The sequence below is a fragment of the Streptomyces albospinus genome, assembly GCF_014648695.1.
Lineage (GTDB): Bacteria > Actinomycetota > Actinomycetes > Streptomycetales > Streptomycetaceae > Streptomyces > Streptomyces albospinus.
In genome coordinates this window covers 54,585-100,836 of record NZ_BMRP01000001.1, presented here as the reverse complement: position 1 = coordinate 100,836, position 46,252 = coordinate 54,585, and the positions used below count along the sequence as shown (strand labels likewise).

General features: G+C 67.2%; 53 protein-coding genes, 1 tRNA gene, 1 other RNA gene and 3 pseudogenes (1 of these 58 running past the window's edge). 10 read left to right on the top strand and 48 right to left on the bottom strand.

Going from position 1 to position 46,252, the window contains the following annotated elements:
• From IEZ17_RS00615 to IEZ17_RS00565, 11 genes are all read right to left on the bottom strand, one after another.
• Window positions 1-1,768, bottom strand: a 1,768-nt coding sequence (locus IEZ17_RS00615) for a SpoIIE family protein phosphatase (protein ID WP_189295178.1), incomplete at its 3' end; no start/stop codon positions are given.
• A gap of 162 nt (window positions 1,769-1,930) precedes the next feature.
• The gene (locus IEZ17_RS00610; RefSeq protein ID WP_189295176.1) at window positions 1,931-2,392 is read right to left on the bottom strand and encodes an ATP-binding protein; all 462 of its coding nucleotides are present in this window, start codon (window positions 2,390-2,392) and stop codon (window positions 1,931-1,933) included.
• A 240-nt stretch (window positions 2,393-2,632) separates the two neighbouring features.
• Window positions 2,633-3,061, bottom strand: coding sequence for a (deoxy)nucleoside triphosphate pyrophosphohydrolase (locus IEZ17_RS00605; protein WP_189295174.1), 429 nt, complete (start codon window positions 3,059-3,061; stop codon window positions 2,633-2,635).
• Window positions 3,062-3,112: 51 nt separating this feature from the next.
• Complete coding sequence (locus IEZ17_RS00600) at window positions 3,113-3,292, bottom strand: SPOR domain-containing protein (RefSeq protein WP_189295172.1); 180 nt, start codon at window positions 3,290-3,292, stop codon at window positions 3,113-3,115.
• A gap of 220 nt (window positions 3,293-3,512) precedes the next feature.
• Entirely contained in the window at window positions 3,513-5,192 is a 1,680-nt protein-coding gene (locus IEZ17_RS00595; protein WP_189295169.1) for an APC family permease, read from the bottom strand.
• Between the two features lie 338 nt (window positions 5,193-5,530).
• Window positions 5,531-6,280, bottom strand: coding sequence for a GntR family transcriptional regulator (locus tag IEZ17_RS00590; RefSeq protein ID WP_189295167.1), 750 nt, complete (start codon window positions 6,278-6,280; stop codon window positions 5,531-5,533).
• Between the two features lie 499 nt (window positions 6,281-6,779).
• Window positions 6,780-7,169 carry a hypothetical protein gene (locus IEZ17_RS00585; RefSeq protein ID WP_189295166.1) on the bottom strand — a complete coding sequence of 130 codons (390 nt, stop codon included), beginning with the start codon at window positions 7,167-7,169 and terminating at the stop codon, window positions 6,780-6,782.
• 5 nt (window positions 7,170-7,174) lie between these two features.
• The gene (locus IEZ17_RS43735; protein WP_189295164.1) at window positions 7,175-10,894 is read right to left on the bottom strand and encodes a DUF6531 domain-containing protein; all 3,720 of its coding nucleotides are present in this window, start codon (window positions 10,892-10,894) and stop codon (window positions 7,175-7,177) included.
• Window positions 10,891-11,625 (bottom strand): WXG100-like domain-containing protein, encoded by a 735-nt coding sequence (locus IEZ17_RS00575; RefSeq protein ID WP_189295162.1) that lies wholly within the window; start codon window positions 11,623-11,625, stop codon window positions 10,891-10,893. Before IEZ17_RS00575 ends, IEZ17_RS43735 begins: the two co-directional genes overlap by 4 nt.
• A 31-nt stretch (window positions 11,626-11,656) precedes the next feature.
• Window positions 11,657-11,902, bottom strand: coding sequence for a hypothetical protein (locus IEZ17_RS00570; protein WP_189295153.1), 246 nt, complete (start codon window positions 11,900-11,902; stop codon window positions 11,657-11,659).
• Window positions 11,903-12,053: 151 nt separating this feature from the next.
• Entirely contained in the window at window positions 12,054-12,347 is a 294-nt protein-coding gene (locus IEZ17_RS00565) for a hypothetical protein (RefSeq protein WP_189295151.1), read from the bottom strand.
• A gap of 440 nt (window positions 12,348-12,787) precedes the next feature.
• On the opposite strand from IEZ17_RS00565, the pseudogene IEZ17_RS41860 reads away from it, so the two are divergent.
• Together IEZ17_RS41860 and IEZ17_RS00555 are read left to right on the top strand one after the other, a co-directional pair.
• A pseudogene (locus IEZ17_RS41860) lies at window positions 12,788-13,119 on the top strand (GNAT family N-acetyltransferase); the annotation flags it as partial.
• A 1,531-nt stretch (window positions 13,120-14,650) separates the two neighbouring features.
• Window positions 14,651-14,962 (top strand): annotated as a pseudogene (locus IEZ17_RS00555) (NsdA family TPR-like regulatory protein); the annotation flags it as partial.
• 479 nt (window positions 14,963-15,441) lie between these two features.
• On the opposite strand, the gene IEZ17_RS43730 reads toward IEZ17_RS00555, so the two are convergent.
• Complete coding sequence (locus tag IEZ17_RS43730) at window positions 15,442-15,576, bottom strand: hypothetical protein (protein WP_268249796.1); 135 nt, start codon at window positions 15,574-15,576, stop codon at window positions 15,442-15,444.
• Between IEZ17_RS43730 and IEZ17_RS00550 the strand changes: the two are divergent.
• A pseudogene (locus IEZ17_RS00550) lies at window positions 15,577-15,747 on the top strand (IS5/IS1182 family transposase); the annotation flags it as partial.
• Between the two features lie 137 nt (window positions 15,748-15,884).
• Entirely contained in the window at window positions 15,885-16,571 is a 687-nt protein-coding gene (locus tag IEZ17_RS00545) for a hypothetical protein (protein ID WP_229851637.1), read from the top strand.
• A 4-nt stretch (window positions 16,572-16,575) separates the two neighbouring features.
• Here IEZ17_RS00545 and IEZ17_RS00540 read toward each other — a convergent pair whose 3' ends face one another.
• Together IEZ17_RS00540 and IEZ17_RS00535 are read right to left on the bottom strand one after the other, a co-directional pair.
• Window positions 16,576-18,873 (bottom strand): glycosyltransferase family 4 protein, encoded by a 2,298-nt coding sequence (locus tag IEZ17_RS00540; RefSeq protein ID WP_189295147.1) that lies wholly within the window; start codon window positions 18,871-18,873, stop codon window positions 16,576-16,578.
• 39 nt (window positions 18,874-18,912) lie between these two features.
• Entirely contained in the window at window positions 18,913-20,025 is a 1,113-nt protein-coding gene (locus IEZ17_RS00535; RefSeq protein ID WP_189295145.1) for an ATP-binding protein, read from the bottom strand.
• Between the two features lie 346 nt (window positions 20,026-20,371).
• Here IEZ17_RS00535 and IEZ17_RS00530 point away from each other — a divergent pair.
• Window positions 20,372-20,447 (top strand) — tRNA-Arg (locus IEZ17_RS00530).
• 239 nt (window positions 20,448-20,686) lie between these two features.
• On the opposite strand, the gene IEZ17_RS00525 is transcribed toward IEZ17_RS00530, so the two are convergent.
• The 3 genes from IEZ17_RS00525 to IEZ17_RS41855 all read right to left on the bottom strand — a co-directional run bounded on the left by IEZ17_RS00525 (window position 20,687) and on the right by IEZ17_RS41855 (window position 23,097).
• Complete coding sequence (locus tag IEZ17_RS00525; RefSeq protein WP_189295143.1) at window positions 20,687-21,868, bottom strand: tyrosine-type recombinase/integrase; 1,182 nt, start codon at window positions 21,866-21,868, stop codon at window positions 20,687-20,689.
• A gap of 36 nt (window positions 21,869-21,904) precedes the next feature.
• Window positions 21,905-22,087, bottom strand: a complete 183-nt coding sequence (locus IEZ17_RS00520) for a helix-turn-helix domain-containing protein (protein WP_189295141.1) — start codon at window positions 22,085-22,087, stop codon at window positions 21,905-21,907.
• 824 nt (window positions 22,088-22,911) lie between these two features.
• Window positions 22,912-23,097 carry a hypothetical protein gene (locus IEZ17_RS41855; protein WP_229851635.1) on the bottom strand — a complete coding sequence of 62 codons (186 nt, stop codon included), beginning with the start codon at window positions 23,095-23,097 and terminating at the stop codon, window positions 22,912-22,914.
• A gap of 586 nt (window positions 23,098-23,683) precedes the next feature.
• Between IEZ17_RS41855 and IEZ17_RS00515 the strand changes: the two genes are divergently transcribed.
• Window positions 23,684-23,854, top strand: coding sequence for a hypothetical protein (locus IEZ17_RS00515; RefSeq protein WP_189295139.1), 171 nt, complete (start codon window positions 23,684-23,686; stop codon window positions 23,852-23,854).
• A gap of 526 nt (window positions 23,855-24,380) precedes the next feature.
• Window positions 24,381-25,574 (top strand): hypothetical protein, encoded by a 1,194-nt coding sequence (locus IEZ17_RS41850; RefSeq protein ID WP_229851631.1) that lies wholly within the window; start codon window positions 24,381-24,383, stop codon window positions 25,572-25,574.
• Window positions 25,575-25,642: 68 nt separating this feature from the next.
• Here IEZ17_RS41850 and IEZ17_RS00500 read toward each other — a convergent pair whose 3' ends face one another.
• The 4 genes from IEZ17_RS00500 to IEZ17_RS00485 all read right to left on the bottom strand — a co-directional run bounded on the left by IEZ17_RS00500 (window position 25,643) and on the right by IEZ17_RS00485 (window position 28,773).
• Window positions 25,643-26,248, bottom strand: a complete 606-nt coding sequence (locus tag IEZ17_RS00500; protein ID WP_189295135.1) for a hypothetical protein — start codon at window positions 26,246-26,248, stop codon at window positions 25,643-25,645.
• On the bottom strand, window positions 26,245-27,525 hold the full coding sequence (locus tag IEZ17_RS00495; RefSeq protein ID WP_189295133.1) for a DUF7224 domain-containing protein: 1,281 nt from the start codon (window positions 27,523-27,525) through the stop codon (window positions 26,245-26,247). The genes IEZ17_RS00500 and IEZ17_RS00495 overlap by 4 nt, the downstream gene beginning before the upstream one ends.
• Window positions 27,526-27,528: 3 nt before the next feature.
• Complete coding sequence (locus IEZ17_RS00490) at window positions 27,529-28,272, bottom strand: ATP-binding cassette domain-containing protein (protein WP_189295131.1); 744 nt, start codon at window positions 28,270-28,272, stop codon at window positions 27,529-27,531.
• A gap of 81 nt (window positions 28,273-28,353) precedes the next feature.
• Window positions 28,354-28,773, bottom strand: coding sequence for a hypothetical protein (locus IEZ17_RS00485; RefSeq protein ID WP_189295123.1), 420 nt, complete (start codon window positions 28,771-28,773; stop codon window positions 28,354-28,356).
• A 643-nt stretch (window positions 28,774-29,416) separates the two neighbouring features.
• On the opposite strand from IEZ17_RS00485, the gene IEZ17_RS00480 reads away from it, so the two are divergent.
• Window positions 29,417-29,815, top strand: a complete 399-nt coding sequence (locus IEZ17_RS00480) for a hypothetical protein (protein ID WP_189295121.1) — start codon at window positions 29,417-29,419, stop codon at window positions 29,813-29,815.
• 1,641 nt (window positions 29,816-31,456) lie between these two features.
• On the opposite strand, the gene IEZ17_RS00475 is transcribed toward IEZ17_RS00480, so the two are convergent.
• Complete coding sequence (locus tag IEZ17_RS00475; protein ID WP_189295119.1) at window positions 31,457-31,996, bottom strand: GNAT family N-acetyltransferase; 540 nt, start codon at window positions 31,994-31,996, stop codon at window positions 31,457-31,459.
• A complete protein-coding gene (locus tag IEZ17_RS00470; protein ID WP_189295117.1) occupies window positions 31,993-33,279 on the bottom strand; it encodes an NsdA family TPR-like regulatory protein in 1,287 nt (428 codons plus the stop codon). Before IEZ17_RS00470 ends, IEZ17_RS00475 begins: the two co-directional genes overlap by 4 nt.
• A 379-nt stretch (window positions 33,280-33,658) precedes the next feature.
• On the opposite strand from IEZ17_RS00470, the gene IEZ17_RS00465 reads away from it, so the two are divergent.
• Window positions 33,659-34,066 (top strand): ATP-binding protein, encoded by a 408-nt coding sequence (locus IEZ17_RS00465; protein ID WP_229851630.1) that lies wholly within the window; start codon window positions 33,659-33,661, stop codon window positions 34,064-34,066.
• Window positions 34,059-34,286: a hypothetical protein gene (locus tag IEZ17_RS00460; protein WP_229851627.1), complete on the top strand. Its 228-nt coding sequence runs from the start codon at window positions 34,059-34,061 to the stop codon at window positions 34,284-34,286. The genes IEZ17_RS00465 and IEZ17_RS00460 overlap by 8 nt, the downstream gene beginning before the upstream one ends.
• A gap of 438 nt (window positions 34,287-34,724) precedes the next feature.
• On the opposite strand, the gene IEZ17_RS00455 is transcribed toward IEZ17_RS00460, so the two are convergent.
• From IEZ17_RS00455 to IEZ17_RS00335, 25 genes are all read right to left on the bottom strand, one after another.
• A complete protein-coding gene (locus IEZ17_RS00455; RefSeq protein ID WP_189295115.1) occupies window positions 34,725-35,045 on the bottom strand; it encodes a hypothetical protein in 321 nt (106 codons plus the stop codon).
• Window positions 35,046-35,163: 118 nt separating this feature from the next.
• The gene (locus IEZ17_RS00450) at window positions 35,164-36,423 is read right to left on the bottom strand and encodes a tyrosine-type recombinase/integrase (RefSeq protein ID WP_189295113.1); all 1,260 of its coding nucleotides are present in this window, start codon (window positions 36,421-36,423) and stop codon (window positions 35,164-35,166) included.
• Between the two features lie 35 nt (window positions 36,424-36,458).
• Window positions 36,459-36,641 carry a helix-turn-helix domain-containing protein gene (locus tag IEZ17_RS00445; protein ID WP_189295111.1) on the bottom strand — a complete coding sequence of 61 codons (183 nt, stop codon included), beginning with the start codon at window positions 36,639-36,641 and terminating at the stop codon, window positions 36,459-36,461.
• Window positions 36,638-36,910, bottom strand: coding sequence for a hypothetical protein (locus IEZ17_RS00440; protein WP_189295109.1), 273 nt, complete (start codon window positions 36,908-36,910; stop codon window positions 36,638-36,640). Before IEZ17_RS00440 ends, IEZ17_RS00445 begins: the two co-directional genes overlap by 4 nt.
• A 246-nt stretch (window positions 36,911-37,156) precedes the next feature.
• The gene (locus IEZ17_RS00435; RefSeq protein ID WP_189295106.1) at window positions 37,157-37,588 is read right to left on the bottom strand and encodes a PH domain-containing protein; all 432 of its coding nucleotides are present in this window, start codon (window positions 37,586-37,588) and stop codon (window positions 37,157-37,159) included.
• On the bottom strand, window positions 37,585-37,824 hold the full coding sequence (locus IEZ17_RS00430; protein ID WP_189295104.1) for a hypothetical protein: 240 nt from the start codon (window positions 37,822-37,824) through the stop codon (window positions 37,585-37,587). Before IEZ17_RS00430 ends, IEZ17_RS00435 begins: the two co-directional genes overlap by 4 nt.
• 48 nt (window positions 37,825-37,872) lie before the next feature.
• A complete protein-coding gene (locus IEZ17_RS00425; RefSeq protein WP_229851624.1) occupies window positions 37,873-38,640 on the bottom strand; it encodes a deoxynucleotide monophosphate kinase family protein in 768 nt (255 codons plus the stop codon).
• Window positions 38,641-38,775: 135 nt separating this feature from the next.
• On the bottom strand, window positions 38,776-39,102 hold the full coding sequence (locus tag IEZ17_RS00420) for a hypothetical protein (protein WP_189295102.1): 327 nt from the start codon (window positions 39,100-39,102) through the stop codon (window positions 38,776-38,778).
• 9 nt (window positions 39,103-39,111) lie between these two features.
• Window positions 39,112-39,273, bottom strand: a complete 162-nt coding sequence (locus IEZ17_RS00415) for a hypothetical protein (protein WP_189295100.1) — start codon at window positions 39,271-39,273, stop codon at window positions 39,112-39,114.
• Complete coding sequence (locus tag IEZ17_RS00410; protein ID WP_189295098.1) at window positions 39,270-39,842, bottom strand: hypothetical protein; 573 nt, start codon at window positions 39,840-39,842, stop codon at window positions 39,270-39,272. The genes IEZ17_RS00415 and IEZ17_RS00410 overlap by 4 nt, the downstream gene beginning before the upstream one ends.
• A gap of 17 nt (window positions 39,843-39,859) precedes the next feature.
• Entirely contained in the window at window positions 39,860-40,273 is a 414-nt protein-coding gene (locus IEZ17_RS00405) for a hypothetical protein (RefSeq protein WP_189295096.1), read from the bottom strand.
• 14 nt (window positions 40,274-40,287) lie between these two features.
• Entirely contained in the window at window positions 40,288-41,550 is a 1,263-nt protein-coding gene (locus IEZ17_RS00400) for a DNA cytosine methyltransferase (RefSeq protein WP_189295094.1), read from the bottom strand.
• Window positions 41,547-41,732, bottom strand: coding sequence for a hypothetical protein (locus IEZ17_RS00395; protein ID WP_189295092.1), 186 nt, complete (start codon window positions 41,730-41,732; stop codon window positions 41,547-41,549). The genes IEZ17_RS00400 and IEZ17_RS00395 overlap by 4 nt, the downstream gene beginning before the upstream one ends.
• A 95-nt stretch (window positions 41,733-41,827) precedes the next feature.
• Window positions 41,828-42,352: a hypothetical protein gene (locus IEZ17_RS00390; protein WP_189295090.1), complete on the bottom strand. Its 525-nt coding sequence runs from the start codon at window positions 42,350-42,352 to the stop codon at window positions 41,828-41,830.
• 15 nt (window positions 42,353-42,367) lie between these two features.
• Window positions 42,368-42,691, bottom strand: coding sequence for a hypothetical protein (locus IEZ17_RS00385; RefSeq protein ID WP_189295087.1), 324 nt, complete (start codon window positions 42,689-42,691; stop codon window positions 42,368-42,370).
• 70 nt (window positions 42,692-42,761) lie between these two features.
• A complete protein-coding gene (locus IEZ17_RS00380; RefSeq protein WP_189295085.1) occupies window positions 42,762-43,037 on the bottom strand; it encodes a hypothetical protein in 276 nt (91 codons plus the stop codon).
• A 17-nt stretch (window positions 43,038-43,054) separates the two neighbouring features.
• Window positions 43,055-43,381, bottom strand: coding sequence for a hypothetical protein (locus IEZ17_RS00375; protein ID WP_189295083.1), 327 nt, complete (start codon window positions 43,379-43,381; stop codon window positions 43,055-43,057).
• Entirely contained in the window at window positions 43,378-43,920 is a 543-nt protein-coding gene (locus IEZ17_RS00370) for an antirestriction protein ArdA (RefSeq protein ID WP_189295082.1), read from the bottom strand. Before IEZ17_RS00370 ends, IEZ17_RS00375 begins: the two co-directional genes overlap by 4 nt.
• Before the next feature lie 66 nt (window positions 43,921-43,986).
• The gene (locus tag IEZ17_RS00365; protein ID WP_189295080.1) at window positions 43,987-44,175 is read right to left on the bottom strand and encodes a hypothetical protein; all 189 of its coding nucleotides are present in this window, start codon (window positions 44,173-44,175) and stop codon (window positions 43,987-43,989) included.
• Between the two features lie 21 nt (window positions 44,176-44,196).
• Window positions 44,197-44,261, bottom strand: an RNA gene (locus tag IEZ17_RS00360) — hammerhead ribozyme type II.
• A 9-nt stretch (window positions 44,262-44,270) separates the two neighbouring features.
• Window positions 44,271-44,618: a hypothetical protein gene (locus IEZ17_RS00355; protein ID WP_189295078.1), complete on the bottom strand. Its 348-nt coding sequence runs from the start codon at window positions 44,616-44,618 to the stop codon at window positions 44,271-44,273.
• Window positions 44,619-44,738: 120 nt separating this feature from the next.
• Window positions 44,739-45,059 carry a hypothetical protein gene (locus IEZ17_RS00350; protein ID WP_189295076.1) on the bottom strand — a complete coding sequence of 107 codons (321 nt, stop codon included), beginning with the start codon at window positions 45,057-45,059 and terminating at the stop codon, window positions 44,739-44,741.
• 18 nt (window positions 45,060-45,077) lie between these two features.
• A complete protein-coding gene (locus IEZ17_RS00345) occupies window positions 45,078-45,512 on the bottom strand; it encodes a hypothetical protein (RefSeq protein WP_189295074.1) in 435 nt (144 codons plus the stop codon).
• Window positions 45,513-45,542: 30 nt separating this feature from the next.
• Window positions 45,543-45,860 carry a hypothetical protein gene (locus IEZ17_RS00340; RefSeq protein ID WP_189295072.1) on the bottom strand — a complete coding sequence of 106 codons (318 nt, stop codon included), beginning with the start codon at window positions 45,858-45,860 and terminating at the stop codon, window positions 45,543-45,545.
• A gap of 78 nt (window positions 45,861-45,938) precedes the next feature.
• Window positions 45,939-46,252: the 3' end of a hypothetical protein gene (locus IEZ17_RS00335; RefSeq protein ID WP_189295070.1), read on the bottom strand. 493 nt of this gene lie beyond the right edge of the window; 314 of the gene's 807 nt are visible here — the last part of the coding sequence; the start codon falls outside the window, past its right edge — the gene reads right to left on this strand; its stop codon occupies window positions 45,939-45,941.

Below are 46,252 nucleotides of genomic sequence, written 5' to 3'. Positions count from 1 at the left end.
TGCCGCCGAGCCCCCGGGCGATCTCGTCCAGCGCCCCCAGCACCTCGGCCGGCTCCAGGTCCAGCAGCGCCAGCGTCCGGACGGCCGTGCGGAGTTCGCCCATGGCGACGGCGGCGCGCAGCCCCCGCCCCATCACGTCGCCGACCACCAACGCCGTGCGGTGGCCGGGGAGTTCGATGACGTCGAACCAGTCGCCGCCGACCTCGGTGGCGGTGGTGCCGGGCAGGTAGCGGCAGGCGATGTCCAGGCCGGCCGCCTCCGGGTCGCCGGGCGGCAGCAGGCTGCGCTGGAGGATCAGGGCGCGTTCGTGTTCGCGGCGGTAGAGGCGGGCGTTGTCGATGCAGACCGCGGCGCGCGCGGCCAGTTCGACGGCGAGCGCCGTGTCGCGCTCGCCGAACGGCTCACTGCCCTTCGTACGGGAGAACTGCACCAGCCCGACGATGGTGTCCCGGGCGACCATCGGGACGGCGAGGGTGGAGTGCACCACCGCGCCGAGCTCCGGCCCGTCGTCGCTCTCCCGGCCGGGGATGATCTGCGCCTGCGCGGTCCGCAGGGCGCCTGCGCAGGGCGAGTTGAAGGGGTAGCGGTGGACCGCGCCGACAGCGACCGGTCCGGGCCCGTCCTCGGGGACGCAGCAGGTGGTGGAGGCGAGCGGGGCGTCGGACACCGCGCTGGCGAAGGCGACCCGGCGCAGCTCCGCGCTGCCGTCGCTCATCCCGGGCGGCGCCTCGTCGCCGGCCAGCAGACCCTGGTAGAGATCCACCGACGCCAGGTCGCAGAACTGCGGTACGGCGACGTCCAGCAGGGTGCGGGCGGTGGTCTCCAGGTCGAGCGAGTTGCCTATCCGGGCGCCGGCTTCGTTGAGCAGCGCGAGGTTGCGGCGGGCGTTGGCGGCCTCGCGTTCGGCCCGGCGGCGGCCGGTGACGTCGGAGGCGAGCGCGGCGACGCCGATGGGACGGCCGCTGGCGCCGTGCAGCCGGTAGAGCGACACCGACCAGCGGCGGCGGTCCTCGTCGCCGGGCACCATGCCCACCAGTTGCATCTCGGTGACCGGCTCCCCGGTCTCCAGGACGCGGCGCAGTGCCGCGGTCATCCGCTCGGCCTCGGGGCGCGGCAGGAAGTCGTGCGGGGTGCAGCCGCGGTACCTGCCGGCCGGGCCGCCGAAGACGGTGGCGAAGCGCTCGTTGACCCGCAGCAGCTTCAGGTCCGTGCCGAACAGGGTGAAGCCCATGGGAGATTGACCGAAGACCGCCTGCGAGGCGGCCAGGTCGGTCTCGATGCCGCGCAGCGCCCGTACGTCGACGACCAGGCAGACCGCGCCGCGCTCGCCGTGCTCGTTCTCGGCCGGCATCACATAGATCTCGGCGAGCCCGTCGGCGTCCCCGTCGCCGTCGGCGTCCCGGCGGTAGGGGACCAGGCCGGTCCACTCCCGCCCGTCGAGGATCTCGGACACCTTGCGGCGCCCGGTCTCCCGCAACTCGCCCGGTACGAAAGCCGCTACGGGGTCCTTGCCGATGGCGTACCGGGCGGGGATGCCCAGCATCTGCGCGGCCCGCTCGCTCCACTGGTCGATGCGCCCGTCGGGGCCCAGCGAGAACGAGGCGACTCTGATGTAGTCGTAGATCGATCCGGGCCGGCTGCTCTGCCATACGGGCGGGCCCTGCGGCTCCCGCGTACGGCTACGGCCGCCTGGGTCGCCCGGGCCGTCCGCACCGCCCTGACCCTCGCTCTGCGCGGGTAGCGCCCCGCCAGAAGACTTCTCGCTCACGAGCCCCGTCCCCTCCAGCTCATCGTGCCCGGACCGGACCTGCCGAGTATTCCAGCACCTCGGCTATCCGGAACACGGTCTTCACGATCACAGCACAGTCTCGATCGCAGCCCATCTACAAAATGTCGATGAAATGGCAACGATCAGGACTCCCCCTGACTCCTAACCAGCCACCGACAGCTCGAACCACACAGTCTTACCGGTCTTTCCCCGCCGTGTCCCCCAGCGCCGCGAACTGCACGCCACCAGCTGGAGACCGCGTCCCCCCTCGTCATCCGGGGTGGTGGCGCGCTCCCGCGGCGGGTCGGGCAGCGGATCGGAGACCTCGACGAGCAGCCCCCCGGCGCCGAGCAGCACCATCCGTACGCCGATGGGCCCGCTGGCGTACCGCAGGGAGTTGGTGACCAGTTCGCTGACCAGCAGCACCGCGACATCGGCGGCGCCGTTCAGCCCCCAGTCGTCGAGCACCTGACGGACCATGGTGCGCGCGGTGCGGACCGCGCCGGGGTCGGCCGGAAAGCTCCACTCGGCGCTCGATGCGCCGGATACCCTGCCGCGCTTGCGGCCATCGGCGGAGACGGGTTCCGGGACCTCTGCCGCTGCGCCGTCGCTCACGCCGATCACTTCCCAGACGGAGGGTTCCCCAGTGGCATCACGCGCACCGAAAGGGGTCAATCAGGACATACCCGATATCGAACCCCAAATATCGCCTGCAATCGCGCACTGTTGCACAAATGGAACATCCCGCGGCGATACGGCGCCGTGGCGCACACCCGGCGAGCGGGCGGACACCGGAAGCTCAGCGGGCGGCGTACGCGCCCCGCGAGCACCGGGGGCGCCCACCGCAAGGGCGGGCCCCGGGCGCTACAGCCGCGCGCCGGGAATCCCCGACGCGGCCCGTGCGGCCAGCCGCCGCATCGCCTCGGCGACGGCCGGGCGGTCCTGGTCCAGCCAGTCGACCTGCTGCTCCTCCCCGGGCAGCAGCCAGCGCAGCTCGTCATGATCCTCCAGCGGGCGCGGCTGGCCGGACACCAGCCGGGCCGTCCACACCTGGAGCACATAGCCGGGCCGCAGCACCCACTCGCCCGGGATCCGCTCCTCGGGCGCGGCCTCCACACCCAGCTCCTCGCGCAGCTCCCGCACCAGCGCCTGTGCGGGCGTCTCGCCGTCCTCCACCTTGCCGCCGGGCAGCTCCCAGCGGCCGGCCAGTGCGGGCGGCGCACTGCGCCGGGCAGCCAGCAGCCGCCCGCGCTCGCACACCGCTCCGCCCACCACTACGCGCACCGTCGTCATGCGCGGCAGCCTACGTCCCCCGCTCGCGTCCCGCTTCCCGCTCCGCCCCCCTCACGCCGTCCCGCGGCCCACCTGCTCGACCACGTAGAGCTGGCGACTGCCGCGGGTGTCGAGGCGGTCCGCCACCCGCTCCGCCTCCGCTCGGGTGGCATAGCGGCCGACGCGATAGCGGTTGCCGCCTTCGTCCTGGCGGATGACGAGCCAGGGCAGCACGGCTCCGTTGTCAGTCATTGCGCCCCTCCGTCCGCCCGGCAGCGCCCCATGACGCGCCCCTCCTGCGCTGATGCCGAAATCGCGATCCGCATATGCCCGAGCCTACGCCCGACCTTTACGCACCGGATATGGATTTACACAAAGAGATACCGAACCGGCCACCCGCGGGCTCTGGATCGCCAAGAGCGGCCTGCGAGTGGCCGGTTCTGCCCGCTTACCGGGCACGGAAGAACAGCGCTCAGGAGCCGACCGGAGCCTTTGCCTCCGCGACGTCGGCGGCCTCGGCCTCGGTCATCTCGGCCTCGGCCTGCACCAGCGACGGGTTGCGCCAGGCGCTGCGCACGCCCCAGAAGTAGAAGGCCAGGCCGACCAGCGCGACCAGGACCACGTCCCAGCCCTCCGGCAGGTAGCCCTTACCGCCGAACTCCTTGCCGCCCATGTACGAGATGGCGGCCATCACGAGCAGGTACGCCACCATCCAGGCACCGGCCTTGAGGTGCGGCAGCAGCTGGGCCCACGGCTTGCGGCCCTGGGTCAGCGGCTTGCCGATCTCGTACCAGGCCCAGACCGGCAGACCGACGGCCATGATCAGGATGACCTTGCCGGTCAGCGGCCAGCGGCCCCAGTACAGCACCAGCGAACCGAAGACCATGGCGATCGGCGCGATCACCGGCATGGCACGCAGCCGCACCGGGCGCTTGAGGTCCGGCGAGATCCGGCGCAGCGACATCACCGCGACCGGCCCGGTGATGTACGAGATGACCGTGGCGACCGAGACGATCTCGGCGAGCGAGCCCCAGCCGCGGAACACCGCGAGGAACAGGAAGGCGATCGCGAGGTTGAGCAGCAGCGCCGGCCGCGGCACACCGGTCTTCTTGTCCACCTTGCCGAAGACGCCGGGCAGATGGCCGTTCTCCTGCACACCGTGGATCATGCGCGAGGTGGTGGCGGCGTAGATCATGCCCGTGCCGGACGGCGAGATGAACGCGTCCGCGTACAGCAGCATCGCGAGCCAGTTCAGGCCCCAGGCCACCGCGAGGTCGGCGAGCGGGGAGTTGAAGCCGAGCCCCGCCCAGCCGTGGGCGGCGAGCTTGTCGCCGGGCACGCCCATCAGGAACGCGATCTGGAGGGCGACGTAGATGACCAGGGCGATCAGGATCGACGAGATCACGGCCTTGGGCAGCGACTTGCCCGGGTTGCGGGCCTCCCCGGCCATGTTCAGCGGGGACTGGAAGCCGTTGTACGCCCAGACGATGCCGGAGACGGCGACCGCGGTGAAGACCGAGCTCCAGCCGTGGGGGGTGAACCCGCCGTGGCTGGTGATGTTGCTGGTGTCGAAGTGCGCCACCATCAGCGCACTCGCGGTCAGCACCGGGACGACGACCTTGAAGACCGTGATCGCGGTGTTGGTCTTGGCGAACAGCGTGATCGCGAACCAGTTGAGGAAGAAGTAGAAGACCAGCAGGACGCTGGCCAGCCCGACGCCGGTGCCGGTCAGCTCCTTGCCGTTGTACAGCCCCTGCGCCCAGCTGAAGCTCCAGCTGCTCATGTACTGGACGGAGGCGGTGGCCTCACCGGGGATCACCGAGACGATGGCGATCCAGTTCGCCCAGGCGGCCAGGTACCCGGCCAGCGAGCCGTGCGAGTACTGGCCGTAGCGGACCATGCCGCCGGCCTTCGGGAACATCGAGCCGAGTTCGGTGTACGTGAGCGCGATGGTGAGCGCGACGACGGCGCCGATGATCCAGGCCACGATGGCGGCCGGTCCGGCGATGGCAGAGGCCCGCGCGGCTCCGAAGAGCCAACCGGAACCGATGATCGACCCGAGACCAGTGGCGGTCAGGGCAATGGTCCCGAGGGACCGACGGTAATTCGAGTGCGAGCCCTGCTCCGCGCTCGCTGTCTTCGTCGTGCTCACGTGCTGGTCTCCTGGTCTTCCCCCGTGCCGTGCACAAACTTCGCCATCGTAAGAGCGAATCCGTAGATCCGGTTCCCACACCGAGCAAAAAATCCCGCCCAGTTGAGCCTCTGTGAGGTTTCCAACACCGGTAAACGGACGACACTGGCGTACAGAACACCACAAAAGGGACACTGAAATCGGCTGGAAATCGCGGTCAGCGGACCCTGCGATTCCAGTACTGGACGTCTACTTGGCGAACATGAGGAGCCCACCGGGTGTCCGCGGCGGGCCCCCGCGGACCGTCCGGCACACCCAACCGGCCGCCGGGCACTCCACGTGCCCGGTCCGCCACTCCGCTACTTCACCGGTAGGTGGTACGCCACCCGATGGCGGGCCGCGAGCGTGATCACATCGGCCGTCTCGACCGGCCGGCCGCCCGCGAAGTACGTCCGCGAGATCACCAGCACCGCATGCCCCGGCACACCGCCCAGCGCCATCGCCTCCTCGGCCAGCCCCGGCCGCGCCCCGACCTCCTCGATGACGTTGTCCACCACCACGTCGATCGCGGCCATCCGCTCGACCACCCCGCGGCCGGCCAGCGGGCCCTCCTCCGGCAGCATCACCGGCGTCCGCCCGGTGACCGCCAGCGGCTCCCAGGAGGTGGAGAGCATCGACGGCTCGCCCTCCGCGCGGAACACATAGCGGGTCCGCATCACACGGGCCCCCACCGGGATCCGCAGCCGCGCCGCCACCGCCGAACTGGCCGCCTCCTGCTCGCTGTTGGACTCCCAAGTGCCGCGCACCCGCTCGTCCGTCTGCTCCTGACGGAACGGCGTACAGCCCCCGGAGTGGTAGCCGGCGCGAGCGATACGGCGCGGCACGGGCTGTTCGCGCACATATGTCCCCGACCCCGAGCGCCCCTCCACCAGGCCCTCGGCCATCAGAACCTTGCGCGCCTCCAGCGCCACGGTGTCCGAGACGCCGTACTCCTCGCGGATACGGGCCTGGGAAGGGAGACGGGTGTGCGGGGCCAGCACCCCGTCGACGATCTTCTGGCGCAGGTCACCGGCGACGCGGAGGTACGCAGGCTGCTCACCGAAAGACACATGCCCCTCCCAACAGCTTGACAGTCAGCAACAGCGTGGCAACCGCGCGTCGCCAACCGCAAGCCCACACCAGAGATTCACCCAAAGTAATTACCCCCAGCTCAGCCCCTCCAGGAACACACCCCGCGGCCTGAAAACCTCCGCCCCGACCCGGCCCCGCCCGATGCCCACCACACCCGCACCGTCCCCGCACGAGAAAGCACAGAGGGCCGACTCCCGGCGGAGCCGACCCTTCTGACCGGCCTGTTCGCCAGGCCGGCGACGAGGTGTTGTTCCACCCGCTCACACGTTGAACCGGAATGTCGGGGGCTCCGCAGTGACCTGCGGGAACCTCCCGGCGTGGCGACCGATCCAGCACGTATCCAGCAGTCGGCGATCGCCGCGGTCGTGCAGCTCACGGAGCGGCATCCGGCGGCAGCCGCGGGCGGAGCGGACCCCGGTGAAGGGTTCGCGATCTCTCATCCGCGCATCCCCTTGATCCGGTCGCGACCGGATGAAATCAGTCTTTCGAGACCATGGAGATGCCGCCCGAGGCGATGGAGAAAATTCTCGCAAGCGCCTTTCGCACCTGCGGGTCTCGATCAATCCTTTCCATTGACGCGAGCACCTCTGGGGCGATATCGATTGTTGTCACACCCCCTGCGGTTCCCCCCTTTTCCACCGGGAAAAGCATGAGGCATCGATAGGAGCGAACTTCACCATTTCGCTCCTCCCGCAAGATCGGGCAGAGAAATACGGAAGCCTCCTTCACCTGCCCGCGAAGGGACTCCTCAGAGGACCACCGCGTTGCCCACCCTTCCCTCTCTGCCCGCAACTGCAGTTCGAGCAGATCCGCGAAGCTGACCTGGCACACGCGATAATCAGGATCTGAAGACCGGACGAGCGACATAGTCCCTACTCCCCGCCAAGAACATCGACACGGATGGGAGTTTCGGGATCGATACGGCCATCGCCCACCCTGGTCATGAGCTCATCCCATCTGTGGTGCCCACCGAGTACTTGCCCTCCGGGCGAAACAAGGAATCCATCCCCTGGTCCAGCATGGTTGAATGACGCCACAAGCTCATCGTTACTCAGGTATTCGTGATACCACTGCGAACTCGGATCGCGAGTCTTCTGTCCTTCAGTGTACCGGGAAAGATCACGCGCTGGTTCGTGGTGGCTTGAGAATTCGTCATCGCCTTCGCAGCCGAACAGACCAAGGGGATCCCGCCAGCGTGAGGGGTTCAGCACATAGCTGACCGGGTTGGCGGCCGGTCCGAGCCCAAGCGGGTCCGGGCTGGCGTACCGTCCGGTGTCGGGGTCGTAGTGCCGGAAGAAGTTGTAGTGCAGCTCCGTCTCGCGGTCGGCGTACTGCCCGGGATAGCGCAGGGGCGTGTACGCGGTGGCGTTGCGGTTCCAGGCAGTGGAGCCCCAGGTGGTGGTGCGGGCTTGCCACGCGAGGTCGCCGTCCTCGCTGATGAGCTCCGTCGGCATACCGGTGAGGTCGGTGGCGATGGCGAAGAAGCGGGCGTCGACTTCGTCCTGGGAGAGGCGCTTGCGTTCGTACTGGGCAAGAGGGGTGTGTCCCTTGTGGTCCCAGGTGGTGGTGACGTCGGTGGTGCTGGAGTGCTCCTCGGCGAGGCGGGTGCCGTCCCAGGTGAACGCCACGGTCTCGGCCGGTGATTGCCCGTCGGCGGCGAGGCGGGTCTTGGCAGCGCGACGCCCGATGGCGTCATAGGTATAGGTCCAGCGGGTGCCGTCGGGGGTGGTACAGGCCGTGAGGCGGTCTTCGGCGTCCCATGCATAGCGCCACGTGTCAGGCTTGGCCGACAGGCGCTTCTTCTGACGGAGTGTGATGCGGCCTGCGGCGTCGTACTCGTAGCGGACGCGACCTGCGAACTCCAGGCAGGTGCCGGCGTAGGTGCGGGGGCCGCGGGCCTCGTCGTGGCCGGCCTGGTCGGGCCAAGCGGCCTCGGTCTGGTTTCCCGCGAGGTCGTAGCTGTATCGCTCGATCCAGTTCTCGGCGCTGACGCCGAGTGGGCGGCCGATCGGGTCGAGGGTGAACTGGCGCCCGGTGCCGAGGCGTTCGTCGGTGACGGCGGCGAGGTGGCCGTCCGGCCGGTAGCGGTAGGTGCGGGAGGTGAGGGTGCGGCCGGGGGCGGCGGCGGCGCGGGCGACGAGACGGCCGGACATGTCCCACACCGAGGTCACCGAAACCGGAGCGTCGGGGGTGCCGAAGGTACGCGTGGTCTCGCGGCCTGCGGCGTCGTGGGTGAAGGCGAGGGCGTGGCTGTCGATATCGACGCCCGTGGTGCGGCCTGCGGCATCGTATGCGTAGCGGGTGACGGCACCGGTCGGCGTGGTGCGGGAAGTGCGGCGGCCCAGCGCGTCGTAGGTGTAGCGGACGGTACGGCCGTCGACCGTCTCCGCCAGCACCCGGCCACGTACGTCGCGTTCGTAGGCGACGCGGGAGGTGGCGGTGGCAGCTTCGAGGAGGCGGCCCTGGGCGTCGTGCCGGTAGCGGGTGACGTGTCCGGCGGCTTCCTTGGCTGTGATGCGTCCCAGGGCATCCCGCTCGTAGGTAACGCTGTCGCCGGTGGGGGTGATACGGGTGGCGAGGTGCCCCGCGGCATCGTGACCGTAAGTGGAGGTGCGGCTGTCGAAGTCGGATTCGGCGGTGAGGCGGCCCGCTTCGTTGAAGGTGTAGTCCCAGGTCAGGCCGGCGGGGTCGGTGACCTGGGTGAGGCGCAGCTCGGTGTCGTAGGTGAAGCGGTAGGTGGCGCCGTCGGGAGTGGTGCGGGAGACGAGCTTGTCGAAGTGCGTGTACGCGTACGCCGAAACGCCGCCCACCTGATCTGTGTGCCGGTGGAGGTTGCCTTCCCCGTCCCACTCCCAGGTCTCCCGGGCGCCGTCCGCGCGGGTGCGGGTGGCGATCTTGCCTTCGCGGGTCCACTCCAGGTGCGTACGCACTCCGAGTGGGTCGGTCAGTGCGACCGGGCGCCCGAAGGCGTCGCGCTCCACGTGCGCGGTGTGGCCGAGAGCGTCGGTGTACGAGGTCGGCAGGCCGGCCCCGTTGTTCGCGTAGCTCGACCTGGAGCCGTCCGGGGCGATGATCTCGGCGACCGCGCCGGTGAGGTCGTACCCGTACCGTGTGACGGTGCTGTCCGGCGCGGTGTGTTCGGTGAGGTTGCCCCCCTCGTCGAATGCCTGCCGCCAGATGGAGCCGTCCGGCGTCGTGATCTCCGCGGGCAGGTTCAGACCGTTGTACACGGCGCGGACCGTGGTGCCGTCAGGCCGGTGAACTGCGGTGAGGTTCTGGGCGTCGTCGTACGCGTAATGAGTGGTGTGGCCCAGCGGGTCCGTCTCGGCGAGCAGGTTGCCGTGCTCATCCCACTCACGCCTGACCGTGTTCCCGATCGGATCGGTCTCGGCGATCACCTGATGCCGGGCGTTGAACTGGTAGACGGTGACGGCACCCTGGGAGTTGATGTACCGGGTGGTGCGCTGGGCACGGTCGTAGGCGAAGCGGCTTGAGAGGACACCGTCCGGGCCGATCGTACGCACGACACGGTGCCAGTGGTCGTACTCGTACCGGAACGTCGAGCCGTTCCGGTCCGTCCACGAGGTCATCCGACCGAAGTCGTCGTAACCGAACTCCAGGGCCTTTCCGGAGGAGTTGACCACGTGGGTGACGTTGCCGCCGCCGTCGCCGTAGCGGTAGGACTTGATCTCGGCCGGTCCGTCGGAGGTGTCCAGAGCGAGGTTGGAGACGCGGCCTGCCTCGGTGTGGATACGCACGACGTAGCCGCCGCTGTGGTGGACCGTCGTCGGGGTGCCGTCCTCCAGGCGGGAGAGGGCGATCTCGTTGCCGTTCCGGTCGACGATGTACTGCAGCCAGAACCAACCCGACCGGGAGGGGGAGTCGGCGAAGAGGCGGACGATGCCGGTGCGCCGGTCGGTGATCTCGTACGTGGTCTCGCCGAGCGCCCCGGCGCCGGCATGGACGAGCGGCAGCCGCGCCCCGGTGACGGGGTAGACCGCCTCGTCGCTGCCCGCTGGTGGCAGGGACTCATACCGCAGCAAGGAACCGTCCTCACGGGCCCAGATGACCCCGTCCTCCGCCACCTCCAGACGTTCGTCCAGTACAGAGGCCCAGGACGGGCCGAAGAACTGCCCGTACCGGTACGAGGACAGGTGCGTACGGGAGATCTGCAGCGGCAGAACACCGGGCAGGTCGAGATCGGTCTCCGTCTGCAGCAGCTCGCCGCTGGCGACGTCGACCGGGTCGTTCTCACAGGGCCGGTCGCGCGTGGGGCGTCCGGTGAGATGCGGGTCGCTGGTGGAGCCATTCATCGAGTCCGGCCGCACGTCGGACGGCTTGTCGCGGCCGCCGGGGCGGCCGCCGCCCGTCGCGTGGGGCGCGTGCGGGATGTCCTCCTTGCCACCCTTGAGGAGCTTGTCGAGCTCCGCAGCGTGCTTGGCGTCGTTCTCTGCGTGGTTGGTGGCGACCTTCTTCAGCCGATGGCCCGTCCCGTGGTAAAGGTCCTGGACCGCCTTGCCGGCGTCCTTGCCAAGGACCTTGCCCAGTTTCGCCGCGCCGTGCTCCAGCGCCTTGACGATCGGATTGCTCATACGAAGCTCAGCCCCGCAGCCTTCGACTCGAATTCGGCGGCGTGCCCGGCCACCGTCCGTGCATGTGCGTGCAGTTTCTCCGCGCGCGCGTGCAGGGCCTCCGGGTGGATGGAGAAGCTCTCGCCCGCACGGCCGTCTCCGCCGCCGGCGGAGACGCCGAGGGCGGACTCGGCGGCCTGGAAGACCAGGCCGCCCACCGCCTTGCCGACCGTCTCTACGAGGGGATCGATGGCAGCCTCGACGACCTGGCCGATGATGTACTGCTCCAGCTGCTGCACCAGGTAGTCCATCAGCTTCTCGGCAGCCTCGACGACCAGCGCCTCGGCCGCCTCAGCGATCCCCAAGGTGGCGACGGCCGCGGCCTGGTCGGCGATGAACGTAATGGCCAGCACGGTCAGTTCGGCGATCGCCTCTACCTTCATCGCCACGATCGTGTCCGCCGCGACATCCAGTGCGTCGGCCACCACATGGCAGGCGTTCACCAGCTCCGTCATGTGGCTGTCGGACATCTGACCCCACTTGGCCAGCAGCGCCTCGTACGACGCACCCTGATACACGTCTTCGAGCTGCTTGACTGTGGAGGTGGATTCCTTGTGGGTGTCATCCACCTTCTGCGCGAAATCCCGCACGTGAGAACCGAACTCGCGGACCTTGTCCTCATTGATGTCCGGCCAGTTCACCCCAATGAACTGAAGGAACGACACCACCTGACCAGGCAGCTCGATCGCCATACTTTCCCCCTTGTTGAAACCCCACAGCAGCTCACCAGACGGTGCCCAAGGGGGAGTAAGAGACGGGCAAAGAAATATTCGAGGCAGGGTCATCAGTGTGTCTATTGGTGCGGATTGGCAAGAAACCGTTGCTTCCTTGATCAATTCCCTTGGGCGTGGCCAGGTTCAGTTGGCAGGCGGCGGCCTCGGCGACGAGGCCGGCCGGCAAGGGTGGTCGGCGACCGGGTGGGTGGCGGTCCTGGAGCTCGACGACCGGCTGAGCGAGCCGTTCGTGCATGGGCGGGCACCTTGGCGGCGGGTATGGCGAGGCGGGTGCGCGCGCCTCGGTGAGCAGGCATGGGATACATGGGCGCGGGGCGGCGTTCCGCGGGCCGCGGCGGCGTGCGGGCGAGGCGTCACCCCGGGGATGCCAGGGCGACCGTGTGCGGTCAGGTGGTGGCCAGGGCGCGGATGACGGCCCCGGCCGATCGCGGCGGCGGCCCGGGCCGGGTTGGCCAGTTGCAGCAGGGTCGCGCCGGGGGGCGGGGGTCAGGGGCGAAGACGAGCCACAGCACCGCGCACCCTGCGGTGCGTAGGGCGGTGATGCGGGCAGCGGCGCGGGCGGCCTCGCGGGCGCGGTAGTAACCGTCGGAGGCGATGACCAGCAGGCGGCCCACGCCGGGCCGGGTGCGGGCGAGTCCTACGGTCAGGGCGTCGGCGGCTTCGGCGAGGCTGTGGCCCATCCCAGCACAAGACCCGACGAAGCGTCAGATCATCCAGCACCGATGATCCGGCACCGGAAAACCCCGCCCGGATTCAACTACCCTCGACCGCGCCGCCGACCTGCACAAACAGCACCAGCACACTCCCGGACGACCCCACACAACGTTCCGTTGAAACTCCACCACCTCCGAACAGAAGAAGCCCTCCGACCTGTGCGAACACAGGCCGGAGGGCTCCCGTTCGAAAACCTCACACGTTGAACCGGAATGTCGACACAACCGCTGTGACCTGCGCGAACCCGAATTCCGCCGACCGGATCCAGCGACGATCCAGCAGCCGGGGCGCTCCGGTGAGCGACCGCCGGCGCCGCCGCGGGCGCGTCGGCAGGAGCCGGGCCCAGCGCCTGCTCCAGGGCCTGCCGGCAGCGCTCCCCGCGGCAGGCGCCGGGTGCCCGTAGATGCTCGACGGAGCAATGATCGGCACGGTCCAGCTCAAACCGCACGACCCCGAGAGTCCGAGTGCCACCGACTGGAGGCCGGGGAGACGGAGCTCGGCTACTTGTTCCTACCGGAGGCGTGGGGCCGCGGGTACGCCACCGAGGCGTGCACAGCGGTACTCGACTGGTTTGCCGGCGCGCTGCCCGGTGAGCCGGTGGTGCTCTACACCCAGAGCGCCAACACCAGCTCGATGCGCCTCTCGGCGAAGCTGGGGTTCACCGAGCTGGAACGGTTCGAGGCGTGGGGCGCCGAGCAGTGGTTCGGCGTGTGGTCTCCGCTCACGCTGTCCGGTTGATCGACCGGACCACGGTCCGAACTCGTTCGACCGCCCACTCCTGCACCACAGGCTCGGGGGTCGGGAGCAGAGTGCAACTTGTCGCGGGCATGGAGTCAGATGGTCGTCGGCAAGGGTGGAAACATGAGGTAGGGCAACTGGCAAGGGGCAGGGAGAAACAGCGGGCATCGGCAGATGGCGCCCGGGAAGCGGGACCGAATCCGTATGGCGCTGACGTGAAGTAATAGAGAAACCGACCAGCGAAATTGTCATCGCCATCGTCGATGTTCGACGCGCGACGAGGCGGGAGAATGCGACCACCGTCCGAGGTAAAGCTGTTCATGCAGTCGCCTTTCCCCAGCTCAGAAACATAGGAGTCAGTACCGAGCCACCAACGAGCCACTGCCGAGCCATCTCTCTACTAGCCGAGTGCAGCAGTGCAGAATTCGCTATGTTCGACACCGAGTGGCGTAACGGCAGCTGCATTGCGACACGGAGATCACGCCGCTTTGACCATGCTCACGAACGCCCGGGCCCCTCGGTAAGCCGGCCCTGCCGTCTTCTCCGGCACCCGACGGCTCCGGAACGATCTGCACTTCGGCTTCACCCGCACCCACCAACGACCCGAAACCACCACACCGACCGACCACCTCCAACCGCACGAACCCCGCTCCCCCGCCGACCGACCGCCCCCAGGCCCGCCGCCCACGCACCGCTCCAGGACCGGCCCCCAACACCACCGCGCCCGCCACCAAACGTGAAACCAGCACTCCCTCCTTGAAGTTGGGGCTCTGGCGGGTGCCGAAAGTTGCGTGAGGCCCGAAGGCGCCGGGGCCGTTACAGGTAGATCGGATGCTTTGCTGCACAGATATACAGTCGCCCTCGCCCGCTGGTGGCTCGCAGCACGCATGATCTGCGGCTACTGGTGGGGTGGGGCGTCGTATCCAAGGACGTACACAGAAACGACACGGGAATCGGCCCCCGAAACGACGGGGTGAACGTCAAGAGGCATCTCAGGCCGCGCCCGGGGGGATCGCAGCGGCGCTGAGCTGCTCGTTACCCCATGCGGTGCGATGAAGGCCTGTGAGCTGGCCCCGGTGCTGAAGCGGAGCGTACGCCCCTCTCCCGGCCAGCCAGTCCAGCGGTCAACTGGCTACCGCACGGCGGACGCCAGCACCGTCGAAACCATACGCACCACGCCGCTGATCACTCGAGGGCACCGCCCCGTAGTGCAAGCCCCGGTAGCAGCCATCCTCGCCCACTCCTTCCGCCTGGCCTCAGAGGCCGGCCACCCGGAACTGTCCGCCACCGCCCTGCGGAGGCTCGCCGTGTAGTGCGTCGACCCGGGCTACCGAGCCGAGGCCGTCCAACTCGGCGAAGCCTGCCTGGACTACGGCCGCCACCCCTCGCCAACGCCACCGCCCAGGACGACGACCGCCACATGGCCACCAAGCACCTCGCCATGGCCGAGACCGCCATCGGCAAGCCGGCCACCGCGGGCGGCGACTCTTGGGCAGCCCACTACTCCCCCGGCCGATGAGCCCACGAATCAGGCATGTTCCTCTCCCGCCTCGGCGACCTCGACGGCACCGAGGAGCACCTCCACCTCGCCATCGACATCCACGGCCTCGACCGCCGCCGCACCCGCGCCATCGTCCTGGCCTGCCTGGGCGGCATACGGCTCCGCCAAGGCGATGTCGACGGCGCCATGATGACCTGGCGGGACTTCCTCGACTGCGCGGACGGCATCCGCGCCGTGAAGGTCCAGGCCTCCCTCCAAGACATGCGCGTACGCCTCCGCCGCTACAGCGGCGTCCCGGAAGCCCAGGAACTCCGCGAGCGGGCAGCCCGGTTCGCCGCGTGACCCTCGTCTCCTGGATACCCACCCAGCGCTATTCAAAGCCATGCCCCAGGCGTCAATGCCGCTGCCGACCGCCTGGCCGGCTTGTCGGTGGAAGAGGTCGGCGAGGACAGTCACGGCCCGCTGCCCCTGCTCATCGATCACGACATAGTCCATGAGCGCAGCCAGGAGGTCCCGGGAGGCTGCTGCCCCGGTCGAGTTGGGCAGGTGCAGGATGTGCGCCCGATCCAGGACGAGCTCGCGCGTGCTTGCGGGGAGCAGGTCGTCGAGGGGCTTGAAGGCGCGTTGCTCGGCCTCGGTCTCCATCCGCAGGCCGGCCCTGTGCCTCCGGAGCACGCGATCGAGGTCCTTAGCGGGCCGGCAAAGTCCTCACACGCGATCACCAGAAGGTCATCAGGCCCCAATCTGGAGGCTTGCGCAACCGATCCGGCGTCGGTCTCCTCGATCGGACGCCCCTTGGCGACCTTGCGCTTGGCGGACACCTAGGCGCGGCGCCCGTCGGAGAAGGTGACCCGGATGTCGTCGGTCGGGTCGTCGGTCTCGAAGTCGAGCCGAATCGAGTCCGCCCCGTCCGGAAGGTCCAGGCCCGAGGCCGAGCGGCTACGCAGCCCATGCACAGCGAGGTGGGTGGCCGCGGCGCACCGAAAATACATCGAGCGGCCATTTCCCGGCTGTCCGGATACCGCCTACTCAGCACTCCCTACGAACGCAAGCCCCGCAACTACCTGCCCCTTCTCGGCTTGGCCGCTATCCTGTGCTGCTACAAGCGACTCGCCCTCCTCACCACGTTGAAGGCGGTCTTAAGACCTCTTGAGGACGCCGCCCCGCAGACCATGTTTCCGGGGCGGATACTCACTGAGAATGGTGGGAGATCGATCCGCAAGGGGAGGGGCAAGCAATTCTTTCCACGCTCGCGAACATAGCGATGGGGCTGGTGACCAGTCTTCTCAGCGGTGGGTTCGTCTGGTTGTGGGAGCGCGGCAAGCGCACCCGGAAGTTGTACAGGAAGGCGAGCTTCTTCGGTGTCAGGCCCGGCGAGACCTGTCTCGTCGTGCTGCCCAGCAAACACAACTCGCCCCGCACCGTGCACCGCAGGGACGTGCAGGCAGTAGTGCAGATAGCCATGCTCGCGGGCGAGTTGGGCTGTCAGGTATCGGTGGCAACCGATACCTTCCGCGGTAGCAACGGCGACCACACTGAGTTCTGCGTCGGCGGTCCGCTCGGCGACGCCAATGTCCGCGCAGGAGGGCATCTCGCCGCGTATCTGCCGGGCGTCACCATCCACCCCTACAGCGATCGGCCCGATTCAGTGGCCTTCTCTGTCGGCGGCGACCAGTACCTCTTCGACCACGGCAACGAGGAATACGCCCTCGTTGCGAAGTTCACACCCCAGGAGTCGAGCCGCCCTGTGGTCCTGGTGTGCGGGCAGAGCGCACTGGCAAACCAGGCTGCCATCCACTTCCTCCGGCGCGAGTACGCGCAGGTGGCCAGGGAGATCGCCTCCGAAGAACGCTACTGTCTACTGATCAAGATCTCGAACATCCGCACCTACGAGTTCCACCGGGCAATACTCGAACGCGACGTCTCTGCAGCCGCGTTCACACAGGTATAAGCGCTCACTGCTGCGCCGCGGCACCGAGCACCACGGCGGCGGCCTTCCTCCACGGCACTCGCTCCGCCAGTTGCGCCCGCAGCTCTGCTGCCTTCCGGAAGGCACCTTCGCGGTCCCTCAGCTTCCGGTCGATGGCCCGCGCCCACTTATCTGTGTCCCTTTCATCATCGCCGGAGATGGACACGACAAATGGATCGGCCGCCTCATGCCCAAGTATCTCGCGCAGCATCTGGGCGATACCGCTCCCCGAACTGACGAGGACGGGGACGCCTTGAGCGATCGCTTCGACGCCGACCAGGCCAAACCCCTCGGACCTGGATGGGACGATCACCAGGCTGGAACTGTTCAGGTCGTTGGCAATGCGCTCCTCGGCGGATGCGTATGCGCGGACGACGACTTCGAGTTGTGGGCTGGCAGCCCATGTCATGATGTCCGCTCGCTGCTGTTCCACAGCGTCTTCCGGAGCTCCGCGGACGAGCAGCCTGAGCCGGCGCAGACCGTCTTCGTGCAACCACGTCGCGACGCGGCCACAGGCCGCAGCGGCGAGATCCACCCCTTTCAGGCGGGCGTCCTCGGTACGACCGATCAGCAGAACCCGCCACGGGGAACCTCCTGGTGGTGTGCGGGGTACTGAAGACGCGGCGGAGTCGAACCCGGGGTCGAGTCGCAGCGGCGGATGAGCCTCTGTACCGGTGAACTCGGCCAGGAACTGGTCGTGCAGCCGGGGGCCGACCGCGACCACCCGATGCGCGCTTCTGCCAAGAGTGCGTTCAATGTCCGTCCGTTCTTCGGCCCGTAGCCCGGCATCGGTCCGTCGGTCCGGCTTGTACCACTCAATTTCGTCCGGAGCCATGTGCACGAAGTGCAGTCGGCGGGCCGTGGGGAAGAAGTCGTCGGCGATCTTTTTCGCCGCTGGCCCGGTGATCCGGCTATGCCCCACCACAAGATCGGGCAGCGTCCCCATGGGAAGTTTCGGCCGACTGGTGAGCCGCATGTCCTCGGAGGCTCCGGGCATATCGGGCGCAGGAAGCAGGATGACACCCGACTCGGCCGCCGCTGTCACCTCCTCGGAAGCGGCAGCGAGCACCACGCAGAACACCCGCGCGCCGGCGTCAGCCAGCGCGCGACATAGATCGCGGTTGAAGGTGCTGAGCCCGCCGTGAGAGGACGCCCACTCGGTGGCCACGGACAGAATGACCGGTGCTCGGTGGCCGGGAGCGGGATGGTCGACGCGCTGATCCCGGAGCGCGCTCTTCTCGTCCTCCTCCTCATCCCGCTTCTGAAGGATTCCCGGGCTACCGGAGCCGGTGCCGAGCAGGGAGTGGGCGCAGCGCACCGCCTTAACCAAGTCAACCCCGGTCTCCTCACGCAGAGTCGTAATATCGTCGGGGTTCGGCAGAAGCAGAAAATCCACGGTGTGGTCGGACATCGCCGCGCTGTCCAACACCTCGGCCGCGTTCGCCAAGTGGTCGGCGGCCGCAATCCGGTCTCCTGCCAGGAGCTGTGCTATGGCCGCGTTGTAGAGGCTCAGTGCACGGTTCCAGGGGGCGTCGGCCAGTTCGAGGGCGCGTTCGGCCCAGGTGAGCGCATCGTCTGTGCCCCGAGTGACCAGGGTGAGGTACGTCAGGTTGTTGGCCTGCTCCCAGCCGGGAGCCAGCGTGAACGAGACCCGGAAATGATCAACTGCGGCGGGGACGTCACCCCGCCTGTACGTGCCGTACCCCGCGTGGAGGTGGTTGTCCGCGAGTTCGGTGCGCAGCCCTCCTGTCGCTCTCTGGAACCAGCTCCGTGCTGGCCACGACCGGAGCGGCACGCGGACCCGGTCGGCCGTGAACTCGCCGCCGAGCCGTGCGAGCCGCTCGGTGGCCGTTTTGAAGTCGGAAGAGTCAGCCAGAGCGATGTCATCCGTGTCTGCCGCGTACAACCAACGCTCCACGGTATGACCGGCATATGTGCAGGTCACAGTAGTAAGATCGAGAGCCAAGGGCTCCTCCGCACGCAGGATCGCTTTATGAAGGAGACTGATCCGCGGGGCAGCGTTCGGCCCTGCCTCGGGCAACGTCTCCAGAGCGTTGAAGATCTCCTCGATATGGCTCCCGTTCATGGCAGGGCAACAGGTGGGGAAGGTCTGGAGCGGCCCGGCTGCGAAGTCGCGCAGGAGATGGTCGAGACGCTGGACCATCAGCTGATGGAGGTTGTTCCGGCTGGTGTACTGAGTGTGCGGAGCCGATCCGACTTTCCCGACCGTCCACAGCCGCGCATAGACCTCGTCAAAGAGTTCGGTGTGCAGGGCGAACCGCACGGTGTCCTCATCGGCGATGATGCCGTCCGCAATCAGTGATTACCGACATCGGTCGTACTGCGCACGTGTGATCTCCGGTGATCCAACCATGTTGTAGGCGAACCAGGTTTCGTCCGCCGTCGCGTGGCCGAGCGCCGAGGACAACACATTGAACGCGATGAGATCATGCCGTTCCATCGCGCGTACCGCGCGGATCAATGGACGCTCGAGGACATCGCGCCCCGACTCCATACGGGAACGGATGCCTTCCAGTACCTCCGCGGTGAGCTTCATGCCTTCGGCCGCACCACGCTGCCAGCGGGCGAACATCTCGTGGCAGTACAGCTGAATTTCGTAGGGATTTCCGTCCGTGAGCTGCCTCAGGGCGGAGACCACGTTGGCCGACGCGGAGCCGTGGATACCAACGCTCACGAGCGGGCGCACCATGCACGCGTAGACGTCCTCCCACTCGATGAATCCTCTGACCTCAATTTCCTTGAACTGCCGCAAGATCGGTGAGTGAACGTCGGTGATGCGGTCGATGAGTCCGGAGGTGCCAGCGAGTACCAGTACGAGCCCGTCCACGCGTGAGGTGAGGAACCGCAGAACGGACAACGCACGGGCATCGTTGGCTATCAGCTGGGCTTCGTCGACAAGCAGCACGATCGGATGCCCGAGTAGCCCTACGAAGTAGGCAAGATCGGCCCGCAGCGCCGCCTCCGGCAGCCGCCCCTCCGACCCGGCGAGTGCCACGGCTTCTGGAAACTCCAGTGGTGCCACCGAGGCGGCTTCGGCCGCTCCCGCCATCACCCGTCGCACCGCGGCCGGTCCGGGGACGCTCATCTCATCCGTACCCTCGGCGGTGATCGCGGAGACCAGTTCCTCGTACACCTTCCGGAAGAAGACCGCCGGCTCCCCGTCGCCCTCGATCAGCTCCACGCGTACGGTGACGAACCCGTTTTTCTTGGCCATCCACTCAGTGGCGTTGAGCAGGCTCGTCTTCCCTGCCGCTCGTGGCCCGTGGACGACGACACAAACTGACGGCCGGTCCACGGCGGCCTGGTCGAGCTCGTACTTGATGACCGCGACTTCCTCGCCCCGCCCGGCGAAGAAGGCGGCATCGCGCACCGGGTTCCGGTAGTCGTAGGGATTGCATAACGCGGAGATGTTCATGAGCCCCCTCACCTCGCCTCGATCGTACGATCCGGACGGGGCGCACCGGGAGCGTTTCGCAGCAGCGTATCGGCCCCCGCCTCCGACCCGTGCACATTCGACACCCGAGACGGAAGATCACGTAGTGCCCGACCGGTGAAACCGAGACATGGTGCAGGCCCGCGCTCGCTTATACGGTGGGACGCCTGCACCGGGGGCTCCATCCGCTGCCCAATCCAGGCGAGAGTCGAGTCTCACCGCTGCTGCATCTGCTGACTGACTTTGCTGGCGAGTTTCAGAGTGCAGACGACTTTCCCGCAAACCCAGGAAATTGCCCCGGTCCCCTGTCAGATCAAGACAACGACGCAGGTCAGAGCCACATCACGCCGTTAACCACCGGGTGCCTTCTAAGCACTTGGCCGCAGGTTCGATTCCTGCCGAGGCCCCGCGCCTGCGGCCAAGCACACAATGCTGTTCCCTCGACCACCAGCCCTACAGCGTTGCGGGCTCCACGCCGGTCCGTCGCCGACATCCGCAGGCCCCAGCCCATCCACAACGCAATCCCCAACCGGACGCGCCCCGATACGGCAGGCGAACCATCGTCGCGTCGAGCTCCGATCCAGCATGCGGGCCGCCACCGCACGGTCGCCCCCAGCACCAGCCTGACACCGTCCCCGACCGGCTACGACGTGGGGGAATCGGGCCGCAATGCAGTCTGCATCACGGCCCGGCAGCGGTCCCATGAGGCGGGGACGAGATGGCCGTAGACATCAACTGTGGTCTTGATCGATTTGTGGCCGAGCCAGCGGGAGGCCTCGTGGATCGGGATGCCGTGAGCGAGGGCGGTCGAGGCGAAGAAGTGACGAAGGCCGTGGGGGGTGTACTTCGGGTTCCCGTCCGGCTTGACGATGGCCGCGTCCTTGAGGGCCTTCCGGAAGTGGTAGGCGTAGGTCGTGGCCGTGGGCATGGTGCCCTTGCCCCGGTCGCGTGGCGCGAACAGGACCTCCATACCCGCCGTCGTTACCGTTCCCCATTCCCGCAGGTGCGCGTCGATCTCCTGGGCAAGGAAGGCGGGCAGGGGAACGTCCCGGTACTCCCCCTCGGCCCGGTGCTTGAGCGGGATGAAGCGGGTCTTGCAGTCGTCACGGTGCGCCTTCGAGCTGACCTGTCGGCGCACGCGCAGGAAGTCCGATCGACGGCAGTCGGTGGTGAAGGCCAGGGCCTCGCTGATCCGCAAACCTGCACCGGCCTGTAGGTACACGGTCAGCCGGTACTGGGGTGAGATCTGCTTTGCGATGAGATCGACCTCATGCAGCGTGGGGATCTCGTCCTCGTCGACCGCGTGCGTCGCGCTGCGGGGCAGTTTGATGCCCTCAGTGGGGTCATCCGCCCTTCTCTTCTCCTTGATCGCGGTCTGGAAGAGGCTTGTGACAGTCTTCATGCGGTCGCACACAGTACTCGCGGCGAGCTTTTTCCCCAGCGCCGCGACGAATGCCTCGATGTCCCTTCGCTGCACACCCGCGATCGTCTTGCCACCCAGGTAAGGGAGCAGATGGATCCGCAGGAAGCTCTCATAGTTGCGGTACGTGGAGTCGCTGATGATCTGGCGCTGTAGCCACTCCGTGGCGTAGGCGCGCAGGCCGATCTCTCCGCGCTTGGGGTCGAGGTAGAGGCCCTCGTACTTATCGCGCTGCAGTCTTTCGGCGAAAGCGTCGGCTTGAGACTTCTTCTCGAAGCTCGGCTGACGTTCGCCGCCGCCCGGTTCCCGGTAGCGGACCGTCCACGCGTGTCCGCACCGGGGCTTTTCACAGGGGTAGTTGACGCTCCGCTTGTCGCTCTTGCACCTCTGGTAGACGGTGGCCATCGAAGCTGACTCCTTGCTCTCTGCGAGCACTGGGGCTCACCCGTAGTGCTCCTCCAGGTAGTTCGCGATGTCGCGCTCGCGGAACCGCAGGAGACGGCCGACCTTCTGGGGTTTGATCCCCCAGGCGCGGTACTTGTTCCTGACAGTGGTCTCACTGACCCTGAGCCACGCCGCGACCTCTTCCACGGTTAGCAGCCGGTTGCTTCCACCTCGCGTCATGCGCGCACCGCCCTGTGCGGATGCATGGTGATCTCCCTCGTGCTCGGGGCTTCGGGCAGCGGTGCATGGCGTGGTGCCGGCCCGGCTGCCGGACCGGGCGTGGACGATGGACGCTCCGTCTCGGCCATGTTGTCAAGGCCGCGGTCTTGCACGATGAAGTTGGGCGGGAGTGGAGAGGCCGCCACTCGCCAGTTGATCGGCAGGAACCGCGGTCCGGACGCGTTAGACCGCCCACTCCCGCAGCACGGGCTCGGGAGCCGGTGGCAGGGTGCAACTCGTCGGGGACAGAGGGCAGATGGTTGTCGGTACGGGGTGGAGTTACGAGGTCGCGTAGCTGGCGAAGGGCAGGGCGGAACAGCGGGCATCGGCAGATGGCGCCCGGGAGAAGGGACCGAATCCGTCTGGTGCTGACGTGAAGTAATAGAGAAACCGACGAGCGAAATTGTCATCGCCACTGCGAATGTTCGACGCGCGAGGAAGCAGGAAAACGTGGCTGCCGTCCGCGGCAGAACTGTTCATGTGGTCACGTTTCTCCAGCTCAGACGTATGGGAGCCAGCGCCGAGCCACCAGCGAGCTACTGCCGATCCACCTCTCCACTGGCCGAATTTTGGCAGCGCAGATTTTTCTTATTTCGATCCCGAGTGGCGTAACGGCAGCTGCATTGCGGCTCGGAGATCAGGCCACTTTGATCATGCATCGGAACGCCCGTTCCTGTCGCTCGCGCTCCTCCTGGCCGTTCTGGTGGTCCCTTGTTAGGCCAGCTGCCGTCTTCTCCGGCATTGGACGGCTCACCCTGATCGGAGGGAAGCTGAGCTGGGTTCCCTCAGCCCACCGCCCTTCGGCGGAGCGCCAGCACACCGACCCCCAATGAACACTTCGGGAAGGCTGCCGCCCACGGCCAGCGGATCGGTTGGTGCGACCGCCCCGACCGGGCGATCGGGGCGATCGGGGCGATCGGGGCGATCGGGGCGATCGGGGCGATCGGGGCGATCGGGATGACCGAACTCACCGATCAGTTCCCGTGCAACCTCACCCCGGCTATCAGCAGCCGCCCCCGCCGACCAGCAAACATCCGCCCCTCCCGCGCTCAGCCCCGTTACCCCGCACAGGCGCCCCGGCTTCCATCACGCCCGACGTTGCCGACGACGCGCCCCGCAGCCCGCACCCCGGCTGAACCGCCACCGCCCCGGGATCCGGGCGGCAGACGCCGACTATGGCCCGCTGCCGCCCCGCCCAGACCGCCCACCACCGGCCCAAAACCACCACACCGACCGCTCACCCCAGACCGAACGAACCTGCTCCCCCGCCGACCGACCACACCGAACAGAACCCGACCAGCCGACCGACCGCCCCCAACCCCGCCGCCCACGTACCACCCACCTACCGCCTCAAGGACCGGCCCCCAACTCGCCCGCCACCAAACCTGGAACCAGCCCCCACACTGACCCACCGCAGAACGCCAAACACCACGACAGCGACGACGCGGCCGAACCCCGCGTACACACCAAGGACGGTGTCGCCCCGCGCCGCAACCGACGACGCCCCAACCGGCACCGGGCGAGAACGGGCGGCTCGCACCGGGAGCGCTCCGGCAGATGGCCATCGACCACCTCTACGCCCACCCCGGCGAGGCATTCACAGCCATCCGCATCAGCCGCGTCATCGAGAAATCCTCCGGCACCATCGCCAACGCCAACGCCCTCGTCAAACTCGCCGCCATCGGAGTCGCCCGTGAGGCCCGCAGGCCCCGGGGCCGTTACAGGTAGATCGGGATGCTTTGCTGCACAGATATACAGTCGCCCCCGCGCGCGGGTGGCTCGGTGCATGCACGACCTGCGGCTACGGGTGGGTGAGGGCGTCGTATCCAAGGGCGTACACAGAAGCGACGGGGGAAACGGCCCCCGAAACGACGGGGTAAACGCCAAAGGGCATCTCAGACGGGGGACGGGTGGCTCGCAGCGGCGTTGAGCTGCGCTTTCACCGCATGCGGCGCGATGAAGGACTGGGAGCCGTCCTAGGCGCCGGAGCCGAGCGTACGCCCCTCTCCCGACCAACTGGTCCAGCGGTCATCTGGCTACCGCACGGCGGACGCCGGCACCGTCAACACCACACGCACCACACCACTGATCACTGCGAGGACACCGCCCCATTGTGCAAGCCCCGGGTAGCAGCCGTCCTCGCCCACGCCGGTACAGCGGTCGCGGCCCATGCTCCGCTCAGAGTCCAACCCCGTTGTCAGTCGCTGCTGTCAGGATCAGCATCACTCGCCCCAGACCGTCGTCAGGAGACACTATGAGCACCCCCGGTCTTGGCCCGCTGATCATCGAACGCCGCAGTGGCAGCAAGCCGATACGAGCCCGCGGTGAAACAGTGGGCAGGCTCGACGAGTTCTGGAGCTGGGCCTGCTCCGACCTTGCCAACAACACCTTGCGCGGTGTCCTGGCCGAGTACCTCGTAGCCACGGCCCTCGGCGCCGCCACCGGAACCCGCACCGAATGGGACACCGTCGACATCCGTACGCCCGAGGACCTGCGCGTCGAGGTGAAGTCGGCGGCATACCTGCAGTCGTGGGCACAGTCCCAGCTGTCGGAGATCTCGTTCTCCATCGCACCGGCCTCCGGCTGGGATGCCCAGACCGGCAAGACCTCGGCCGACGTACTGCGCCGCTCGGACGTGTACGTCTTCTGCCTACTGCACCACCAGAACAAGCAGACCCTCGATCCCCTGGACCTCGACCAGTGGACCTTCTACGTCCTGGCCACCGTGTCCTGGACGAGCAGTGCCCGAACCAGAAGACGATCAGGCTGTCCAGTCTGCAGCGCCTCAGCCCACTGGAGACCGACTTCACCGGCCTGCAGAAGGCAGTCACCGCATGCGCCGAAGAGACGCCCTAACCCGCGAGGCGATGAGCCAGCCCGCGTGGTGCGCCTTGTCGACGGCACTCCTCAGGTAGGCGTCCACAAGGCCCGGGCTACCTGGCACCACGGCGACCGCCATTCCGGTACGGACGACCGTCTGCTTGACGACGCTGCTGCGTCCACCAGCACTGAGGCGGCGGAGTCGGCTCCATCATTCGTCGCCCAGCACGGCAGGGTGGACTCAAGCAGCGACGTCCTGGGCGGGCGGTTGCAATACCTCAGCCACACCACCCCTCCCGCCTCCGCCCCGGCCGCAGCGGCCCAGGTCCACGTCCACCCGATCCTCATGGCATCCGCCGCCCAGAAGGAGGTCAGCCAGCCCGGCAACGATGATCAGGCCCGCCCCGACCCTCCAGTCACGCGGTCCAGCAAGACCTCGGGATCCTGGACCAGTTCGCTCATGGGCTGCCGGGGATCGATGGCGGCCGATCCTTCGTCGTGGGTCTCGAAGGCGAAGAACGGCCCGAGGGCCGCGACCTGTTCCAGGATCGCGGCCCTCGGTTCTGTGTCTGTCATGCGAGTGGCTACGGCGACCACGGTGGCAGGGCCGGTCGGACGCACCCTGTGAAAGACGGCAAGCCCGGTCTGGTTTCTCAGACTGGGCTTGAGCAAGTCCTTTGGGGAAGCAGGGCGTTGTCAGGCTGTGCGCGCGAGGGGGTCGAGGGCGGGACGGTTCCGCCACAGGACGAGCGCACAGCCGACGGCGAAGAGGAAGGCGGCTTCGGCAGCACCCAGGTAGGAGGTGGGCTCCTGGATGGGCCATGCCCACGGTTGGGCGGAGCCTCCTGGGCGGCGGCCGGCGGCGGCACAGGCCAGGGGGAGTGCGGCTACGCAGATCGCGGCGATGCCGGGGCCCAGTATGGTGCGGACGATGAGGGCACTGCCGAGAAAGCCGACGCAGTTGCGGGCGAGCGACAGGGCTTCCGGTCGATCCCACAGGAGGTGGACGAGGGCCGCCAGCAGCAGGGCCAGCAGGGCGAATGCCCCGCACAGTGCCGCGTTGCGCCGCCCTGCGTGGCGCAGCGCGACCTCCTCGGTGACGGTGTCCCCTCGGTCGATGCCGTGGAGGAGCAGGGCGACGGGCACGACCCCCAGGATCTGGGTGACCAGGAGTTGTCCGGTAGCGCCGACGACCGCCGGGACAGGGATGGCTTCCTGGCGCACCAGGATGGCGAGGAGGTATGCCGCAAGCGTGGCCGCTGCAACTACGGGGGCGCCTTTGGCCTTGAGCCACCAGATCATCGCGTGGTCTCCTGGCTGCGGGGCGAGGGTGCCGGGGCTGGGTGGGTCGTGCAGTTGTGCAATGACTTGCTGTTTCGCTCGAACCACGCGAGCTGCTGGTTCCGGGGCAATTGCCGGACGTGGGTGGCGACTGTGCTCTCAGGCTCCCCGTAACGGCTGGCTACGTCCTGGGGATCGGCGCCTGCGGTCAGGGCGAGCCACGCGGCGGTCGGTGCGTAGGCGTCGGCACCGGGGAAGGGTCCGGACGTGGCACAGGCGGGCGGCTCGGAGGGCAGCAGAGCCGTACCGACTCCGGCACGCACCTGGGATGGAGTGGGCTTGGGCCAGGCACCGATGAACAATGACCCTTGCGTGGACTGCTTCTCCATGGTGAGTTCGGCGGGAACGGTGAGGCCGGCCTGCTGGAGGCGGTTGCGCGCGTCGGCGGCGTGCTCACGGATCATGTCGGCTTGCCCGGAGAGCTCCGGCCACAGGCACACCCGGGGGTTGTCCCCGGCACACTGCAGCTGATCGGCCGGACGGGCGTTCACGGGGTCGGCGGGCAGTCCGTAGGCAAGCCATCCGCTGCCGGCCAGACCGCCCACCAGCGCAATGCCGACCAGGACGGTGCGTGCTCGCCGGGACAGGACGGTCAAGACCACCACCGCGGCTGCGATGACGCCGACGGCCAGAACGAGTGCGCTCGCTGCCGCGCGCCAGTCGGGCGTCTGTGCGAGGGAGCAGCACGCGGACATGCCGCCGGTGACCATGTGGCGCAGCCACAGCGGCTCCATCGCCGCCGGGTACGCGGTCAGCACGAAACTCAGGAGCAGGGCCAAGGGCGCGGCTACGACCACCGGCAGACGTTTGCCGAGCAGGAAACCCGCGAATGAGTGGGCCGCGAGGACGACAAGCCAGACCAGGACCATGCCCAGGGGCGGGGTGCCGATGTCAGGCTGGCCCGTGGAGATGGTCAGCGCCGCTGCAACCGCCATACCGAATGCGCCGAGTACGAAGACCGGTACGAGGAGCGGCAGGGCGATACCGAGTCCGGAGCGGGTGGGGGCCCAGTGCGCCACGTTGCCGCGCGTGACGCGAGAGCCTTCCCATGCGCCGGCGGTGGCGCACGCCGGGGCCACGAAGTGCAGCGCGAAGTTGGCCTGCCCCAGCGCACTGGGCCAATAGCCGTGAGTAACCCCCGCGGTGAGGTCGTCCGACAACAGCAGTGCGACGAAGGCGGCCAGAAGGGGCGCCAGCCACGTGGCAGAAGAGGAACGCACAACGGTACGCCACAGCACGACTCACACCTCCTTGGCGATCAACTGGGTGTAGGCGGCTTCGGCGCGCCGGCCCTCGGGCGTACCTGTGGCGGCGAGGGCTAGGAAGCCGTCCGTGTCGCCTTCGAAGCGCACCTGCCCCTTGTCGAGGATGACGACGTGGTCGTACATCGTGTCGAGGTCCTCGGTCTGATGGGTCGAGATCACGACCTGGATGTCGGCCAGCAACTGCGTCACCAGGTCGCGGAAGATCTGCCGCTGCGAGGGGTCAAGACCTGCCGTCGGTTCGTCGAGCAGCACAACCTCACTGCTGTGGACGAGGGTTCCGGCTATTCCCATCCGCCGCAGCTGCCCACCCGAGAGCTGATGGCTCTTCCGGTCCGCAAGGCTGCCCAGCTTCACGCGTTCCAGGGCATCCCGTGACGCGTCCCATGCTTCAGAACGGGACATTCCTTTCAGCCAGCCGATGTAGGCGACGTTTTCCCGTACCGTGAGCCCGGGCATCGGCTTGACGTTCTGCGGAAGCCAACCCACTGCTCTGCGGTAGGACGCACGCGATGCCGACTTCGCCGGATCGATACCTCGCCATGCGACCGATCCCTCGGAAGGGGCGATCCACGAGGCGGCGATACCCATAAGCGTCGACTTCCCCGCACCGTTCGGCCCGAGAAGGACAGTGGCCCGGTTCTCGATGGACAGATCGAGCCGGTTGAGGACGGGAACCTTCCGACCGTACTGGAAGGAACACCGAGTGAATTGCAGAGACATGCCATCCTTGCTTTCGCGAGCCGAACAAAGGACGGCCGGGAGCATTTTCACGCTCCCGGCCGACACTTCATCACCGTCGAGTTACCACGTCATCGTGACGGGCTTGGCGTCGAGGTGAAAGGTTCCCGGCCCCGATGTTCCGTTGATTTCATCGAGACTGAAGTAGTAGTCACCCTCCGCAAGGACCCCCCACGACTTCGTCGCGCTGCAAATATCGCCCTTTGAGCCCTTGTTCTCATCAGGGCCGAAGACATCCTTCCACACCGAGACCGCTGCGCTGGTCCGAGTGCCCGGCGAACTGGCCGTCGTGCAGTTCTGGAATCGGACCGTCGTGCTCGTGTTGTCGTTGTCACCGTCATGCCACCGGCTGGACTCCGCACCCGTGGCCCAGTACGAGATGTACGTCGTCTTGCTGCCCTCTGCATGGGCCGGAACGGTTCCGAAGGCGACCGTGGCAAGTGCGCCGGCCACAAGAGCGCCAGACACGCGCGAAACTCGCATCTTTCCCCCTGATTGCTCTTCCCCCACCACACACCGGGAGGTGCGGCCGCTACCGGCTGGGGCGTGGCTCGGATCATGCGGTTTCAGCCGGTGAACCGGCAACCCAGATTCGAATTTTTGAGCCAACATGGAGTGTTGCGCTTCCGTGATCCGAGTTGCGTAGCCCCCGAGATTTCGGCGCCAGCAGGTGGCGCCTCTCCTGAAGCGTCATCACGCCAGCAAGCCAGGATGGCTTGAAGTCGTCGAATAGCCAGGGAGATGTCGGCGGCGCGGTGTAGCAATCCGGCGCACAAAACGGAACGCATCCGTCCCAAAACAGTGGGCGCGAGGCATACCAGGGGCGGAATTTAGCCATCCCCCGCAGGGGCTTCACGGAGACGAAGCCGCCGAGCCGAGGTGCGTAAACGCCGCTGACGCAAGGGTTATTCGGATCGGGCAGCCCGTCGCTTGATCAAGGTGCAACTACTGAGGAAGAACAGAAACCAGCCGCGAACAGGAAATGGTCTTGCTGGACAAGAAGAGTCATTGCTAATTTCCGCATCGAGATCACGTAGGTGGTCACTACCGGAGAGCAGGAAGTTCCATTCTCTTCGGCTACTTCAACCAGCTCAGGACCGTGTAATGCGGGGGAAGCGAGTCAATAATGCAGACAGGCCGCCGAGCAGCAGGAATTGTCGCGGCATCCATAGCCCTGGGATTCATAGGTTCCATCCCGGCTCACGCCGAAGGCAGCAGAACCACATACATCTCAGGCTGGCACATCAACAGTGAATCGAGCCGCTGGACGGACAACGCCACTGATGGTGTCAGCACGTCCGTACAGTTCAGCGGATGTTCGACGGACAGCGATAACGGCTTCGGTGAAGCTGGCATCACTCTTTACAAGGACGTGTTCGGTCCGGACGAGGATCACGGGACCCGGACGAATTACTGCAACACGTCCTCGTGGGGCTCCCAGTCCTCGGGCGACTACTACTTCACGCTGAGTTCGCTGACCTACGGCGGCACTCTGAACGTCAAGAGTGTTGGAATTCGGTACTGAGGCCCAAGCCATGCCACGGGAAGGCCCGCAGCACGACTGCTGCGGGCCTTCCCGCCTGCGCTTTCCGTGCGTGAGCGATGCCTGAGCGGACGGCGGAACATGAAGGCGCCAAAAGCCGGACCCAGCGTCAGGCCGGGTGGTGCCGGCCTGCAAGGACAGCACCCCCCGGCAGGCGCGACCACCCTCGTTCAGGCATTCGGCCCCACTTGTGATGCGATGGTTCCGGATACGAAGCACAGCAGAGGTGCGCGCAGACTCGTATCGCCCTGGTCGGAGGGAGGCTGAGCTGGGTTCCTGCGGCCCACCCCCTCATGAAAGCGCGGGAAAGGTCGCGGCCAACGGATCGGTTGGGCTCCCCAACCCCGCCCGCCCGCCCGCCTACAGCATCGCCGCCTCCGGCCGCACCATCGCCTACCGCCTCAACTGAACCAACCACACCGCCCCGTCTGATCCGCCCGGTGCGGTCGGGACGGTCGGCGCACCCGAACTGACCGACCAGCCCCTGCGCGGTCCTCACCCCGATTATCGGCAACTGCGCCCGCCGACCGGCAAACATTCGCCTCGTCCGCTCCGCCCCGCTGCAACCCCATCGCAGAGCACAACCGGCCCCATCCCGGAACCTGAGCTCAGCCCCATTGCCCCGCACGGGCGCCCCTGCCCCGCAACGCCCGACGTTGCCGACGACGCGCCCCGCAGCCCGCACCCCGGCCCGAAACCGCCACCACCCCGGGATCCGGGCGGCAGACACCGACCTACGGTCCGCTGTCGTCCCCGGCCAGACCGCCCGGGCCGCCCACCACCGGCCCAACCCATAAGCATCTGACGGTTCCGAAACGATCTGCGCTTCAGCTTCAACCACACCCACCGCACCCAACCGGCCCAAAACCACCACACCGACCGACCGTCCACGACCGAACGAACCCCGCCCCCCGCGGACCGACCACACCGAACAGAACCCGACCGGCAGACCAACCGCCCCACCCGCCGCCCGTGCACCGCCCCGAGGAGCGGCCCGCAGCGCCGCTCGCGTAGCCGTCCCGCTGACCGCCAACCTGACTGTGGCCAGGGGCGATTCCGGAAAAGGCGTCACCTGACTTCCCGACCGCCCCAATCGACCGGCTCCCCGTTGCTCCAGCCCGGAACGTGATTCGTCATCCCATGACGCAACGTCACCTCCGTTACGCCTGGGCTTCGCCGCGCTTCCAAGTTTTCAGCACTGTTCAGTTAGCCACCCACAAGCAGGAACGGAATGTCTTGGAAGTTAGGGCACGGAGGCCAGGTGCCGGCATGTGCGTGAGGCCCGCAGGCGCCCCGGGGCCGGTTACAGGTAGATCGGGATGCTTTGCTGCACAGAGATACAGGCGGGCCCGCCTGCGGTGGCTCGCAGCATGTATGACCTGTGGCTATGGGTGGGGCGGGGGTGTCGTATCCAAGGGTGTACACGGAAACGACGGGGGAAACGGCCCCCGAACCGACGGGGGAAACGCCAAGGGCCTTTCGGGCCGGGCCCGGGTGGCTCGCAGCGGCGCTGAGCTGCTCGTTTACCGCGTGCGGTGCGATGAGGGCCTCGGAGCGCCTGCCATGGGGGCAAAGACATTCGCAGTCGGGGTGTGGGCACAGGCCGCCATGGCGTCTTCCAGTTCAGTGGGTGGCGCGGATCATCGCAGCCAGCACGGGGGACTCAGGGGACGGCTGGCTGTGGCCGATGTCCCGGTATCCCCATTTCTCGTACAGGCGGTGTACTTTCCCGTCGCCGGCCGTCGGGTTGACCATGAGCGTGACGTGGGGCTCGGTTCGTTCGGTGAGAAGCGCGTCGTGGATGCGTCGGGCGGTACCGGTGCCCCGCCATGGCACGCGGACGCCGATTTCCTTGAGCGCCACGGCCCCTGGGGCCGTGTACTCGTCGGCGGGCGCTGGGGTGATGCGCTTCCACCACCGGTCGCTGCTGGTGATGGTGTTGGCGTAGGCGTATCCGATGGGCTCGCCCTGCTCGTAGGCGAGTACCGCCGCGAAGCCGGGTTCGGCGCCATGCCGGTCGAGCCGTTCGGTGAAGGCGCTGACAGCGTAGTTCGGCAGGTGCAGCAGGTCGGCGCGGACGTCGGCATAGACCTGGATCAGATGTTCTCGGGCGGGGGCGAGGGTGCCGAAGTGGCGTAGTTCACTGGTGGTTGAGGTGGTCATGCGGTGGCCTTCCAGGTGTCGTGAGCGTACTCGTCCCAGATGCGGGCGGCTGCGCTGCCCGGCGCGACGGTGTGCATGGTGATGCCGAACTTGCGCAGCATGCGGGCGACACGGGGGTGCCGGGTAGCCGCATCGGCGGGAACTGCCATGGCGGTCCGCACGGCCGTGCTTGCCTCGCGCTGTTCGAGTTGTGCGCGGGCAACACGTGCTGTGGCGATGGCCTTTGAGCGGTGCATGTGGGGGCGAAGGGCCGTCAGGCAGCGGTGCCCGTGGGCTTCCGCGGTCTCCCACTCGCCGAGCGCAAGGTAGGCGGAGAGGGCAAGAGAGTCCAATTCCGCTTGGTCGTAGAAGGCGGTCAGCCACACGGGCCGGTACGCGTCGGTGTCAGCGCGGTCGATGGCGGCTTGGGCCTGGGCGATGGCGCGGTGGGTGGCGGCGCGGTCTCCTGCGGCTCCGTGGATGGCGGCCTGTCGTGCCAGGCCGAGGGAGGCGAACAGGGGGTCTCGGCGGTTGATGTTCAGCCCGCGGGCGACGTCATTGGCAGCGAGCGCTGCGGCAGGGCAATCCATGTGCCGGTACAGCGTGCCGGCGTGTGACCAGATTCGGAACTTGATCGCGGGATCGGCTGCCATCTCGGCGAGGGCCTGAGCTTCACGCATATGCGCGATCGCTTCATCGAACCGGCGCCCGTCGATCGCGGCCCACATAGCAGAGGACCGGAATGATGCCGCGCAGCCGTAGAGCTGCCCGCGTACCCGTTGGCTCGCGCTGCCGGAGTTCTGCAGGGCCAGGGCCTCATCCGCCAGGGCGGCCGCCTTGTGCTCGATGGTGAGCCGGCCGCCGTGGCGGTGGTCGCTGGCGATGATCTCAGCGAACCGGCGTTGCAGCCGTTCGACGTCGCTGGTACCGATGCGGGACATCGCAGCGGCAGGCGGAGCTGCTGCCGCCGCGATGGCAGCCGAGACTCCGGCAAGGACGGTGCGACGGTGCATGTCGAGATCCTCCTGCGGTGGCGCCGTGGCGCTGGGCGGGGTGCGCCTGCGAGGCACGAAGCCTAAGGCGATGGCGGGAAGTCCGGTGACTTTCTTCAAAGCGGCCCGGGTCACGGATTTTGGCCATCGGACACGTCCGGCCTTCCAGTCCCGGACCGATGAGCCGTCCAGGCCGCCGACCTTTCCGGTGAGGTCACCGATGGCTGTATTCACCGCGTCAGCCAGCGCGTTGGCGCTATATCCGTGCTCGTCCATCCACGCCGCAAGCACGAGATTTCGCGGAGTGTCCATCCATGCACCGTAGCTTCGGCGTGCCATTCAGCAAGGTAAACGGGTCGCCAAATCGCCCTACGGGAGCGCGCTGGATAGGCGCGTGAACGCCCTAACCGGCTTACTCCGTTGTGCCGTTAGGTGATGTGCATGGCCCCGTCCAAGCATTCGCCCCCTGGGTGGAATGGACGGGGATCTCCTGACCCGCGATCAGAGGCCGCGTCATGACTACACAACTCCAAGAGCGCCACAGCACGAGCACGACTAGGAGCACGGCGCTGGCCGCCATGCAACCCGGACCGATAGGCGTCCGGGCCCACACGTTCGCCCAGGTCCACGGTGATCTTGGCCGCTGGGCTGCCGAGGGGCTGGCCATCTGCACCGAGCTGGGAGGTAGCCGATGACGATGATGACGGTGCTCGGGCCGCCCCGGTACCAGGAGCGCTGTCCGGCCCGCGAAGAGGCGGTGCCCCGCGCCCGCCACGAGGTGGCGCAAGCCTTGTCCTCCTGGGGCTTGGATTCGATCGTCCAGGCCGCCGAAAGCGTCGTGTCAGAGCTGATGAACAACGCCGTGGCCCATACCGACACGGCCGCCGTGGGGGTGTCCGTGACACGGATCACCGCGACCCGCGTGCGCCTGGTGGTGACCGACAGCTCCCCCGTCCGGCCCCACGCACAGGCGCCCGATGATGACGACGAACACGGCCGCGGCCTGCTGATTGTCGACGCGTTCGCTGCCTGCTGGGGCGCCGACCGGGTGCTCGGCGGAAAACGGATGTGGGCTGAGCTGGAGGTGCCCTGTGGATGATCGGCTGCCTGGTGTGGGTGATCTGGTGCTCTACGCCGAGTCCGGCGACTCCAAGTGGATTGTCCACGACATCGCCGGCAAAGGCCGACCGACGGCCGCATGGACGCTGCGTCCTCTCTATGGCGGCGGTGCGGATGGGGAACGCAACCGCACCGTACCTCTGTCCGCAGTCTCATCGATCGCGGTTATCCGCCGCCGCGGCGAGTGGACGCAGCCGTGAGTGGAGCACATGGAGGCGACGGCGCCACCGCTCCCCGCTCAAGCCCCAACCACCCCACAGCGCCCCGTCCACGACGGAATCCGTATTCGGAAGGACCGCGATCCAGCCGGCAAACCGTCAGCCACATCCAGCCCCGATCCAGCAACGGTACGGATGAACAGGGATGATGACAACTGACGATACGTCAGGCCATCCAGCACGGATCCAGCACCCGGCACGACAACGGGGCCGACCCCATCTAGGGCCGGCCCCACCTGACCTGCATGTTTGCCAGATCGCTACATCGATGCTATGTCACGCGTCAAACGTTGAACCGGAACGTCGAGTGCAGAGCTGTCACCTGCGGAAACGCACTCTACGAAGATCGCATCCAGCACAGATCCAGCACGGTAGTGAGGGATCCAGCACGCCCCAGAGTCGGGGGCGCCACCTGCGGCCTCACGCAGTGGTCTGTTTGATGGTGAAGAACACGAACTCACTAGGGCGCGTCGGAGCGATGCCGATATCGGTCCGCACGACGCCGGCCCGAGCAGCAGCCGGATTATTCTTCTGATCACATTGGACGGAGAACGCCTCCTGAGCAGCGCTGCCCTTGAGCGCTCCCTGCTCCCACTGTTCGCGAAGGAACCCGCTCACCTGTCCTTCGTGAGCCTTCAGCGTCTCCGGCGTGATCTCCAAGTGCTCCCAAGGGACTGCCTGCTGGATCCCCTGCTGCAACTCCTCGACCAGAACTTCGTGCTCCCCCGGGATGCCTACCACGTCTCACTCCTTCACTTCGGCACGACCTTGATCCCATCGATGTCTGCCCGTCAGAGAGTGCGCATCAACGAAGGTCACCCGAATGCGTCAGGACTGTGCGCAGGAGTGACAATCCGGCTCAGGCCGCAGGGCCATACTCGGACGACTCCTCCAGGGCCTCGCTCGGGACCTCGACGGGCACCGGCCCTATGGCCTTCTGCATGATGGCACGGCAGCGGTCCCACGCCTCGGGGACGAGGTGGCCGTAAATGTCGACGGTGGTCTTGATCGACTTGTGGCCGAGCCAGCGGGAGACCTCGTGGATCGGGATGCCGGCCGCCAGCGCGGTCGAGGTGAAGAAGTGGCGAAGCGAGTGCGGGTGGTACTTCGGCTTCCCCTCGGCGTCCACGAGCCCGGCCAGCCTGCACGCCTTCTTGAAGTGGTAGGTGTAGGTGTTGGCGGTGGGCATGACGCCCTTCCCGCGCTCGCGGGGCGCGAAGTACACCTCGACCTGTCGCGCCTTCCCCGCCGCGTTCTGGAAGGTGAGCGGGATCGGTTCCCACTGCTCTACGTGGGCGTCGATCTCGTCGCAGACGAACGGCGCGGCTGGCACGTCGCGATACTCGCCTTCTTCGCGGTGCTTGAGCGGCACGAGGCGGGTCTTGCAGTCCTCCCGATGGGCCTTCGAGCTGATCTGCCAGCGCACACGAATCACGTCGTCGCGGAGGCACCCGGTGTGGAAGGCGAGGGCCTCGCTGACCCGCAGCCCGGCCCCGGCCTGGAGCCAGACGGTCAGCTTGTACTGCGGAGACATGTGCTCGTGAAGGAGACGGACCTCAGGGAGGGTGGGAATCTCGTCCTCGTCGACCGCATGGCTGCCGGGGGCGTTCTTCACCTCCTTGGTCGGGTCCTCCTGGATGACCTTCTCTTCCTTGGCCGACCAGAAGACGTGCTTGACCATCTTCATACGGTCGTACACCGTGCTGGCGGCGAGCTCCTTGCTGATGGCCGCCTTGAAGTGCTCGATGTCCCGCTTCGCGACCCCGGCCATCGTCTTGCGGCCAAGCCGGGGTATCAGGTGCTTGTCGATGAATCCGCGGTAGTTCGAGTACGTCGAGTCCCCGATCACGCGGCGACTTAGCCAGTCCTCCACGTAGGCCCGGACGGTGATCTTCCCCGCGTTAGGGTCGATGTACGTCCCTACGCTCTTGTCGTTCTCGATCTTGTTGGCGAAGTTGTCCGCCGCCGTCTTCTTGGTGAAGGACTCTTCACGCTGCCGAGCCGTGCGCCCGCCCGGCTCCCTGTACCTGACGGTCCAGTCGTGGCCGCAGCGCACGCCTTCGCAGGGGTAGAGCGGGCTTCTCTTGTCGGTCTTGCACCTCTGAAAAACGGTAGCCATGGGCCCCTCTCTCTTGCCGGGGCAGGGCTGTGCCGTTACCCGTAGTTGTCTTCGAGGTAGGCGACGATGTCGCGCTCGCGGAATCGCAGGAGGCGGCCGACCTTCTGGGCCTTCAACCCCCACGTCCGGTACTTGTTCTTGACGGTGATCTCGCTGACCTTCAGCCAGTCGGCCACCTCTTCCGGCGTCAGAAGCCGGTTACTCCCGCCCTGCGTCAAGCCGCCGCCTCACCGGATTCGGGACGGGTGAGGTTGTGCACCGTCGCCCACGCCGTTGCCGCCGACGCGAGGGCCCGCTTCCTGTCCTGCTGGATCTCGCGGACCTTGGCCGGCGTCTGGGCCGGGTCACTCACGCCGAGCTGCTCGGCGAGCTGCTTGAGGAGCTCGTCCGCATCCGCCTTGGGCTTCGAGTAGACGCGGCATTCCTGGCCGCTGACGCCGAGGACCCAGCCCCAGCCGTTGTCGAGGGCTTTCTGTCTGGGCTTCATGCGGCGGCTCCTAGGTAGTCGCGTCGGCTCTGCTTGGTCAGGTGGTACATCTCGTGATCGCATCGGTAGATGCGGTGCTCGCGGGCGATTCCTCGGCGAACCCTTTGGCGCTCTGCGGATCGGTCTCGCTTCGCCTGTGCTCTGCCGAGCGCTTTCTCGGCGGAACGTCGGTCTGCGAAGCCTCGCTTCGAGCTGCACTCGCAGGTCTGCCACTCGACGGGCTTCATGCTGGTGGGGCTTTCTGTTCTACGCGGACTGGAATTTGGTGCAGGGACAGGTAGGGATGTGGCAGGCGCCTCGCGCGGCGCTGGCGATGGAGTGGGTGAAGGGCGCGTGGCCGCATTCAGGGTGGAAGCAGTAGCCCTTCCACCCCTTCTTGCCATCCGTGTTGGCGAGCATCGCTCCCGGTGAGTTGAGCTTCACCAGCCGCCCCGTGCCGCCGAAGGCCATCTTCGAGGCGAAGGTCTTCGCCTCGGCCTCACTCGCGAAGGGGGCAAAGTTGAGGCCGCGGGTTCCATCGCTCCAGGTGTGGACTAGAGCAATCCAGTCCCGCATCTGGAGGATTTCGCCGACCTCCTTGATGACGGCCTTGGCCAGGTGGGTGGCGCTATCGAAGGTGTCGTCCTCCAAGAGCGCCACCACAGCGGCGACCTCCTCCTTGCGGGGAGTGATCCTCACGCAGCCGCCTGGGACTCAATCAGCCCGCGCAGGCGACGGCGGACCTCTCCGAGCATGTCGGCGTCCTGCTCTCCGTGGACGTCGTACCGGAGGCGGTCCCACTCGTAGAGGTTCTCGCTCGGTACGTCGCCGTCCTCGTCGCGGAGCCGGTCCAGCTCGGCTTCCTGGCCGGCATACAAGGCTTCGATGTCGTCGACGATGCTCCGTACCTCGGCTATCGCGTCGTTCTGACTCAATGGTCTCCCCTTCCGTTCTTGCTACACGTTAACACATCAGTCACAGGTTTACAGCGGTCGCCGAAGGCATTCCGCGGACTTCCGCAGGTCCTCGACGGTGCCGCTATTGATCACGATCGCGTCGAAGTCCCAGCCTTTGAGCGCGTTCTCGCTGATGTGATCAGCTCCGTCGATCAACACCTGCTTCGGCCGATGGATCTTGACGACGAGGCCGCCGCGATCCTTGATGGCCTGGGCTTCATTCGGGAACCGCACATCGCTGATGACGGTCGGGCCCCACGACCCGAAGTCGCGGAACAGGGCATCCACCCAGACGGTTTCGCCGAGCACTTGGCGGCCGGCGTCTGTGCCGCAGCGCTGGAGATACTCCCGAACGACGGGGTGTTCGTCCTTCACCCGATCCCAGCCGTACCGGTCCACCTCCTCGGCCAGCGGGAAAGACCCGTTGACCTCATCGTCCGGGAGCCAGGGGTCGAGGCCGTAGAGGAAGTCCTTGACCTTGTCGGCGAAGGCGCGGCGCGCCCATCCGGCCTCGACGAATGCTTCGGCGAGCGTGTCCTTGCCGCACCGGGCAGGACCGGACAAGCCGATGAGCCGCGGGGCTCGGAGTTCCCTGTCGACACCGCCGAGAGCGATCAGCCGTGGCCCGGCCTCGCCGCACAGTGCGCGTTGCGCCCGCCGCTCGAAGTCCGCGTAGTCGACCTGGAGGGCAGCCGCCCATGCCGGCCAAAAGCGATGAGCCGGAACGCGCTGTCCGGTGAGCACGCGGTGCACCGTGGACTGGGCCGTACCGACTGCCCCGGCGAGGCGCTGCAACGCGCCCGACCGCCGGATGTCCACTCTGAACCCGGCTCTCGCGCTGGCTTGGATGACCCACTGCGCGAAGTCGTCGTACCTCTGCTGCTGGGGGTTCGTCACGTGTCGTTCTCCTCTCAAAGTCACAGGTTTACATCAAGCTGTGTAGCAGTGCTCGACCGGGATGCCCTCGGCCTTGGCGTGCTGGATGCAGTTCTCGGCGCACTCGACGAAGAAGGCGAGGGCCATCTCGGCGGCCTCGGCGATCGTGTCCGCGTTCTCGAAGCGAGGGTTCTCCATCGGCATGGCCTTGTCTCCGAACATCAGGTAGAGGCGGGAGGTGCGCCAGTAGATCCTGCCGCCGCCGTTCCCGTTGTTGCCGTTCTCCTCGTGGAGCATCACGTCGCCCATGGGGCCGCGTTCGGTACGGACGCGCAGGGTGGCGCCGTCAGACAGGGTTACGGTCTCGGTGTGGTTGCGCATGTGTCCCTCTCAGTTGGTGATGTCGGGGCAGTCGTAGCCCCAGCAGTCGCAGGTCATGAATTCGCTCCACATGCCGCCGTGCTGGCAGTTCTCACAGACGCCCCACTCTCGGACGGTCAAGCGGATGCCGGCCGACTGGCACTTCGGGCAGGAGAGGTGTCCGGAGCTCATGCGGGTACCGCCTGCTTCGCGGCGTAGAAGGCGAGGGCCTGTCGGGCTGCCTCGGTGGCCCAGTCGTGGCCGAAGTGTCCCCAGCAGGAGTCCACCTCTTCCCAGGTGGAGCGGGTCTCGGTGTCATCGTCGGCGCGAAGCCAGTCCACGGCCTCTTCAACGATGTAGCCGTACACGTCGCCTTCGGCCCACGCCTCGTACTCCTCGCGCTCGGCATCGAGGTACGCCTCCGGCAACATGCCGAGGTCTTCGGCATCGTCGCCCATCAGGTACCAGAGGGAGACGGGCCCCCGCGCGGGCCGGGACTCGATGACGATGGCGCCGTGGTAGATACGGGCCCACCTAGTGAAGGTCTCGATGCCGTTCCAGCGGTTCCAGCTCATACGGTTCCAGGCGTCGGCAAGCGGTCCGCCATCCTTGTCGATGGGGGCGTAGTAGCCGAGGTGGGTGTCGATGGTGATCACGTGCGCGAGGTGGTCGTAGTCCTCGCGGGGGTTGCGAGCGTCCTCGTCGGGGACGAGCCGGACGCGGAAGCGGCCGTCCTGGGTAATGGCGATGGTGTCGTGCATATTGCGCTCCGTGCAGGTCACAGGGTCGGTGCGGGGAAGTGGACAATGCAGCTCGTTCGTCGGCATGGGCGGCCGAGTGAGGCGATGAACTCCTTGTGAGCGTCGAGTGCTTCGGTCAGCCAGTCGTCGCCCTCGACGAACTCGGGGCGCTTGTCGGCCCACAGGCCGCGGGCCCATGCGATGTCACGTATCTCGTGGAACTCGCTGGCTCCGTGCTGGCGGATCAGGTCGATCCAGGAGGCGCGGACCCGTTCGTATCCGCGTCGGGAGTGGTCGTAGCCCGTGGCGGGGTCGATGTCGTCGATCGCTACGCCGGATGCGATGCAGATGCCAGCGCGGGCGTCGGCCATGGAGGTGAGGCGGTCTGCCTCGCAGACGGGGCAGCCGAGGGGGCTTCGGGCGTAGTGCATGAGCAGGAGGTTTGCGCGCATGGTCTCTCGGGTCGTCAGGCGGCGAGCGCGTGTTCGGGCTGGGCGGGTGCGTGGTTGTAGATGTCGGCGAGGTACTGCCGGAGGCAGTCCTCCCACGGTTGGGACAGGAGGCTGCCGATCACGACGGCGCCCATGGGCGGGGCGACCACATCGCCGATCTGTTGAGTGCAGCTCGACCGTGAGCCGGTCCACGGGTAGCCAGGTCTGAAGCCGACCAGGAGGGCGGCCTCGTCGAGGGAGAAGCGGCGGTCCCGGTCGCTCTCCCAGTACCACCCGCGAATCTTGGAGGTGATGGCCGTTGCAGGTTTGTCCGCCGACCAGCAGTTCCCGCCCGCCGTCTTCCTGACCCCTCTCGTGTTGACGCGGATGCCCTCGGGCCACTGGAGGGCCTTCGCGGCGGTGGTGGTGGGGAGGTCGCTTACGGGCTTGGTGCGGGCGGTGTCGAGGTAGCGGTGCCGGGCAGCGAGCATGAAGGCGCGCTTGCGACGGCTGGCGAGTCCGTACTCGACCGCGTCGAGGACCTGGAAGTCCACCGAGAGCCAGTCGGCGCACCGGAACTCGTCACGGATGCCCTCGATGATGACCTCGGGCAGGGCGCTGGACTGCTCCATCGCGATCCACCGGAAGTCCTCGCCCACAGCGGACAGAGCCAGGCCCCAGATCACGACTTCTGCGAGGAGACCGATCCGTTCGTCGGTCAAGTCCTTTGCCATGGCGCGGACTTCGTCGAGCCCGTAGATGGGGCCGGACCAGCCGTACGGGCAGTCAAGGCAGTCGCTCGGGCAGTCGTCGGCGCACTGGTCTTCCTCCCAAACGCCGATCGTGGCTTCCCACGCACAGGTGAGCATGTCGAGGAAGATCTGTTGGTTGCGGGGGTCGAGCCCGGCCCGCTTGCCGGCCGGGGTCCAGCACTGGCACGGGGCCGTGACCAGAAGGCCGCGTGTCCAGCGCAGGGCGGGGTGGTGCGGGTCGAGGGTCCGTACGTCGGCGACGATGCGCTGGAACCCAGCCGCGGTGGCGGTCGCTGCTGCGTCCTTGTTGAGCTCGATCCCGATGATGTCGAGGTTGTGGCCGAGCACATCGCGAATGCCGACTTCAAGCCCACCTGGACCGCTGAAGGGATAGACGACGCGATCAGGATCGCCCGGCTTGGGCGGGAAGAGCCAGCGGACGGGCCAAGGGGCCGCTACGGCTTCGAGGTCTTCCTGCGACCAGGCTTCCGTGAGCCACGGGGCATCGGGCGCCTCGTTTATGTCGGCCAGCCCTACGGCGCTCACGAGGTACTCGCCTTGCCGTAGAGGCGACCTTCAGGGTCGACGGCCCAGGTCTCGCCGGGGTCGAGGATGAGGTCGAGGTCAGGGTCGGTGTGTGCGCCGCACTTCGGGCAGGAGAACTCGCCGTTCGACACGGCGTACATGCGCGACTGCCCACAGGGGCCGCACCAGACGTATTGCTTCATGGTCCTTCGCTGATCAGACAGGGGTGGAGTGCACCCGGCCGCCCTTCCCTGCCTCCAACGCAGGAGGGGCGGCCGGTTACAGGTTTACAGGTGCATCAGGCTGCGTACGCAGCTATCCGGGTGTGCAGGTGGGAGATCTGGGCATCTGCCTTCCGCAGCTCGTCGCAGATCCTCCCGCGTTGCGCCTCTGCGTTTCGGAGGTCGCCTTCGAGCTCCAGGCGCTCGCTGATCCACCGCCAGTCCGGGTACTCGGCCTCGAAACGTTCGGCAGCCTCTTCGACCATCTGGCCAAGGCGCCTGGCTGCGGCCGTGTCCCAACCGACCTCTTGGTCTTTCTCGTTGGTGTACTCCCAGCGGCGCAGGGCGTTGTCCCATCGCCAGCGGCCCTGGGTGGCGACGAAAGCGTCGGGCAGGCGCTTGCGTCGAGCCGCAACCCGGTAGCGGCGCCCCCGGATCTTGACGAAGCCGGGCTCGCCGTTCTCGTCGGTGGAGGAGCTGATGGCTAGGCGGGAGTACGGGATCTTCTCCCTCCCGCCTCCCACGTACTCGTCCTGCGTCGCGGCCGGCAGGACCGTGACGTGGAGATCGCCCTCGGGGAACGCGTACGTCGCGTGGTTCATGGGGTCCTTCATGGGTCAGGCGGGGGTGGAGTAGGGCAGACCGGCGCGGAGTGCTGCTTCGAGTTCCTTCGCTGCGCGCTTGAACTGTGCGAGCGCCTGCATCGCGAGGGCCCAGTCGCCGGTCGGGAGGTCCGAGATGTCGTCCATCCACTTCAGGCAGGCGTACGGGCTCAGGAAATGGAGCAGGTTGCCGTCCGTGTCCACGACCACCACTTCGGCGGGGTCGAAGTACGCCGTGTCGAGGTCGAGAAGGTGTCCGCACTGGTCGCAGAGAAAGAGACCAGAGGGCTGGGCCCCGTAGGGGCCGATGCCACAGTCGCGGCAGGTCATCGTGCTCATGGGTATCCTTCCAGCGGTGCCCGCCCCTCCCTCCTCCAACGGGAGGGGCGGGCACCGCTACGTGGGTGGGTCAGCAGTCGAGGTAGTTGAGGAGCTCGGCGACGAGCTGCTCTTCGTAGGCACTCACCGGGCGGTCCGCGTCGGGCTTCGGCTCCTCCTTGAACCAGGAGGCCGGCCAGGTGTCGGAGGGGAGCACGAGGATCAGCGCTTCGGCAGCATCGGCGAGGTTCAAGCCCGCTGCGTGCTCGTCCTCCCAGGACCAGGAGCGGCCTTGCTCGGGCTCCTGGCGCATGGTGTCGATGGCCTCATTGAGCTCACCGACGAGGTGCTTGATTCGGTCTGTCATGGGGTTCTCCGGCGAGCTCAGTAGGTGTTGACGACTTCCACGACTTCCTTCGACTGGATCTCGCAGAAGACGAGTTCGAGCTCGTACCACTCGTTCTCGTTGTCTTCCAGCCAGTCGCGAAGGGCGTCGTCGTCGGAGACCTCACCGTCCTCGTCGAGGAACTCCTCGGGTACGTCGATCTCGACCTCGACCTCGCCGTGCGTGATCTCTTCGACCGTGAACTTGACTGTCTTCTTCATGACGGTGGCTCCCAGGTGGATACGGATGCGGCACTCGCCGCAGGTCAGGTCTTCGTCGAGCAGCTCGGGCACGTCACCGCACTCGACACAGGGCTCGGTGTTCATCGCGGATCGAAGACATAGATGCCGCCGCTGGCGCGCTCGGCGTGGAAGCCGCTGGAGAAGAGCTCGTCGGCGGCGCGGTCCCAGTCGATCTCGCTGAAGGGCCAGCGCTTCATGCGCTGCTTGTCTTCCTCGTCGAAGGTGTCCTCGGCCCATTCCTGGGCGAAGTGAGCTTCGGAGTCGTGGAAGCCACGGAACTCTTCGCGGAAGCGGTCGACCCATTCGTTGCGCTCGACTCCGTCCCCCCACTCCGCGACCCAGACGGCGAAGCCGTCGGTCTCGTCGTAGCTGAGCTCTTGCAGGGCTTCGGCGATCTCTGCCGCCTCGCTCGGGGAGCACTCGCCTTGAAGGGCGCCATGGAAGTCCTCGTGATCCATGACCCACAGCTCTTCGTGGTCGGTGGATCGGCCGTGCAGGTCTTCGGGCGTCACGAGGTTGGCTATGTCGGCGTCGTACCAACTACCAGTCAGGTGCCCTGCGTTGTAGCACGCCAGGCAGCCGATCCAGACGCTCGGACGTACAGCGGTGGACAAGGTGGGCATGTTTCTCCTCGCTGGAATCTGGAATGTGGCCGCCGGACCGATCGCCCGGCCCGGCGACGGGGTGACCTAGCGCTCGCTGGTGCGGCGGTCGACGTACTGACGCAGCGACCGGACCGCCTCCAGGACGAAGAACGCGCCGACAGCCGAAGCCGCGAACTGCACGGTGCTCGGGTCCTCGTCGACCAGGACCCAGAAGGCACTGGTGAGGGCGACGACCATCAGGGCGTCGAGGATCACGGGGCCGATTCGCGTCATGGTGCTACTCCTTGTGCAGGATGCGGGCTGGCATCGTCAGGGGGGAGGAACCACCTCCCGCCGACCTCCTTTCGGAGGTTTCGCCTTTGCGTCAGTCAGGAGTTGGAGGCCAGGTGGGCGGCGAGGTCTCGCCGTACGCCCTCCCATGCGGCGATGGCGAACTCGGCGGTGGACACGTCGAGGAGCGCCATGCGACGTCGGGTGGCGGTCCTGGCTGTGGCCTGGCGCTGCTTGGCCTCGGCGAGCGCGGCTTCGAGGTCGGCGGTGATGGCCGCCTCGGGCTTGCCCTTGATTCGGGCCTCGGCGAAGCCGGACAGGATGATCGGCAGTCCGTCGCGGACGAGGCGGTTCGCCTCCGAGCGGCGCATGCTGCCCTCACGGATGCGGCGGTTGACGACCTTTCGGACGGCCTTCTCGGCTTCGGGGGTCTTTGCGTTGGTCATGTTGGTCTCCGGGTCTTTGTTGGGCGCGGCCCCTCTTTGCCACGACGCAAGGGGAGCCGCTTGTTACAGGTTCACAGCTTGGTCAAACGGAACTGCGCGCGGCGTCGTGGCCGCGGGGCTTCACAGGGGCTGCTTGGTGGGCCTACCGGCCAGCACGGTGGCGAAGTTGGCCATGACGACCATGGCCATGTGCTCAAGGTCCGGTCCGCCGTCCGGCAGGAGTACGCCGAGGATGCGCATGGTGGTGAAGGCACGGGCGATCAGGCGTTCCATGTCGTCGGTGTCGACGAGGTCGGAGCACAGGTCGCATGCCCGCCAGCGGCCGTCGTTAGGGAGCGGGACCACCACGCCGTCGTCGGACATGAGCGCGACGCGGGCTCGGTCCTGGGGGACGTACAGCCAGCGGGCGTTGGGCATGGTGCAGAAGTCACACGTGGACATTGGGGGCTTCCTTCGCCGTCAGGCCGCGATGGCGAACTTGGCGGGTCCGGACTGGTCACCCTTGTAGTGCAGGTCGTCTTCGTCGTCGTCGCCTTCGGCGTGGCACTCCAGCCAGAGATCGGCGACGTGGGGGTGGTCTACAGCGCGGAAGAACTCAGCAATGCCCTCTGCCTCTGAGCAGGTGAAGCGCTCCGCGACGTGACTTGCCAGCATGCCGTCGTTGAACAGGGTGGCGAACTCGCATGCCGCATTTCGGTACTGGTCGAGTCGCTTCTCGAAGATGTCGACCGTATCGGCGGCATAGGTCAGGTAGAGAGTCGTGGCCTCCCGCTCCGCCCGAAGGGCACCCCACGGATTCAAAGCACTGCGGAGCCGGGAGAGGGCGGCCGGCACGGGGCTCACTAGGTCCGTCCGCTTCGTGCGGATCGAGGAAAGGCGCTTGAAAACACGCATGCTGTGACGCTCCTGGTGATCGTTGGGTGGCTACAGGCAGAGCAAAGGCGGGGTGATGAGTGCGAGATCGGCTTCGACCTCCTGGATCGAAATGCCATGCGGTTCCCAGAAGCCGCACTCTGGGTCGGTGCCCTCGCAAGGGCAGTCGCGGCGGGAGGTCTCGACGAGGGCTTCGGCGCCGAGGCGGGCGAACGACAGGGCGTCGCCCTCGTCGTCGAAACGGGTCTCCTCACGGTGGTCATGGGTGACGACGTACTGGCGGCCGTCGCGCTGGATCTCCCACAGGCCGAGAAGGTCTGCGGTCTCGTTCCAGACGCGCACCTCGTGAGAACGGGTGACGGTACGCATGGGTCCTCGCATTCGCATGGGGAGCCGCCCCTCCCCGAGAGGGGGAGGCCAGGGAGGGGCGGCGGTTCAGGGGGATGGTCAGGCCGGCATGAGGGCGAGCTGACCGGGGATCTCGTTGCGCATGAACTCGCGCCCGAGGGAGAGGAAGTGCTCTGTGCGGCCGTGGTCGTACGCGTCACGGACTTCGTCCCAGTCCGCGTATCCGTCCGGCTCGTAGTGCTCCAGGTCCCAGAGCCGCTCGGAGGCGTGCTCGACGATGCTCTGGTGGTCCTCTTCGGTGTCGAAGGGGTAGTGCAGTCTCACGTCTTCCAGGGCCTCGTCGAGGTTCTTCTCGAACAGCTCGCGGCGCTGGTCGTAATAGTCGTCCTCGTCGAGGAACGGGTGCTCCTTGG

Coding starts and splice junctions, on each gene's coding strand:
- IEZ17_RS00465 (WP_229851630.1), top strand. CDS start 33,659: ATGACGATGATGACGGTGCTCGGGCCGCCCCGGTACCAGGAGCGCTGT.
- IEZ17_RS00415 (WP_189295100.1), bottom strand. CDS start 39,273: ATGAGCTCCGGACACCTCTCCTGCCCGAAGTGCCAGTCGGCCGGCATC.
- IEZ17_RS00365 (WP_189295080.1), bottom strand. CDS start 44,175: ATGACGCGAATCGGCCCCGTGATCCTCGACGCCCTGATGGTCGTCGCC.
- IEZ17_RS00525 (WP_189295143.1), bottom strand. CDS start 21,868: ATGGCCACCGTCTACCAGAGGTGCAAGAGCGACAAGCGGAGCGTCAAC.
- IEZ17_RS00475 (WP_189295119.1), bottom strand. CDS start 31,996: ATGACCACCTCAACCACCAGTGAACTACGCCACTTCGGCACCCTCGCC.
- IEZ17_RS00585 (WP_189295166.1), bottom strand. CDS start 7,169: ATGTCGCTCGTCCGGTCTTCAGATCCTGATTATCGCGTGTGCCAGGTC.
- IEZ17_RS00340 (WP_189295072.1), bottom strand. CDS start 45,860: ATGCGTACCGTCACCCGTTCTCACGAGGTGCGCGTCTGGAACGAGACC.
- IEZ17_RS00380 (WP_189295085.1), bottom strand. CDS start 43,037: ATGACAGACCGAATCAAGCACCTCGTCGGTGAGCTCAATGAGGCCATC.
- IEZ17_RS00500 (WP_189295135.1), bottom strand. CDS start 26,248: ATGATCTGGTGGCTCAAGGCCAAAGGCGCCCCCGTAGTTGCAGCGGCC.
- IEZ17_RS00535 (WP_189295145.1), bottom strand. CDS start 20,025: ATGAACATCTCCGCGTTATGCAATCCCTACGACTACCGGAACCCGGTG.
- IEZ17_RS00575 (WP_189295162.1), bottom strand. CDS start 11,625: ATGGCGATCGAGCTGCCTGGTCAGGTGGTGTCGTTCCTTCAGTTCATT.
- IEZ17_RS00420 (WP_189295102.1), bottom strand. CDS start 39,102: ATGCGCAACCACACCGAGACCGTAACCCTGTCTGACGGCGCCACCCTG.
- IEZ17_RS00375 (WP_189295083.1), bottom strand. CDS start 43,381: ATGAACACCGAGCCCTGTGTCGAGTGCGGTGACGTGCCCGAGCTGCTC.
- IEZ17_RS00355 (WP_189295078.1), bottom strand. CDS start 44,618: ATGACCAACGCAAAGACCCCCGAAGCCGAGAAGGCCGTCCGAAAGGTC.
- IEZ17_RS00390 (WP_189295090.1), bottom strand. CDS start 42,352: ATGAACCACGCGACGTACGCGTTCCCCGAGGGCGATCTCCACGTCACG.
- IEZ17_RS00605 (WP_189295174.1), bottom strand. CDS start 3,061: ATGACGACGGTGCGCGTAGTGGTGGGCGGAGCGGTGTGCGAGCGCGGG.
- IEZ17_RS00485 (WP_189295123.1), bottom strand. CDS start 28,773: ATGCGAGTTTCGCGCGTGTCTGGCGCTCTTGTGGCCGGCGCACTTGCC.
- IEZ17_RS00395 (WP_189295092.1), bottom strand. CDS start 41,732: ATGAAGCAATACGTCTGGTGCGGCCCCTGTGGGCAGTCGCGCATGTAC.
- IEZ17_RS00385 (WP_189295087.1), bottom strand. CDS start 42,691: ATGAGCACGATGACCTGCCGCGACTGTGGCATCGGCCCCTACGGGGCC.
- IEZ17_RS00490 (WP_189295131.1), bottom strand. CDS start 28,272: ATGTCTCTGCAATTCACTCGGTGTTCCTTCCAGTACGGTCGGAAGGTT.
- IEZ17_RS00515 (WP_189295139.1), top strand. CDS start 23,684: ATGGCCATCGACCACCTCTACGCCCACCCCGGCGAGGCATTCACAGCC.
- IEZ17_RS00405 (WP_189295096.1), bottom strand. CDS start 40,273: ATGCGCGCAAACCTCCTGCTCATGCACTACGCCCGAAGCCCCCTCGGC.
- IEZ17_RS00370 (WP_189295082.1), bottom strand. CDS start 43,920: ATGCCCACCTTGTCCACCGCTGTACGTCCGAGCGTCTGGATCGGCTGC.
- IEZ17_RS00410 (WP_189295098.1), bottom strand. CDS start 39,842: ATGCACGACACCATCGCCATTACCCAGGACGGCCGCTTCCGCGTCCGG.
- IEZ17_RS00440 (WP_189295109.1), bottom strand. CDS start 36,910: ATGAAGCCCAGACAGAAAGCCCTCGACAACGGCTGGGGCTGGGTCCTC.
- IEZ17_RS00350 (WP_189295076.1), bottom strand. CDS start 45,059: ATGTCCACGTGTGACTTCTGCACCATGCCCAACGCCCGCTGGCTGTAC.
- IEZ17_RS00545 (WP_229851637.1), top strand. CDS start 15,885: ATGGGGCTGGTGACCAGTCTTCTCAGCGGTGGGTTCGTCTGGTTGTGG.
- IEZ17_RS00450 (WP_189295113.1), bottom strand. CDS start 36,423: ATGGCTACCGTTTTTCAGAGGTGCAAGACCGACAAGAGAAGCCCGCTC.
- IEZ17_RS00565 (WP_189295151.1), bottom strand. CDS start 12,347: ATGGGCCACAGCCTCGCCGAAGCCGCCGACGCCCTGACCGTAGGACTC.
- IEZ17_RS00470 (WP_189295117.1), bottom strand. CDS start 33,279: ATGGACACTCCGCGAAATCTCGTGCTTGCGGCGTGGATGGACGAGCAC.
- IEZ17_RS00520 (WP_189295141.1), bottom strand. CDS start 22,087: ATGACGCGAGGTGGAAGCAACCGGCTGCTAACCGTGGAAGAGGTCGCG.
- IEZ17_RS41850 (WP_229851631.1), top strand. CDS start 24,381: ATGAGCACCCCCGGTCTTGGCCCGCTGATCATCGAACGCCGCAGTGGC.
- IEZ17_RS00570 (WP_189295153.1), bottom strand. CDS start 11,902: ATGCACGAACGGCTCGCTCAGCCGGTCGTCGAGCTCCAGGACCGCCAC.
- IEZ17_RS00345 (WP_189295074.1), bottom strand. CDS start 45,512: ATGCGTGTTTTCAAGCGCCTTTCCTCGATCCGCACGAAGCGGACGGAC.
- IEZ17_RS43735 (WP_189295164.1), bottom strand. CDS start 10,894: ATGAGCAATCCGATCGTCAAGGCGCTGGAGCACGGCGCGGCGAAACTG.
- IEZ17_RS00600 (WP_189295172.1), bottom strand. CDS start 3,292: ATGACTGACAACGGAGCCGTGCTGCCCTGGCTCGTCATCCGCCAGGAC.
- IEZ17_RS00480 (WP_189295121.1), top strand. CDS start 29,417: ATGCAGACAGGCCGCCGAGCAGCAGGAATTGTCGCGGCATCCATAGCC.